This window comes from Streptomyces sp. NPDC005151, from assembly GCF_053599875.1.
On sequence record NZ_JBSFYR010000024.1, the window covers coordinates 1 to 56,798 of the forward strand.

General features: G+C 70.9%; 50 protein-coding genes, 2 pseudogenes and 1 riboswitch (1 of these 53 running past the window's edge). Of the genes and pseudogenes, 18 read left to right on the forward strand and 34 right to left on the reverse strand.

The window, feature by feature from the left end; translation table 11 throughout:
- Positions 1-532: 532 nt before the first annotated feature.
- From fxsA to ACWD6R_RS15525, 4 genes are all read right to left on the reverse strand, one after another.
- Complete coding sequence (gene fxsA, locus ACWD6R_RS15510; RefSeq protein WP_451819150.1) at positions 533-1,123, reverse strand: FxsA family membrane protein; 591 nt, start codon at positions 1,121-1,123, stop codon at positions 533-535.
- A gap of 96 nt (positions 1,124-1,219) precedes the next feature.
- Positions 1,220-1,987 (reverse strand): polyprenol monophosphomannose synthase, encoded by a 768-nt coding sequence (locus tag ACWD6R_RS15515; RefSeq protein WP_451819151.1) that lies wholly within the window; start codon positions 1,985-1,987, stop codon positions 1,220-1,222.
- Between the two features lie 527 nt (positions 1,988-2,514).
- Positions 2,515-4,161: an amidohydrolase gene (locus ACWD6R_RS15520; RefSeq protein WP_451819152.1), complete on the reverse strand. Its 1,647-nt coding sequence runs from the start codon at positions 4,159-4,161 to the stop codon at positions 2,515-2,517.
- Positions 4,162-4,206: 45 nt separating this feature from the next.
- Positions 4,207-4,647, reverse strand: a complete 441-nt coding sequence (locus tag ACWD6R_RS15525) for an Lrp/AsnC family transcriptional regulator (RefSeq protein ID WP_024493538.1) — start codon at positions 4,645-4,647, stop codon at positions 4,207-4,209.
- A gap of 204 nt (positions 4,648-4,851) precedes the next feature.
- Between ACWD6R_RS15525 and ACWD6R_RS15530 the strand changes: the two genes are divergently transcribed.
- Positions 4,852-5,253, forward strand: coding sequence for a hypothetical protein (locus ACWD6R_RS15530; RefSeq protein ID WP_451819153.1), 402 nt, complete (start codon positions 4,852-4,854; stop codon positions 5,251-5,253).
- A gap of 504 nt (positions 5,254-5,757) precedes the next feature.
- Here the strand turns inward: ACWD6R_RS15530 and ACWD6R_RS15535 are convergent.
- The 3 genes from ACWD6R_RS15535 to ACWD6R_RS15545 all read right to left on the reverse strand — a co-directional run bounded on the left by ACWD6R_RS15535 (position 5,758) and on the right by ACWD6R_RS15545 (position 8,000).
- A complete protein-coding gene (locus tag ACWD6R_RS15535) occupies positions 5,758-6,930 on the reverse strand; it encodes an acyl-CoA dehydrogenase family protein (RefSeq protein WP_451819154.1) in 1,173 nt (390 codons plus the stop codon).
- Between the two features lie 444 nt (positions 6,931-7,374).
- Positions 7,375-7,758, reverse strand: a complete 384-nt coding sequence (locus ACWD6R_RS15540) for a hypothetical protein (protein ID WP_451819155.1) — start codon at positions 7,756-7,758, stop codon at positions 7,375-7,377.
- Positions 7,759-7,841: 83 nt separating this feature from the next.
- Positions 7,842-8,000: an SCO1431 family membrane protein gene (locus ACWD6R_RS15545; protein WP_451819156.1), complete on the reverse strand. Its 159-nt coding sequence runs from the start codon at positions 7,998-8,000 to the stop codon at positions 7,842-7,844.
- Between the two features lie 404 nt (positions 8,001-8,404).
- Here ACWD6R_RS15545 and ACWD6R_RS15550 point away from each other — a divergent pair, with 404 nt between their 5' ends.
- Entirely contained in the window at positions 8,405-9,895 is a 1,491-nt protein-coding gene (locus tag ACWD6R_RS15550; RefSeq protein ID WP_451819157.1) for an MFS transporter, read from the forward strand.
- A 60-nt stretch (positions 9,896-9,955) separates the two neighbouring features.
- A complete protein-coding gene (locus ACWD6R_RS15555; protein WP_451819158.1) occupies positions 9,956-10,606 on the forward strand; it encodes a TetR/AcrR family transcriptional regulator in 651 nt (216 codons plus the stop codon).
- 308 nt (positions 10,607-10,914) lie between these two features.
- Here ACWD6R_RS15555 and ACWD6R_RS15560 read toward each other — a convergent pair whose 3' ends face one another.
- Complete coding sequence (locus ACWD6R_RS15560; protein ID WP_451819159.1) at positions 10,915-12,282, reverse strand: peptidase C39 family protein; 1,368 nt, start codon at positions 12,280-12,282, stop codon at positions 10,915-10,917.
- Between the two features lie 175 nt (positions 12,283-12,457).
- Between ACWD6R_RS15560 and ACWD6R_RS15565 the strand changes: the two genes are divergently transcribed.
- Complete coding sequence (locus tag ACWD6R_RS15565; RefSeq protein ID WP_451819160.1) at positions 12,458-13,087, forward strand: uridine kinase family protein; 630 nt, start codon at positions 12,458-12,460, stop codon at positions 13,085-13,087.
- Between the two features lie 362 nt (positions 13,088-13,449).
- A complete protein-coding gene (locus tag ACWD6R_RS15570; RefSeq protein ID WP_451819161.1) occupies positions 13,450-15,363 on the forward strand; it encodes an AAA family ATPase in 1,914 nt (637 codons plus the stop codon).
- 227 nt (positions 15,364-15,590) lie between these two features.
- Here the strand turns inward: ACWD6R_RS15570 and ACWD6R_RS15575 are convergent, their stop codons facing one another.
- The 10 genes from ACWD6R_RS15575 to ribD form a co-directional block, all read right to left on the reverse strand.
- On the reverse strand, positions 15,591-16,736 hold the full coding sequence (locus ACWD6R_RS15575; protein WP_451819162.1) for a hemolysin family protein: 1,146 nt from the start codon (positions 16,734-16,736) through the stop codon (positions 15,591-15,593).
- Complete coding sequence (locus ACWD6R_RS15580) at positions 16,733-18,100, reverse strand: hemolysin family protein (RefSeq protein ID WP_451819163.1); 1,368 nt, start codon at positions 18,098-18,100, stop codon at positions 16,733-16,735. Before ACWD6R_RS15580 ends, ACWD6R_RS15575 begins: the two co-directional genes overlap by 4 nt.
- Positions 18,101-18,283: 183 nt before the next feature.
- Positions 18,284-18,748 (reverse strand): PH domain-containing protein, encoded by a 465-nt coding sequence (locus ACWD6R_RS15585; protein ID WP_451819164.1) that lies wholly within the window; start codon positions 18,746-18,748, stop codon positions 18,284-18,286.
- Between the two features lie 44 nt (positions 18,749-18,792).
- Positions 18,793-19,641, reverse strand: coding sequence for an ATP phosphoribosyltransferase (gene hisG, locus ACWD6R_RS15590; protein WP_451819165.1), 849 nt, complete (start codon positions 19,639-19,641; stop codon positions 18,793-18,795).
- A gap of 66 nt (positions 19,642-19,707) precedes the next feature.
- Positions 19,708-19,980 carry a phosphoribosyl-ATP diphosphatase gene (locus tag ACWD6R_RS15595; RefSeq protein WP_018524273.1) on the reverse strand — a complete coding sequence of 91 codons (273 nt, stop codon included), beginning with the start codon at positions 19,978-19,980 and terminating at the stop codon, positions 19,708-19,710.
- A gap of 35 nt (positions 19,981-20,015) precedes the next feature.
- A complete protein-coding gene (ribH, locus tag ACWD6R_RS15600; RefSeq protein ID WP_266988058.1) occupies positions 20,016-20,501 on the reverse strand; it encodes a 6,7-dimethyl-8-ribityllumazine synthase in 486 nt (161 codons plus the stop codon).
- A 29-nt stretch (positions 20,502-20,530) separates the two neighbouring features.
- On the reverse strand, positions 20,531-21,826 hold the full coding sequence (locus ACWD6R_RS15605; protein WP_451819166.1) for a bifunctional 3,4-dihydroxy-2-butanone-4-phosphate synthase/GTP cyclohydrolase II: 1,296 nt from the start codon (positions 21,824-21,826) through the stop codon (positions 20,531-20,533).
- On the reverse strand, positions 21,823-22,467 hold the full coding sequence (locus ACWD6R_RS15610) for a nicotinamide mononucleotide transporter family protein (RefSeq protein WP_451819167.1): 645 nt from the start codon (positions 22,465-22,467) through the stop codon (positions 21,823-21,825). Before ACWD6R_RS15610 ends, ACWD6R_RS15605 begins: the two co-directional genes overlap by 4 nt.
- Entirely contained in the window at positions 22,464-23,072 is a 609-nt protein-coding gene (locus ACWD6R_RS15615; RefSeq protein ID WP_366692683.1) for a riboflavin synthase, read from the reverse strand. The genes ACWD6R_RS15610 and ACWD6R_RS15615 overlap by 4 nt, the downstream gene beginning before the upstream one ends.
- Complete coding sequence (gene ribD, locus ACWD6R_RS15620; protein ID WP_451819168.1) at positions 23,073-24,173, reverse strand: bifunctional diaminohydroxyphosphoribosylaminopyrimidine deaminase/5-amino-6-(5-phosphoribosylamino)uracil reductase RibD; 1,101 nt, start codon at positions 24,171-24,173, stop codon at positions 23,073-23,075.
- A 159-nt stretch (positions 24,174-24,332) separates the two neighbouring features.
- Positions 24,333-24,463: riboswitch (FMN riboswitch) on the reverse strand.
- 484 nt (positions 24,464-24,947) lie between these two features.
- On the opposite strand from ribD, the pseudogene ACWD6R_RS15625 reads away from it, so the two are divergent.
- Positions 24,948-25,474: pseudogene (locus ACWD6R_RS15625) on the forward strand (SDR family oxidoreductase).
- A gap of 142 nt (positions 25,475-25,616) precedes the next feature.
- On the opposite strand, the gene ACWD6R_RS15630 reads toward ACWD6R_RS15625, so the two are convergent.
- Positions 25,617-26,807 (reverse strand): ROK family protein, encoded by a 1,191-nt coding sequence (locus ACWD6R_RS15630; protein WP_451819169.1) that lies wholly within the window; start codon positions 26,805-26,807, stop codon positions 25,617-25,619.
- 149 nt (positions 26,808-26,956) lie between these two features.
- Here ACWD6R_RS15630 and ACWD6R_RS15635 point away from each other — a divergent pair, with 149 nt between their 5' ends.
- From ACWD6R_RS15635 to ACWD6R_RS15650, 4 genes and pseudogenes are all read left to right on the forward strand, one after another.
- On the forward strand, positions 26,957-28,186 hold the full coding sequence (locus ACWD6R_RS15635; RefSeq protein WP_451819170.1) for an MFS transporter: 1,230 nt from the start codon (positions 26,957-26,959) through the stop codon (positions 28,184-28,186).
- Positions 28,187-28,649: 463 nt separating this feature from the next.
- On the forward strand, positions 28,650-28,814 hold the full coding sequence (locus tag ACWD6R_RS15640; RefSeq protein WP_451819171.1) for a hypothetical protein: 165 nt from the start codon (positions 28,650-28,652) through the stop codon (positions 28,812-28,814).
- Between the two features lie 183 nt (positions 28,815-28,997).
- Positions 28,998-30,383: a uracil-xanthine permease family protein gene (locus ACWD6R_RS15645; RefSeq protein ID WP_451819172.1), complete on the forward strand. Its 1,386-nt coding sequence runs from the start codon at positions 28,998-29,000 to the stop codon at positions 30,381-30,383.
- A gap of 99 nt (positions 30,384-30,482) precedes the next feature.
- Positions 30,483-30,734 (forward strand): annotated as a pseudogene (locus tag ACWD6R_RS15650) (VOC family protein); the annotation flags it as partial.
- A 3-nt stretch (positions 30,735-30,737) separates the two neighbouring features.
- Here ACWD6R_RS15650 and ACWD6R_RS15655 read toward each other — a convergent pair.
- A complete protein-coding gene (locus ACWD6R_RS15655) occupies positions 30,738-30,986 on the reverse strand; it encodes a hypothetical protein (RefSeq protein WP_451819173.1) in 249 nt (82 codons plus the stop codon).
- Positions 30,987-31,193: 207 nt separating this feature from the next.
- Here ACWD6R_RS15655 and ACWD6R_RS15660 point away from each other — a divergent pair, with 207 nt between their 5' ends.
- Entirely contained in the window at positions 31,194-31,895 is a 702-nt protein-coding gene (locus ACWD6R_RS15660; protein WP_451819214.1) for a DUF5995 family protein, read from the forward strand.
- Positions 31,896-32,156: 261 nt separating this feature from the next.
- Here ACWD6R_RS15660 and ACWD6R_RS15665 read toward each other — a convergent pair whose 3' ends face one another.
- Both ACWD6R_RS15665 and ACWD6R_RS15670 read right to left on the reverse strand, forming a co-directional pair.
- Entirely contained in the window at positions 32,157-33,863 is a 1,707-nt protein-coding gene (locus ACWD6R_RS15665; RefSeq protein WP_451819174.1) for a flavin monoamine oxidase family protein, read from the reverse strand.
- Positions 33,864-33,912: 49 nt separating this feature from the next.
- The gene (locus tag ACWD6R_RS15670; protein ID WP_451819175.1) at positions 33,913-34,710 is read right to left on the reverse strand and encodes a carbon-nitrogen hydrolase family protein; all 798 of its coding nucleotides are present in this window, start codon (positions 34,708-34,710) and stop codon (positions 33,913-33,915) included.
- Positions 34,711-35,015: 305 nt separating this feature from the next.
- Here ACWD6R_RS15670 and ACWD6R_RS15675 point away from each other — a divergent pair, with 305 nt between their 5' ends.
- Positions 35,016-35,585, forward strand: coding sequence for a Repetin (locus tag ACWD6R_RS15675; protein ID WP_451819176.1), 570 nt, complete (start codon positions 35,016-35,018; stop codon positions 35,583-35,585).
- A gap of 15 nt (positions 35,586-35,600) precedes the next feature.
- Here ACWD6R_RS15675 and ACWD6R_RS15680 read toward each other — a convergent pair whose 3' ends face one another.
- On the reverse strand, positions 35,601-36,056 hold the full coding sequence (locus ACWD6R_RS15680; RefSeq protein WP_266987999.1) for an Lrp/AsnC family transcriptional regulator: 456 nt from the start codon (positions 36,054-36,056) through the stop codon (positions 35,601-35,603).
- Positions 36,057-36,211: 155 nt separating this feature from the next.
- Here ACWD6R_RS15680 and ACWD6R_RS15685 point away from each other — a divergent pair, with 155 nt between their 5' ends.
- On the forward strand, positions 36,212-37,303 hold the full coding sequence (locus tag ACWD6R_RS15685; RefSeq protein WP_451819177.1) for a GDSL-type esterase/lipase family protein: 1,092 nt from the start codon (positions 36,212-36,214) through the stop codon (positions 37,301-37,303).
- Between the two features lie 271 nt (positions 37,304-37,574).
- Here ACWD6R_RS15685 and ACWD6R_RS15690 read toward each other — a convergent pair whose 3' ends face one another.
- Positions 37,575-39,041, reverse strand: coding sequence for a GuaB1 family IMP dehydrogenase-related protein (locus ACWD6R_RS15690; protein ID WP_451819178.1), 1,467 nt, complete (start codon positions 39,039-39,041; stop codon positions 37,575-37,577).
- A gap of 306 nt (positions 39,042-39,347) precedes the next feature.
- On the opposite strand from ACWD6R_RS15690, the gene ACWD6R_RS15695 reads away from it, so the two are divergent.
- The gene (locus tag ACWD6R_RS15695; RefSeq protein ID WP_451819179.1) at positions 39,348-40,403 is read left to right on the forward strand and encodes a terpene synthase family protein; all 1,056 of its coding nucleotides are present in this window, start codon (positions 39,348-39,350) and stop codon (positions 40,401-40,403) included.
- 148 nt (positions 40,404-40,551) lie between these two features.
- Here ACWD6R_RS15695 and ACWD6R_RS15700 read toward each other — a convergent pair whose 3' ends face one another.
- The 3 genes from ACWD6R_RS15700 to ACWD6R_RS15710 all read right to left on the reverse strand — a co-directional run bounded on the left by ACWD6R_RS15700 (position 40,552) and on the right by ACWD6R_RS15710 (position 43,063).
- The gene (locus ACWD6R_RS15700) at positions 40,552-41,568 is read right to left on the reverse strand and encodes a sugar-binding transcriptional regulator (RefSeq protein WP_393304941.1); all 1,017 of its coding nucleotides are present in this window, start codon (positions 41,566-41,568) and stop codon (positions 40,552-40,554) included.
- Positions 41,569-41,744: 176 nt separating this feature from the next.
- A complete protein-coding gene (gene rpe / locus ACWD6R_RS15705; protein ID WP_451819180.1) occupies positions 41,745-42,428 on the reverse strand; it encodes a ribulose-phosphate 3-epimerase in 684 nt (227 codons plus the stop codon).
- Positions 42,429-42,670: 242 nt separating this feature from the next.
- Positions 42,671-43,063, reverse strand: a complete 393-nt coding sequence (locus ACWD6R_RS15710) for a hypothetical protein (RefSeq protein WP_451819181.1) — start codon at positions 43,061-43,063, stop codon at positions 42,671-42,673.
- Between the two features lie 220 nt (positions 43,064-43,283).
- Here ACWD6R_RS15710 and ACWD6R_RS15715 point away from each other — a divergent pair, with 220 nt between their 5' ends.
- Both ACWD6R_RS15715 and ACWD6R_RS15720 read left to right on the forward strand, forming a co-directional pair.
- Positions 43,284-44,228: a hypothetical protein gene (locus ACWD6R_RS15715; protein WP_451819182.1), complete on the forward strand. Its 945-nt coding sequence runs from the start codon at positions 43,284-43,286 to the stop codon at positions 44,226-44,228.
- Positions 44,229-45,172: 944 nt separating this feature from the next.
- Positions 45,173-46,822: a TlrC/CarA/OleB/SrmB family ABC-F type ribosomal protection protein gene (locus ACWD6R_RS15720; RefSeq protein ID WP_451819183.1), complete on the forward strand. Its 1,650-nt coding sequence runs from the start codon at positions 45,173-45,175 to the stop codon at positions 46,820-46,822.
- A gap of 411 nt (positions 46,823-47,233) precedes the next feature.
- On the opposite strand, the gene ACWD6R_RS15725 is transcribed toward ACWD6R_RS15720, so the two are convergent.
- Entirely contained in the window at positions 47,234-48,667 is a 1,434-nt protein-coding gene (locus tag ACWD6R_RS15725) for an RsmB/NOP family class I SAM-dependent RNA methyltransferase (RefSeq protein ID WP_451819184.1), read from the reverse strand.
- A 127-nt stretch (positions 48,668-48,794) separates the two neighbouring features.
- Between ACWD6R_RS15725 and ACWD6R_RS15730 the strand changes: the two genes are divergently transcribed.
- Positions 48,795-49,112 (forward strand): hypothetical protein, encoded by a 318-nt coding sequence (locus ACWD6R_RS15730; RefSeq protein WP_451819185.1) that lies wholly within the window; start codon positions 48,795-48,797, stop codon positions 49,110-49,112.
- A 77-nt stretch (positions 49,113-49,189) separates the two neighbouring features.
- On the opposite strand, the gene fmt is transcribed toward ACWD6R_RS15730, so the two are convergent.
- Entirely contained in the window at positions 49,190-50,122 is a 933-nt protein-coding gene (gene fmt / locus ACWD6R_RS15735; RefSeq protein ID WP_451819186.1) for a methionyl-tRNA formyltransferase, read from the reverse strand.
- A 336-nt stretch (positions 50,123-50,458) separates the two neighbouring features.
- On the opposite strand from fmt, the gene ACWD6R_RS15740 reads away from it, so the two are divergent.
- Positions 50,459-51,007: a hypothetical protein gene (locus ACWD6R_RS15740; RefSeq protein ID WP_451819187.1), complete on the forward strand. Its 549-nt coding sequence runs from the start codon at positions 50,459-50,461 to the stop codon at positions 51,005-51,007.
- 90 nt (positions 51,008-51,097) lie between these two features.
- Here the strand turns inward: ACWD6R_RS15740 and ACWD6R_RS15745 are convergent, their stop codons facing one another.
- From ACWD6R_RS15745 to gmk, 5 genes are all read right to left on the reverse strand, one after another.
- Positions 51,098-53,242 (reverse strand): primosomal protein N', encoded by a 2,145-nt coding sequence (locus tag ACWD6R_RS15745; protein WP_451819188.1) that lies wholly within the window; start codon positions 53,240-53,242, stop codon positions 51,098-51,100.
- 123 nt (positions 53,243-53,365) lie between these two features.
- Entirely contained in the window at positions 53,366-54,589 is a 1,224-nt protein-coding gene (metK, locus tag ACWD6R_RS15750) for a methionine adenosyltransferase (protein WP_451819189.1), read from the reverse strand.
- A 232-nt stretch (positions 54,590-54,821) separates the two neighbouring features.
- Complete coding sequence (gene coaBC / locus ACWD6R_RS15755) at positions 54,822-56,033, reverse strand: bifunctional phosphopantothenoylcysteine decarboxylase/phosphopantothenate--cysteine ligase CoaBC (protein ID WP_451819190.1); 1,212 nt, start codon at positions 56,031-56,033, stop codon at positions 54,822-54,824.
- Positions 56,034-56,180: 147 nt separating this feature from the next.
- The gene (gene rpoZ / locus ACWD6R_RS15760) at positions 56,181-56,453 is read right to left on the reverse strand and encodes a DNA-directed RNA polymerase subunit omega (RefSeq protein WP_037695306.1); all 273 of its coding nucleotides are present in this window, start codon (positions 56,451-56,453) and stop codon (positions 56,181-56,183) included.
- Positions 56,454-56,536: 83 nt separating this feature from the next.
- Positions 56,537-56,798 carry the final stretch of a guanylate kinase gene (gene gmk / locus ACWD6R_RS15765; RefSeq protein WP_451819191.1) on the reverse strand. Its footprint extends 356 nt past the window's final position, so 262 of the gene's 618 nt are visible here — the last part of the coding sequence; the start codon falls outside the window, past its right edge; its stop codon occupies positions 56,537-56,539.

The window sequence follows — 56,798 nt, forward strand, 5'->3', positions numbered from 1 at the left end:
GTGACTTCCGGCATCTCCCCAGCGTCGTACGGAACGGAGCGGTCCGTCCCTGCGTTCCCCGTACGTTCGCGCAGAGTGACACACCGAGTGTGTGTCACGGCCCGCGGCTCTGTCGCGTGCGGGGTGGGTGCCGTGGGCGTCCTGCGGCCTGCTCTTCCGTCTCCGAGCGCCGTTCGGGTTTGATTTCTCCGTCCCGGGCGTGAACGCCGGACAGGGGAACTCGAGCCCGTCCGGCGATCGAGGACAGCCGTTCGGACGGGGCCCCGTTCAGGGGGTGGCTTCGGAAGGGGACCCGCTCAGAGCCTGTCGGGTGACCTCTGACCGCGTCCACTTTCCGATCGAAGGTCACCCGAAAGGCTCTCAGCTTGAGATTTAACCTCGCCGCTCGAACACGGCAGCCAGTCGGCGTCACGGCTCTGATGTGCGCTCTATATGCACCATTGCGCCCCGCTTTGAGTCGCCCCAACAGGCTTGCTCGCGGGGTGAGAAGAGCTGGTCAGCGCTGTTCGAATCTGGGGGTTAAATCTCAAGCTCAGGGGGTGAGCGGGGGGCGCGGGCCGCCGTCGGGGCGCGGGCCCGGCCGAGTCTCCGTGTCGCGGATGACCTCGCCCTGGACGACCTTTCCGTCCGGACGGCGGATCCGGGCCTGCTGGAACGTGTCGGAGAAGCTGCCGGGGGCAGCGGTGCGCATACGGCGGTCCAGGGACCGCTCCGTGTACCGGCCGAGCGTCGCGCGGACCGGCGGCACCAGCAGCAGGAGTCCCGCCACGTCCGAGATCATCCCCGGGAGGATGAGCAGCAGCCCGCCGAGCATCAGGAAGCCATTGCCCTTGCTGCCCGACGGGGCGGTGGGCGGCGCCGCGGCCTCACCGGGCCGGGCCGGCATCTGCTGGAGCGTCTCGGTGAGGTTGCGGAAGGCCCGGCGGCCGGCCGCCTTCATCACCACGGCCCCGAGCACGACGCCCCCGATCAGGAGCAGCAGCACGGTGAAGCCGCCCGCCACGTCCGCCACCAGGGTCAGCAGCCAGATCTCCAGCACTGCCCAGGCGGCGATGGCGAGCGGGATGAGGGTACGGGCGCGCGAGCGTCGCGGTGCGGTCGGGGGCGGGGTGCCGGTCGTCATGGTCCCCAGTGTGCCTGGACGGATGTCCAAGCGGGATGACGGCCTCCCCCGCGATAGGGAGTCCACTCCCTATCGCGGGGGGCCGTAAGGGGGTGATCAGGAAGACTTGCGGCCCAGGACCCGGTTCGTACGGGCGGCGATGCCCCAGGCCGTGACCCGCCACAGCGCCTCGACGAGGATGTCGCGGCTCATCTTGGAGTCGCCGATCTCGCGGTCCACGAAGGTGATCGGGACCTCGACGACGTGATACCCCGCGTCGATGGTGCGACGGGCCAGGTCGACCTGGAAGCAGTACCCCTGGGAGGCGACCTCGTCGAGGCCGATCCCCTTCAGGGTCTCCGCCCTGAAGGCCCGGTAGCCGCCGGTGACGTCCCTGGTCTGCAGTCCGAGGAGCAGCCGGGAGTACGTGCTGCCGCCGCGGGAGATCATCTCGCGGGACTTGGGCCAGTTGACCACGCGCCCGCCCGGCACCCAGCGGGAGCCGAGCACCAGGTCGGCGCTCTTGAGGGCGGTGAGCAGCCGGGGCAGTTCCTCGGGCTGGTGGGAGCCGTCGGCGTCCATCTCCACGAGGACGCCGTAACCGTGGTCGATGCCCCAGCGGAACCCGGCGAGGTAGGCGGCGCCGAGCCCTTCCTTGCCCTTGCGGTGCAGGACCTGGACCTGGCTGTCGGCGGCGGCGAGCTCGTCGGCGATCTTCCCGGTGCCGTCGGGACTGTTGTCGTCGGCGACCAGGATGTCCGCGTCCGGTACCGCGGCGCGCACCCGGGTGACGATCGGCTTGATGTTCTCGGCCTCGTTGTAGGTCGGGATGATCACCAAAGCTCTGCGGAGCGGGCCGTATCGCCTCTGACCGCCGTCGTTCACTTACTGCCCCTCACGTCCGTACACAGGTGCACACCATATCGATCGCATCAGGGCCGGGGACCGACGCGGTAGGCAGCTGTCGGGCGCCGGCCCGGACAGAAGGAGGGAAGTGCGGACAGAACTGCGGATCGGGGCCCGGCGCTCTTCGGGCCGACCTGGGACCCGCTGGCTGCGGGTCGACCGAGAGCCGTTGTCTACTGAACGTCCGGGCCCCACCCGGGTCACACCTGCCGTCCGGTTCACACCTTCCCTCGCCCCCGAGGCGCGGGCGCTGAACCTGGCTGTCAGTGGTGGTGCGCCGGTGCGGCACACCACCCCATGACCCAGCGGCGTTCGACGACTGCGTGGAGGTTTAACCGGTCGGACGTCCTGTGGTGGACTCGGCCGAACCTACCGGCCCGTGGGCGCCTCCTGTCAATACCCGTCTGACCTGCGATGTTTACCGAAGTTGCCTGGTCAGTACCGGAGATACGCAGGTCGCGGGGAAGCGGGGGCGCCTTCGATCGGCGGTACGAAATGTCGGGACGTCACTCGTTCGGCCGCACGTAGACAGTTTGTCCGAAGACCACGGTCCGCAGACAGACCGGGAGGTCGCCGCCCGGGGTGAGATCCGGCAGGCCTGGCGTCCCGGACCTCGGGTCGGTCGACCAGCGGGCGACCCGGTCGTCCGGGGCCTGGACCACGAGCTCCTCGGTGCGCCAGACCGCGTAGTCGGCGGGGGCGCCGGGAACGAGGGTGCCCGCGTCGTCGCGGCCGACGGCCCGCCAGCCGCCCCTGGTGTGCGCGGTGAAACCGGCCCGTACGGAGATCCGGTGCTCCGGCGTCCGGTGGAACGCAGCGGCCCGTACGGTCCCCCACGGGTCCAGCGGGGTCACCGGGCTGTCCGAGCCGAAGGCCAGGGGCACACCGGCCCGCAGGAGGGCCGCGTACGGGTTCAGGGTGCGGGCCCGGTCGGCACCGAGCCGCTGGGCGTACATGCCGTCCTCGCCGCCCCAGGCGGCGTCGAAGGCGGGCTGGACCGAGCCGGTCAGACCCAGCTCCGCGAAACCGGCGATCGTCTCGGGGGTGAGCATCTCGGCGTGCTCGACGCGATGGCGTGCGGCGCGGATCCGGGGCAGCCCGAGCGTCTCGGATGCAGCCCGGACCCCTGCCACGACGGCGGCGACCGCCGCGTCGCCGATGGCGTGGAAACCGGCCTGCAGACCGGCCTCGGTGCAGGCGGTGACATGGGCGGCGATCTGCGCGGCGTCCAGGTGGGCGGCACCCCTGCCGCCGGCCGGTCCGTCGGCGTAGGGCTCGTGCAGGCACGCGGTGTGCGAGCCGAGGGAACCGTCGACGAACAGGTCACCGGCCGCACCGATCGCGCCGAGTTCACGGATCCTGCGGGCATCCTTCTCGTCCGCGACCTGCTCGGCCCAGTAGCCGAAGACCCGCGGTCCAGGCCGCCCGGCGGCAAGCTTCAGCAGGGCGGTGAAGTCCTCCTCGTCGGAGATGTCGGGTCCGCCGCACTCGTGAAGGGTGCCGATGCCGAGCGAGAGGGCGTGGTCCAGGGCGGCACGCTGCGCCTCGGCACGCTGCTGCGGCGAGATCGCGCCATGGGCGGCGGAGCGCACGGCGTGGTGGGCGGCGCCGGTCAGCGGGGCGTCGGGGCGGTAGCCGGCCAGCGCGGTGACGCCGGGAACCAGATCGAGGAGGGCGGTCGTGACGACGGCGGAGTGCACATCGATCCGGGGCAGATAGAGCGGCCGGCCGCCGGCCGCGGCGTCGAGCTCGGCGCGCGACGGAGGCCGCTGCTCCGGCCAGCGCGTGGCGTCCCAGCCGTGTCCGAGGACGACCCGGTCCGTGGGGTGCGCGGCCGTGTACGCGCGTACGAGGTCGAGCGCCTCGGCGAGGGTGCGGGCGCCCGCGAGGTCCAGGCCGGTGAGGGCTAGGCCGGTCGAGGTGGTGTGGACGTGGGCGTCGGTGAACGCGGGAGTGACCAGGGCCCCTTCGAGGTCGATCACTTCGTCGACGCCGCTCGCGAAGGCGTCGGCGGCCCCTTCCGAACCCACCCAGGCGACATGGCCGCGTTCGACGACCATGGCGGTGGCGAAGGGATCGGCGGGGCTGTGGACGTCTCCACCGCGCAGCAGCACGGTGCGGTGTTCGCTCTGGGGGGCGGTGCTCTCGGTCATGGCACCAGTCTCGCCCTTGTGCGGAGCGGCGCCGTCCGCGCCCCCTCAGATCTGCGGGGGGCGTGCCTCGTACGGGGTGGAGAGGACGACGGTGGTGCGGGTGGAGACCCCTGCCAGCGAGCGGATCCGGGTCAGCAGATGCTCCAGCTCCAGCGGGGTCGCGACGCGCACCTTGAGGATGTAGTTCTCGTCGCCCGCGACGCTGTGGCACGCCTCCAGTTCCGGTACACCGGCGAGCCGCTCGGCGATGTCGTCCGGCGCGCTCGGGTCGAACGGTTTCACCGAGATGAACGCGGTGAGGGGCAGCCCGACGGCCTCGGGGTCGACGACCGCGGCATAGCCCCGGATCACCCCGCGCTGCTCCAGCCGACGGACACGCTGATGAACGGCCGAGGTGGACAGGCCCGTGGCTTTGCCCAGGTCGGTGTAGCTCATCCGCCCGTCCTTGACGAGCAACTCCACAATCTGACGGTCCAGCTCCTCCATGCGGATCAACCTATGGCCCCGGGTCCCTCCAGGCACAGTCGCAGGGGCCCCGAACAGGGCACCCGCATGGGGCATGTGATGAATGCCACAGGTTTATGGATGGGTAGCCGACGACCTCGCGGTTACGGCGGATGCGCGACGGGAAGTGCTTGCTGTGGTCGAGGCCGTGGCGCCTTGTCGGCCCACCCGAGGGGGAGAATCTCCATGCAGAGCCTGAAGCTCACCGGACGTACCGAACCGGAGCCTGTTGAACCCGTCGAGGACTCAGCTCCCGACGCGTACGACACTTTTGAGATGTACCGGGTGATCTGCCCGGACTGTGTGCAGCCGATCGCGCTGCTGGCCGACGAGGACGTGCTGCCGGAACACGCGCTGTGCCCGACGCCGTGGAACCCGTTCGTCCTCACGGTGTGCGCCGGAACCGGTCGCGACGCCGCGCAGGCACGTCCGGCCGACGAGTCGCTCGAACTCCAGGAACAGGAGATGGGCCTGCTGTTGACGCTTCCCCAGGGGCTCGACTGGAGGATGCAGCCGTTCTCGCACGCCGGTGGCGCGGGTTCGCGCCCGCTGCGGGTGCCGCACCAGATCCGCCGCAACGCCGCCTGAGACGCCCTGACGCCGCCTGAGAGCCTGTCGGGTGACCTCTGATCGGGCGGCCGACTCTCCGTCTGCCGGGTTCCTCCGGCAGACGCCCGGCACACACGTGCGGCACCACGACGGCCGGGCCGGCGTGGTGCGGGTGATCGAGCCATGCCCGCGCGGCAGGGGAACCTGGCGAACGGGCGCTCGAATCCTCGCAGCAGTGACCCGGCCCCGCCCCACGGCGTTGGCCTGGCATGACCCTGCTGCAATCCACGGCCGGCCCCGGTCGTCGCCGTCTCACCGCTCCGACCCCCAAAGCATCGGTTCCGCAGCCCGGTTCGCAGCCGGTACCCCCGTCGGCGTCCGCTCCGTCAGCGCCGCGCGCGGTGCCGCATTCGACGGATCCGCCCATCTACCGGGCGATGCTGAGCCATTGGGAGTCCACCGGCAGGACCCTGCCGGGCCGTCATGACCAGGAGTGGAACCGGATCATGACGACGCCCGTCTGGTCGGACCGGCCGTTGCGCCTCAGCGGGTCTCGGGACCCGCGAGGTGGCGCGCGATGACCATGCGCTGGATCTGATTGGTCCCCTCGACGATCTGCAGCACCTTGGCCTCGCGCATCAGCCGCTCGACGGGGAAGTCGAGGGTGTAGCCGTAGCCGCCGAGCACCTGGACGGCGTCGACGGTGACCCGCATAGCCGTGTCCGTACAGAACAGCTTGGCCATGGCCGCCTGCCGGGAGAACGGCCTGCCCGCGTCGCGCAGCCTCGCCGCCTCCAGATAGAGCGCACGGCCCGCCTCGATCTGGGTGGCCATGTCGGCGAGCATGAACCGCAGCCCCTGGAAGTCGGCGATGGGGCGGCCGAACTGCTGCCGCCCGGTGGCATATGCGACGGCCTCGTCCAGGGCCGCCTGTGCGACGCCGATGGCGCAGGCGGCGATGCCGAGCCGCCCGGAGTCGAGTGCGGACAGGGCGATGGCGAAACCCTGCCCTTCCTCACCGATCCGGCGGGCGTCCGGCACCCGCACACCGTCGAAGTGCAGCTGGGCGGTGGGCGAGCCCTTCATGCCCATCTTCTTCTCCGGGAGGGCCGCGTTCAGCCCCTCGGCGTCGCCGGGGACCAGGAAGGCGGTGATGCCGCGGGCACCCTCGACGCCGGTCCTCGCCAGAACCGTGTAGAAGTCGGCGATACCGCCGTGGGTGATCCACGCCTTGGTGCCGGTGACGACCCAGTCGTCGCCGTCACGCACGGCCTTCGTGCGGAGCGAGGCGGCATCGGAGCCCGAGGCGGGCTCGGAGAGGCAGTAGGCGCCCAGCAGGCCGCCTGCCAGCATCGCCGGCAGGTGTTCCGCCTGCTGCTCCTTGGTGCCGTATCCGGCGAGGGCGTGGCAGGCGAGCGAGTGGACGCTGACGCCGAGGCCCACGGTGAGCCGGGCGGCCGCGAGCTCTTCGAGCACCTGGAGGTAGACCTCGTAGGGCTGGTCTCCGCCGCCGTGGGCGGAGTCGTACGGCAGACCGAGCAGTCCGGATTCGGAGAGCAGGGTGAAGACCTCGCGCGGGAACCGGCCCGCGTCCTCCTCCTCCGCCGCGTTCGGCGCGATCTCCCGCTGGACAATGTCGCGGACGAGCGCGACGAGCTGCCTGGACTCCTCGGTGGGCAGACGACGCTCCACCAACTGCGGGGCACGGTCGGACATGACGGCGCTCTCCTCCCTGTCGGGCGTTGCGGCGGTGCGCCCGCGGGGTGTGAGCGGCTCCGCCGGGGGACCTCCGGACCGGGGCCCGGAAAAGCACTAGTACCCAAACCGCTGCTGCCCTCCCGGATTACGAGAGTTGCTGGCCAGCGGCCGTGGCGGGTCGAGTATGCCCGATCGGACGGTATCCGTCACGGGGTGACAGGGAGGGTGCCCGGACGACCCGTGCGGGGCCGGACGACCAAGGGAATGGTCCGAACCATTGACCCAACCGGTCCACTCCGTCTACGGCTCCGGGCAAACCGGCCTTTCCACGTTCATGCCAAGTCCGAGGCAAGGCCATTCGCCTGTCCCCACTCGAAAGCTCCCTCCCCCACGAGGAGCGACGATGTACCGGCTGCGCCGTTGCCCTCGCCGGTCAGCGCAGGGCGGCGGCCGGGACTTCACTCACACCGACGGTGGCATCGGCCCCGCAGTGAGCTGCGGGAACTGACCGGGTAGCACGAGTGCACCAAGACGGACCTGGTCAAGCTCGTCTCGCATCTGGTGGACGCGATCTGGCACGACGAGCGTTGCGAGGAGCAGGTGCGGGCCGAGCTGCTGCAGCAGATGCGCACGGACCTGATCGAGCCACCGACCGCCGCCCAGGTCAACACGATCATCCGCTCCGCGCTGCACCAGGCCGACGAGCGCGCCGTCACCGAGGTCGCCGCCCGGCTTCCGCGGGCCGAGGGCTGCCAGCGCCGGCTGGACGCGCTGGTCTTCACCGACCTGACCGGCGACGGCGCCACGCAGGGCGGCAGGGCCGCGGTGGACGGCGACACCGCGCACTTCAAAGCCTGGACCGACGCGGAAAGGGGCGGGGAGCCGGGCAGGCCTCCCCGCCCCTTCCGTGTGCGCCGAGCGCACCACGGTCACATGAGGCCGAGCCGGGTGACAAACATGGCGATGACGACGACGAGCGTCCAGCCCAGGAGGTTCTCCACCAACTCGGACCGGTCCCCCGGACCTCCGGTCCGTGCACGGCGGCGGGCAGTGGAGGTGGTTGCGGCGGCGGTCGCGGTCGCGGTCATGGCATCCCACTCGGTCGGCCGGCAGTGAACGTCCCCCGGTGACCCGACCACAGTGCCGGCGGAACCGGCCCCCAGGGTAGAGACATCGGTCACTGCCCCGAGGTCCGCCGGGCTCGCGTGAGGACACCTGTCGGATCGGAGCGCTCCGCTCCGTTAGAGTGGAGCCGAGCCGCAGGACGTCGCTCGTGCGATCGCCATGCTCGCTGGCGAGGAATCCGGGCTCGTCACCGCCGTGTCGGCGGTGAACGGCGGGTTCGGCGTCGCGCAGATGTGACGCCGCCGGCCCCTGCCCGGCCGCCACGTCGGCGCCCGGACAGGCGGCCACCCCCTTGTTTCGAGCGGATCGCCCCCACTTCCGTGCGGTGGCGATGCCGCCCCCTCAAATCGATATGGAGGAGTCGTCAGTGGACGACACCAGAACTCAGCACCACGGCAAGTCGGCGTCGCGACCGAACTTGGTGCTGGCGGCACTGCTCGCCGCGGTGGGCTGCTTCTCGCTGATGCAGACCCTGGTCATTCCTGCGATGTCCGTGCTCGCGGAACGCCTGCACACCGACACCGCCACGGCCGGATGGCTGATCACCGCATTCCTGCTCGGCGGGGCCGTCCTCACCCCCGTACTGAGCCTGCTCGGCGACAAGTACGGCCACCGACGGCTCCTCGTGATCGTCCTGCTCGTGTTCCTCGCGAGCACCCTGGGGGGCGCCGCCGCCCCGAACATCGGCTTCCTCATCGTGATGCGCGCCGTGCAGGGGGCCTCCATGGCCTCGCTCCCGCTGGCCCTCGCCCTCGTCCGCGAAGCAATGCCCCGGGAACGGATCGCCTCCAGCTTCGGCACCACCGCCGCCATGCTCGGCGGCGGCGCGGGCATCGGGCTGGTCCTGGGCGCCCTGATCATCCAGCACACCTCGTGGCGCTGGATGTTCGGCGTCGAAGCGGTGTTCATCGCCCTGGCGACCCTCCTGGTCATCGCCTGGGTGCCGGAAAGCCCCGAGCGCCACAGCAAGCGCGTCGACGTGCCCGGGGCCATACTCCTGGCCGGCGGGCTCGTCGCCCTGCTCCTGGCGATCACCGAAGGCACGAAGTGGGGCTGGCTCTCCGCCGGAGTGCTGTCGCTCTTCGCGGCCGCCGTGGTGCTCTTCGCCATGCTCAGCGTGGTGTCGGCCCGCCGGTCCGACCCGATCCTCGACCTCCGGCACGTCACCCACCTGCCGATGCTCGTCACGAACCTCGCGGCGCTGCTGATCGGTATGGTGCCGTTCTTCTTCTACGTCCTGGTCCCGCTACTGCTGCAGCTGCCCACCGGTCTTCCGCCCGTGCTACGCCCGGCGGCCTCCTACGGAGGCGGTCTGACCATCGTCCAGGCCGCACTGCTGATGCTGCCGAGTTCGCTCTTCGTCGTCCTGGGCGGGCGAACCGCGCACTGGCTGCGCGGGCGGCTCGGCACCCGGGCACCCCTGGCCGCATGCATGATGCTGATGACGTCCGGAGCCGTGCTTACCGCGTTCTTCCACAGCTCCCCGGCGCAGCTCACGCTGTGGTTCTGCCTGGTCGGCCTCGGTGCGGGCTACGGGTACGCGGCGCTCGCCGACCTGGTCGCGGCGCTCGTGCCGCGCCGCGAGATCGCCTCGGGCAACGGACTGAACACCGTCATCCGGACGGTCGGCAGCGCCGTGGGCAGCCAGCTCGCCGTCGGCTTCCTGCAGACCTTCACCGTGCACGGCACGCCCGTGCCCGCCGAGAAGGCCTTCACGGTGAGCTTCTGGGTCGCCGCCGCGCTCGGCGCCCTCGGTATCCTGCTCGTCGGGGCCCTGCGCATCCGCCCGTACCACCAGGACGCCACGCCCGAGTCCACCGTGGCAGCACCGGCTCCGGTCCTCAGCAACCAGCACTGACCCAGTCAGCCCGCCCACGCGGCAGGACCGCGTCGACTGCCGCACCGAAGGAGCACGAGCATGCGCGCCGACCGCACCGGACCGCCCCGCGGACGCCAGAAGGAAGCCGACCGCAACGACGAGCGGATCCTTCGCGCGGCACGCGAAGTCTTCGCCGAACACGGCTGGAACGCCCCCGTCTCGGAGGTCGCCCGCCGTGCCGGCGTAGGCATGGGCAGCCTCTACCGGCGCTACCCCGCCAAAGAGGACCTCGCCCAGGCGCTGCGTGTGGAGGGCATGAACGAGATGGCCTCCCTGGCCCGCACCGCCATGGCCGACCACCCCGACCCCTGGACCGCGCTCGTGGCCTTCCTGCGAGCAACGCTGTCCGCCACCGACACCGGCTCCCTCCTCCCCCTCATCGGGGGCCGCCTGCCCGCCACCGACGAGGTCGACGCCGCAGACGACCGCCTCCGGACGGCACTCGACGACCTGGTCGACGCCGCCCACCGGTCCGGCGCACTGCGCCCGGACTTCAGCTCGGCGGACCTCCCGCTGCTGCTCAACCACCTCAACACCCGCCTGCCCACGACCACCGAGCGCGCGGTCGAACTGCACCTGCGCTACCTGGACCTCGCCCTGAGCGGTCTTCAGAACCCCGCGAGGACGGGCATCCCACCTGCCAGCCCGCCCAACTGGGCGGAGCTGAGGGACCTCTGGAACGCCCCGTGACCGCCGGGGGAACGGCCGGGATCGGCGCGTAGCCGGCCCCTCGGCAAGCCCCAGGCCGGTGGAACCGGTGTCCAGAGGTTTCGCGCAGTCCGGCAGGACGGTGACCGGCCTGCCGGACTGGTGGTGGTTGCCGCGGCGGCCGGGTGCGGCTGAACGAGGTGCGGTCGGGGGGCGTCCGAGTGCTGGTCGTGTCTCGCCGGCTCGGACATCGCTCGATCAAGGTCACGGTGGACCAGTACGGCCACCTCACGCAGGACGGTCAGGAACGCTGCCGTCAGGTCGTCGAGGCGCCGTGGGGCCGCACATGCTCACACCAGGCCGAGCGACCGCAGAGCGCGCTGCTGACTCGGTGCCGGGTCAGCAGGCCAGTAGATGTAGCAGACACCGCCTGTACCGCTTCTGACCTTGCCGTTTGCATCGTAGCGCTTGGTGCGGAGCCAGATCGTCTCCCACTCGTGGCGCTTGTAGATCCGGCGGACGGCCTCGTCGCTCGACGAGGCGGGGTCGTTGGCGATCACGTCGCCGTCCGCCGTGAACCCGATCACGGTCATGAGATGGCCGGAGGTCCCGTACCCGGCCCCGGTCAGCTCCTCCTTGAGGAACGACTGCGACGTTATGGCCGGGATACCCGCCCGGATCAGCGTCTCCAGGTCCGTCAGCGAACTCAGCCGGGTCACCACCGCGCTCATGCCGTCGTACGTGGCGGCATAGGCGGCGTTGAACGGCCAGTTGCCGCAGCCCTCGTACTGGTAGTCGTACGTGAAGCGGGCCGCGTGGCAGACCTGCGGGTCCGCGAGGCCTGGCTTCACCCAGGCGAGATCCTCGGTGGTGGGCCTCCGCCCCCAGTACTCGATGATCATCTGCGAGGAGGTGGGGCTGCACCACGCCTCACCGCCGTTGTCGTACTCCGGGTACTGGCCGGCGTGCACATTCTGCGAATAGCGCGGCACCGGCAGTTCCCTGGCGAGGCCCGGCGTGCTGGGCTCCACGGTGAACCGGTCGGGGATGTCCGAGGCCATCGCACCGAGCCGCCACACGGTCGGCGTGAGGCGACTGCCCGGGGTCCGGTAGAGGGTGAGCCGCAGCCGGTAGGAGACCAGCCGCAGCCCGCTCGCCGCGTCGTCCACCGAGAAGGTGTCCGTCCAGATCGAACTTCTGCCGTCGGTCTGGTCGTCGACGGAGGTACGGCGGATGTCGCCGTCGCCCGCCGCCCAGCGGCCCATCACGTACCAGGGAGTCTCGGTGTCGTCCGAGTAGCGGCCGCACAGCTCGATCTGGATCCAGGTGCCGGCCGGGGCGTCCGCGTTCCAGGACGCGATCACCTCGGTGGCCGGGACCGACGAGCGGTGGCTCGGCGAGGTCCAGGTCGCGTACTCCCAGGCCGCCGTCGTCCCGGTGTGCGGGTCCGTGTAGTCGGTACGCCCCTGCGGGGTGCCGATCACCAGTCCGGGCCGTCGGCCCGCGACGGCGCGCGTCCCGGCGCCGGAACCGCTGCGCCAGTCGGTGTACGTACGCCAGGAATGGTTGTCCACCAGGGATGCGGCAGCCGAGGGCGCATGGGGCGGGGCGAGCGAGGGCGCGGCGGCTGCGGAGCCTGCGGACGCCGCCGTGCCGGCGCCGGCGGCTACGGCGAGCGCGGCAGTCAGCACGGTTCTGCGTGAAGTCGGTCTGTTCATGGGCGAGTCCCCCGGTCGTAAGCGGAATGGGGCTGCGGGTGCACGACAGTGCGCCAACTATTACGGTTCACAGCCGGATTGGGCCAGCGATTCGCCTCGCGTCACCGAACAAATATTGGTCTGGTCCACTGGCGTGACCTGTGGTTGCTTCGCACCGCCTCGTACGCTGGTCCGCATGAACGACCTCGCCCGCCTTGCCTCGCGACTGATCACCTTGCCGCCGTCCTGCGGACCCGTGCGGCTGATCGCCGTCGACGGTCATGCGGGCTCGGGCAAGAGCACTCTCGCCTCCCGCCTCTCGGTGGCGCTCGGGGACGCGCCCGTGTTGCATCTGGACGACCTGGCCACGCACGAGGAGCTGTTCGGCTGGGCGGACCGGCTCCAGGACCAGGTGATCGGCCCGCTGTCGCGCGGGGAGACCGCGCACTACGCGCCGTACGACTGGACAGCCCGGCGCCTCGGCCCACCGCAGACACTGGAACCGGCACCGGTGGTGCTGATCGAGGGAGTGGGCGCCGGCCGCCGGGCCCTGCGCCCGCATCTCGCCCGGCTGTGGTGGATGGAGCTCGACCCCCTGGCGTCCTGGCAGCGGGGCCGACGGCGGGACGGGCCGGCACTTTCGGCCTTCTGGGACGGGTGGACCGTGGCCGAGGAACAACATTTCGCCGCCGATCCGTCGCGCCCATACGCGGATGCTCTGGTACGCCAGTTGCCTGTGGGGTACAAGTGGCTGGAGGGCCCCCGCGCGACAGCAGGAACGAACCATTCCGTCACCCACCGTGAGCGTCCGGGCGCGACGTTCTGACCAGTCTGAAAACGGCCCGGAAGTACCCCAACTCCGCTTGACCCGGGGGCGGTACAGGTCTTACGTTCTCAATGTGCGGCTTTTCGGAGCCCTCACAGACGCGAAGCCCCCGGTTGTTCCCCCGTGATCGGGGGCTTCGTTCTGTCCCCGCACCCATCTTCGTACGGCTGTTCACCGTATTCCGCTTACCCTCGGTCACGGTCCCCGTTCTGCTTGCGGTGCCCTTAGTCGCGCACCACCTGCGCAGGTACGATGCCTCTCGGTGCGGTCAATTCCCGTCCACGGCAGTATGGTTCAGCGCGCCTGGACGGGACCGGGTCGTGCGGTGGGACAACCTGGGGGCACGGCTTGTGGGGGACCTGATGGACATCGGCACGCAGGGCGCACAGGCCCCGGCCGACCTCGCCTGGCTGCGCGGCGTGGACGCCTACACGATGGGCGCCTATCCACAGGCCGAGGAGGAGTTCAGAACGGCGGTGCGGCTGGATCCCGGTATGGCGGACGGCTGGCTCGGCCTCCATGCCCTGCGGATCGACACGACGACCGCGCTGCTGCGGATGTACCGCCACCGCGAGCGCTTCGGCGAACAGCGCACCCGCCATCGGCGCACGCTCAACTCCTGGTACTGGCTGGGCTGGTGGGTACAGCCCGTACTGGAGAGCCCGCGCGATCTGCTGCTCGCGCACGCCTCGCACTGGCTGGACGGACGCCATGTCCCGGAGCTGGACCGGGCGCTGGCCGGACTGCCACCCGTGGACACAGACCCGCAGGTGCGGTTCCTGCACGCCTGCCGCTCGTATCTGGTCAAGGACTGGGAACAGCTCGTCCGCCACACCGAACAGCTCGTCGACGATCCGCTGCTCGGCATCGAGGCGGGACTCTTCGGCGGGATGGCGCGGGTGCGGCTGGAGATGTACGGGCAGGCCGAGCCGCTGCTCTCCACCGCGCTGATGCGCTGCCGCAGCGAACAGCCGCAGCGCAAGGAGCTGCGCTACTGGCTGGCCCGCGCGCACGAGGGCACCGGGCGCAGCGCGGCCGCCCTGCCGCTCTACCGGGCGGTGCACCGGATCGACCCGGCGTTCATGGACACCTCGGCGCGGCTCGCCGCGATCGCGGACTACGACGGGCTCGAAGGCTCCGACGAGGCGGCCGGTCTCGCATCCGTGTCGCTGACCGGGTTCGGCGCCGACTCCACGGCCGCGGAGGCGCTGCCGGACGGGGACTCACTGCTCGGCACCGATCTGGTGGGCGGGCGGGAACTACGGCCCGGCGGCGATCCGCAGAACCTGCCGGGCGTCGGGGTGCCTCCTCGGGCAGACGGAGCGCGGAAGAAGACCGCTGTGCCCGGCCAGTCGTCGCAGGCATTCCCGGCGGGGCCCAGCGATCCGGCGCTGCTCGCCGCGGCGCTGGCGGAGCTGGAACGGATGGTCGGCCTCGAACCGGTCAAGCGCCAGGTCAAGGCGTTGTCCGCGCAGCTGAACATGGCGCGGCTGCGGGCCGGTCAGGGGCTCCCGGTCCAGCCGCCGAAGCGCCACTTCGTCTTCTCCGGCCCCTCGGGCACCGGGAAGACCACAGTGGCCCGCATCCTGGGCCGGGTCTTCTACGCGCTGGGGCTGCTCGGCGGGGACCATCTCGTCGAGGCCCAACGCTCCGATCTGGTCGGCGAGTTCCTCGGACAGACAGCGGTCAAGGCCAATGAGCTGATCGACTCGGCGCTCGGTGGGGTGCTGTTCGTCGACGAGGCGTACAGCCTCTCCAACTCCGGCTACAGCAAGGGCGACGCGTACGGGGACGAGGCGCTGCAGGTCCTCCTCAAGCGGGCCGAGGACAACCGGGACCATCTCGTCGTCATCCTCGCGGGCTACCCCGAAGGCATGGACCGGCTGCTGGCCACCAACCCCGGGCTCTCCTCCCGGTTCACCACCCGGGTGGACTTCCCCAGCTACCGGCCGCTGGAACTCACCTCGATCGGCGAGGTACTGGCCGCCGACAACGACGACGTGTGGGACGAGGAGTCCCTGGAGGAGCTGCGCTCGATCAGCGGCCATGTCGTCGACCAGGGCTGGATCGACGAGCTGGGCAACGGACGGTTCCTGCGCACGCTGTACGAGAAGAGCTGCGCGTACCGGGACTTGCGGCTCTCCGGGTACGCGACGGTGCCCACCCGCGACGATCTGGCGACGCTGCGGCTGCCGGATCTGATGCAGGCGTACGGCGAAGTGCTCTCCGGCCGGGGGCCGGTTGACCGGGGGCAGCAGGAGCCTCCGCCGCTGTGACCTTGCCGGTCGGGTGCGGCGGGTGGTGGGACCGGGGCCGCCCGGTGGGGCGGTCTGTCCTCAACCGTCGGACGGGCGTCCCTGGGCGCCCGTCCGACGAGGCCCGGGTCGGGCCGCGCGGCACACGACCGTCCTCAACCGCCGGACGGGCTCGCGGGCGGACGGGCCCTGACATGAAGCCCGTCCGACGACCGACCCGGATCAGACCGCCCGGCACACGACCGTCCTCAATCGCCGGACACGCTCGCGTGTGCGGACGGGCCCGATGCGGTTGCCAGTGGTTGCAGTTCGTCCGGGACCGGGGCTGCCGGCGCCACATCCACCGTCCGGCGGGGTATCGAGACCCGGTGCGCCGGGTCGCGCACCTCGCCCACCAGCATTTCCAGGACGTCCTCCATCGCGACCAGGCCGAGGATCCGGCCCGATGCGTCGGCGACCTGGGCCAGATGGGTGGCGGCGCGGCGCATCACCGTCAGGGCGTCGTCCAGGGGCAGCTCCGCGCGCAGTGTCGCCATCGGGCGCCAGATGTGCTGCGGAACCGCCCGTTCGCCGTCCTCCAGGTCAAGGACGTCCTTGACGTGCAGATACCCCATGAACGGGCCGCCCCCTTCCGCGCAGACGGGGAAACGTGAGTAGCCGGTCCGTACGGTCAGCTCCTCGATCCTGCGCGGGGTGACCGATGGGTCCACCGTCACCAGGGCTGCCCTGGCGAGCAGCACATCGGTGACCGGCCTGCTGCCCAGCTCCAGGGCGTCCTCCAGCCGCTCCTGCGCCTCCGGTTCCAGCAGTCCGGCCAGTCCGGAGTCCTCGACGAGCCGGTTGAGCTGCTCGCTGGTGAAGACGGCCTCGACCTCGTCCTTGGGTTCGACGCGGAAGAGCCGGAGCACGAGCCGGGCGCAGGCGCCCAGCGCCGTGGTGACGGGGCGGCACAGCCGGGCGAAGCCGACCAGGGCCGGGCTGAGCCACAGCGAGGTCTTCTCCGGGGCTGCCATCGCCAGGTTCTTCGGGACCATTTCGCCGATGACGAGGTGGAGGAAGACCACGAGGACGAGCGCCAGCACGTAGCCGAGCGGGTGAATGAGCCCCTCGGGGATGTGGACCGCGTGGAAGACCGGCTCCAGCAGGTGGGCGACGGTCGGTTCGGCGACGGCTCCGAGGGTCAGGGAGCAGACGGTGATGCCGAACTGGGCTGCGGCCATCATCTGCGGCAGGTTCTCCAGGCCGTAGAGCACTTGGCGGGCCCTGCCGGACCCGGCCGCCGCGAGGGGTTCGATCTGGCTGCGGCGTACGGAGACGAGTGCGAACTCGGCACCGACGAAGAAGCCGTTCGCCAGGACGAGGAGCCCGGCGAAGAGCAACTGGACGACGCTCATCGTGCGGCCTCCAGGACACCACGGGCGGCCGAGGGCTCGTCGACCGGTTCGGCCACATCGGCGATGCGTACGAAGCGGACCTGCTCCGCGCGGTAGTGACCGACCTGGCGGACCGAGATCCGCCAGCCCGGCAGCTCGGCCCGGTCGCCGGGAGCGGGGATCCGCCCGAGCAGATCGGCGACCAGTCCGGCCACCGTCTCGTACGGTCCTTCCGGTACGTCGAGGCCTATCCGGCGCAGGGTGAGGACCCGGCAGCTGCCTTCGGCGTCCCAGGCGGGACGGCCGTCCTCGGCGGCGGCGACCAGTTCGGGCCGGTCGGCGCCTTCCGCGTCGTGCTCGTCCCTGACCTCGCCGACCAGCTCCTCGATGATGTCCTCCAGGGTGACGACACCGGCGGTGCCACCGTACTCGTCGACCACGACGGCCATCGGCTGCTCCTTGCGCAGGCGCTGGAGCAGCTGTTCGACCGGGAGTGTCTCGGGTACGAGGAGGGGCGGTACGGCGATCCGGCCCGCGGTGGTGCGCAGGCGTTCCCGGGCGGGCACGGCGAGCGCGTCCTTGAGGTGGATCATGCCGACGACCTCGTCGATCCGGTCCCGGTAGACCGGGAAGCGGGAGAGGCCGGTGGCGCGGGTGAGGTTCAGGACGTCCGCCGCGGTGGCGGTCGACTGCAGGGCGCTGACCTTCACGCGCGGGGTCATGACGTGCTGCGCGGTGAGTCCGGCGAGCGACAGGGTCCGTACGAAGAGATCGGCGGTGTCCTGTTCGAGGGTGCCCGCCTCGGCGGAGTGCCGGGCCAGGGAGACCAGTTCACCGGGGGTGCGGGCGGAGGCCAGCTCATCGGTGGGTTCGACGCCCAGCAGGCGGACCAGCCGGTTGGCAACGGTGTTCAGCAGCGTGATCACCGGCCGCAGAGCACCGGCGAAGCGGTGCTGGGGGCCGGCCACGAACCGGGCGACCTGGAGCGGCCTGGAGACCGCCCAGTTCTTCGGTACGAGCTCGCCGATCACCATCTGGACAGCGGAGGCGACGATCATCCCGATCACCACGCTGACGCCGGATACCGCCCCGTCGGGGAGGCCGGTCGCGGTGAGGGGTCCGGCGAGCAGCTGGGCGAGGGCCGGTTCGGCGAGCATGCCGACGACCAGTGAGGTGATGGTGATGCCCAGCTGGGTGCCGGAGAGCTGGAAGGAGAGCTCACGCAGGGCGTCGACGACGGTACGGGCCCGCTGGTCGCCCTCGGCGGCGGCGCGCTCGGCGTCCGGCCGCTCCACCGTGACGAGCCCGAATTCGGCCGCCACGAAGAATCCGTTGGCGAGGATGAGAAGGAATGCTGCACTCAGAAGCAGCAGGGGGGTGGTCATGCCGCCGCCGCCTGGGAAGGGGCGGCGCAGGTACTACCGGACGATCCGTCCATTGCTGGAGGGAGTCACTCCTTGGGTCGCAGGAAAGCCCCGCCGGCCCTGGGGCCTCTGGTGCGGGGCGGGGCGCACAGGGCGCCACCGCCCTCCAGAGTAATCAAGAAGCGGCCGTGCGGGGCAGGGGGCTCAGCCGTTCTCCGTACAGCTGCCGTGGTTCTCGGCGAGTGTGCGGAGCGTACGGGCGTCACGAATGGCCTGTTCCTTGGCGATTCCGGGCTGGATACCGAGGGCAGGCATGCTGGTCCCGTCGCTGAGGTCGAGAAAGACCCACGGGTCGCCGACGCGCAGGTTGACGCGGAGGATCTCCGCCCAGGACAGCCGTCGGGTGCGGGTGAGATTGACCACGGTCACCCCGTGGTCGTCGGCGACGACCTTGGGGCGGCTGAGCAGCGCCAGGACGGCGAAGAAGAGCAGCGCGGTGAAGATGAAGCTGACCCGCTCCCCCGGGCTGAGCTGCTCCAGGCTCATCGCGATGACGGTGATGACGACGAACATCGCCGCTCCCACGGTCAGCAGGACCACCCGGGTACGGGTCGGCCGGAAGGTGACCGGGAGGGTGGGAAGTTCGGGTCGGGGCGCGGGGGCGGACATGGTGTTCTTCTGTCTTCCGGGGGTGATCGCTGGCGGTCCGGCCGTCAGAGGCGGCAGGCGTGGATGGCCGTGGTGAGGATGGCGCGGGCGCCGAGCTCGTACAGATCGTCCATGATCCGCTGGGCCTCCTTGGCGGCGACCATGGAGCGGACGGCGACCCAGCCCTCGTGGTGCAGCGGGGAGATGGTCGGCGACTCCAGGCCCGGGGTGAGGGCGACGGCGCGCTCCAGGTGCTCGACGCGGCAGTCGTAGTCCATCATCACGTAGCTGCGGGCGACCAGGACGCCTTGGAGGCGGCGGAGGAACTGCTGCACCTTGGGGTCGTCCTCGGAGGCACCCGTCCGGCGGATGACGACGGCTTCCGACTTCATGATCGGCTCGCCGATCACTTCAAGTCCCGCGTTGCGCAGGCTGGTGCCGGTCTCCACCACATCGGCGATGACCTGGGCGACGCCGAGCTCGATGGCGGTCTCGACCGCGCCGTCGAGGTGGACGACGGAGGCGGTGACGCCGACGTCGGCGAGGTGCTTGGCCACGATGCCCTCGTAGGAGGTGGCGATCGTCATGCCGTCGAAGTCCTGCGGCCCGGCGGCCGTGCCGGGCTTGGTGGCGTAGCGGAAGGTGGAGCGGGCGAAGCCGAGCTGCAGGATCTCCTCGGACTGCGCGCCGGAGTCCAGCAGCAGATCGCGGCCGGTGATGCCGATGTCGAGACGGCCGGAGCTGACGTAGATCGCGATGTCGCGCGGGCGCAGGTAGAAGAACTCGACCTCGTTGTCGGGGTCGACGAGGACGAGCTCCTTGGACTCCTTGCGCTGCTGGTAGCCGGCCTCATGGAGCATCGCCATCGCAGGCCCGGAGAGAGAACCCTTGTTGGGGACGGCGATGCGCAGCATGAGGTCAGGTTTCCTTTGTGCGAAGGGTATTTCTACGGACGTGACGTGCGGGGTCCGGAACTGTGCTCAGAGGTGGGCGTAGACGTCGTCGAGAGAGATTCCGCGGGCGACCATCATCACCTGGACGTGGTAGAGCAGCTGGGAGATCTCCTCGGCGGCGGCGTCCTTGCTCTCGTGCTCGGCGGCCATCCAGACTTCGGCGGCCTCCTCGACGACCTTCTTGCCGATGGCATGGACGCCCTTGTCCACCAGCTCGGCGGTGCGGGAGGTGGAGGGGTCGCCGTTGGCGGCCTTGAGCTGCAGCTCGGCGAAGAGCTCTTCGAAGGTTTTGTTCGCCATGATGGTTCTTAGCGTACGGGGTCCCGCACCCCCGTTCAGCGCCAGGGCTCGCTGACGGTGCGCAGCGTGGCGGCGGTGGCGACGGCCGCGGTGACCGCTTCGTGCCCCTTGTCCTCGTTGGAACCTTCGAGCCCGGCCCGGTCGAGCGCCTGCTCCTCGGTGTCACAGGTCAGTACGCCGAAGCCGACCGGGACACCCGTGTCGACGGCGACCTGGGTGAGCCCGTTGGTGACGCCGTGGGACACGTACTCGAAGTGGGGGGTGCCGCCGCGGATGATCACGCCGAGGGCGACGATCGCGTCGTAGCCGCGGCCGGCGAGGACCTTGGCGACGACCGGGAGCTCGAAGCTGCCGGGGACCCGGAGCAGGGTCGGCTCATCGATGCCGAGCTCGTGCAGGGCGCGCAGCGCGCCGTCGACGAGGCCGCCCATGACCTTCTCGTGCCACTGGGCGGCGATCACCGCCACTCGCAGGTCACCGCAGTTGCGTACGGACAGTTCGGGTGCGCCCTTGCCGCTCATGTCTCTCCTACCGCTCGATTCCGTGCTCGTTACTGGTTGCCGCAGGTCGACACCGAGGCGGTGTCGAGCCAGGGCAGGTCGTGTCCCATGCGGTCCCGCTTGGTGCGCAGGTACCGCAGGTTGTGCTCGCCGGCCTGGACGGGCATCGGCTCGCGTCCGGTGATCGCGAGGCCGTGCCGCAGGAGCGCAGCGGTCTTGTCGGGGTTGTTCGTCATCAGCCGGACGCCGTGGACGCCGAGGTCCTTGAGGATCTGGGCGCCTGCCGCGTAGTCCCGGGCGTCGGCGGGCAGGCCGAGTTCCAGGTTGGCGTCGAGGGTGTCGACGCCGCGCTCCTGGAGTTCGTACGCGCGCAGCTTGGAGAGCAGGCCGATCCCCCGGCCCTCGTGGCCGCGCAGATAGACGACGACGCCGCGGCCCTCCTCGGTGATGCGCTGCATGGAGGCGTGCAGCTGAGGGCCGCAGTCGCAGCGCTGGGACTGGAAGATGTCGCCGGTCAGGCACTCGGAGTGGACCCGGACGACGATGTCGTCGCCGTCACCGAGGTCGCCGTGGACGAGCGCGACGTGCTCGACGCCGTCGACGGTGGAGCGGTAGCCGTACGCGGTGAACTCGCCGAACGACGTCGGCAGCCGGACCTCGGCCTCGCGGCGGACGGTCGGCTCGGCGGAGCGGCGGTACGCGATCAGGTCCTCGATCGAGATGATCGTGAGGCCGTGCTTGCGGGCGAACGGGACCAGCTCCGGCAGCCGCAGCATGACGCCGTCCTCGCCCGCGATCTCGACGATCGCTCCGGCGGGGCGGAGCCCGGCGAGCCGGGCCAGGTCGACGGCGGCCTCGGTGTGGCCGTTGCGGACCAGGACACCGCCGGTCCTTGCCCGGAGCGGGAAGATGTGGCCGGGGCGCACGAAGTCGCCGGGGCCGGCCCGGCCGCCCGCCAGCATCCGGAGCGTGGTGGCCCGGTCGGCGGCGGAGATGCCGGTGGTGACACCGTGCGCCGCGGAGGCGTCGACCGAGACGGTGAACGCCGTGCGCATCGACTCGGTGTTGTGGGCGACCATCTGCGGCAGGTCGAGCCGTTCCAGCTCGTCGTTCTCCATGGGTGCGCAGATCAGGCCGCGGCACTCGCTCATCATGAAGGCGACGATCTCGGGGGTGGCCTTCTCGGCGGCGATGACGAGGTCGCCCTCGTTCTCCCGGTCCTCGTCGTCGACGACGACGACGGGGCGGCCGGCGGCGATGTCGCGGATCGCCTGCTCGACGGGGTCGAGGGACAGGTCCTCGGCCGTGCTGTGTTCCCGGTGCAACCAGGTGGGCTGGGCAGTCATGCCGTGGCTCCTTCCAGAGCGGGTGTCCGCGTACGCAGCCACCAGTCGCGCATGCCCCACAGGACGAGGGCGCCGTAAATGACGTAGACGAAGCCGGAGAAGGCGAAGCCGTTGGCGAAGTTCAGCGGCACGCCGACCAGGTCGACCAGGAGCCAGGCGAACCAGAACTCGACCATGCCGCGCGCCTGGGCGTACATCGCGACGACCGTGCCGACGAAAATGTACGCGTCGGGCCACGGGTCCCACGACAGCGTCGGGAACGCGGTGAACAGGCCGCCGACGGCGAGCGTGCCGAGGGCCGCGCCGCCGACCAGATAAGCGCGCTCGCGCCAGGTGGCGAACCGTACGGCGATGGAGCCGTCCTGGGCCTGCTGCCTGCCGCGGTTCCACGACCACCAGCCCCACGCGGCCACGCCGATGACCACCAGCTGCTTGCCCGCGCTGCCCGAGAGGTGCGCGGAGGCGAAGGCGACCAGGAGGATCACACCGGAGAGCAGCTGTGCGGGCCAGGTCCATATGGAACGCCGCCAGCCGAGCGCCAGGGCGACCAGACCGACCGTGTTGCCGATCATGTCGGACCACTTGATGTGCTGGCCGAACAGGGCGAAGGCCTCCGAGTTGAGCCAGTCGACCGCGCTCACTTCGTGTCCTCCCGGTCCCGGTCGCCGAGCAGCCGCTCGACGTACTTCGCGATGACGTCCACCTCGAGGTTGACCGGGTCGCCGGGCTCCTTGATGCCGAGCGTGGTCAGGGCGAGGGTGGTGGGGATGAGGCTGATGGTGAAGTAGTCGGGCCCGGCGTCGACGACGGTCAGGCTCACGCCGTCGACGGTGATCGATCCCTTCTCCACCACGTAGCGGGTCAGCTCCGCCGGGAGGGAGATCTTCACGATCTCCCAGTTCTCGGAGAGCTTGCGCTCGACGATGCGGCCCGTGCCGTCGACGTGTCCCTGGACGATGTGTCCGCCGAGCCTGCCGCCGAGCGCCATGGGGCGCTCCAGGTTGACCCGGGAGCCGGTCTCCAGCGCGCCGAGGCTGGACCGGTTCAGGGTCTCTGCCATCACATCGGCGGTGAATTCACCGTCGCCGAGGTCGACGACGGTGAGGCAGACGCCGTTGACGGCGATGGAGTCACCGTGCTTCGCGCCTTCGGTGACGACGGGACCGCGCAGGCGGAATCGGGAGGCGTCGCCGAGCTTCTCGACGGCGGTGACCTCACCCAGTTCTTCGACAATTCCGGTGAACACTCAGTTTCCCTTCCGGGCAGGGCCGGGGACGGCGGTGATGCGCAGATCGGGGCCGATGCGTACGGTCTCGGTCACATCGAGGCGCAACGCCTGGGCGATGGTGGAGATTCCGGCGTCGGCGAGGGCTGCGGGGCCCGCGCCGAGGAGCACGGGGGCGAGGTAACCGACGACCTTGTCGACCGTTCCCGCCGCGACGAAGGCCCCGGCCAGGGTCGGGCCGCCTTCGAGGAGTACGGAGCGGACGCCGCGCCCGTGCAGGGCGGCAAGCAGGGCGGGGATGTCCAGGCCGCGGCCGGTGGCGGCGCGCGGCAGTCGCAGGACGGTTCCCTCGGGAAGACGGCCGGTGTCGGCGTCGTCGGCGACCGCGATCAGGGTGGGCGCCGTGGTGTCGAGGACGCGGGCGCCGGGCCGTACCGCGGTGGCGTCGGTGTCGACGACGACCCGGAGCGGCTGCACGGCGCCTTCGATGCCACGTACACCGAGCTGGGGGTCGTCCGTCCGGGCGGTGCCGGAGCCGACCACGACGGCGTCGGCCTCGGCGCGCAGCCGGTGGACGTCGGCGCGGGACTCGGCAGAGGTGATCCAGCGGCTGGTGGCGTCGGCGGCCGCGATCCGGCCGTCGAGGGTCGCCGCGTACTTCCACAGCACGTACGGACGGCCGAGCCGCACCGAGGTCAGCCAGGCGGTGTTGCCCGCCTCGGCGAGTTCGCCAAGGAGTCCCTGCTCCACGGTGACCCCGGCGGCACGGAGGGTGTCCGCCCCCCCGGTGGCCTGCGGATTCGGGTCGGCGACCGCGTACACGACGCGGCTGACGCCGGCCTCGATCAGCGCCTGGGCGCAGGGGCCGGTGCGACCGGTGTGGTTGCACGGTTCGAGGGTGACGTAGGCGGTGCCGCCACGGGCCTTCTCGCCTGCTTCGCGCAGGGCATGGATTTCGGCGTGCGGCCCGCCGGCCCGCTGGTGGAAGCCTTCACCGGCCGGCTGTCCCTCGGCGTCGAGGATCACGCATCCGACGACCGGATTGGGGCTGGTGGAGCCGAGTCCGCGGGCGGCGAGCGCGATCGCTCGGCGCATGGCGGTGGTGTCGGCTGCGGTGTCCACCGGGTCCTCCTGCCTCTTCGGGCACGGACTCCGGGGCCTGTCGATGACGACAGATGAAGCGGAACGCAACAGGGGACGCCGAAACCGAAGACACGGACGCAGCTGTTCCGGGGATCCCGGAAATGCGTCCGCCGACGGCGGCGTACCTGTGACGGCCCGCCGCGCACTGCCTCCCATCCGGACTTTAACCGTCGGTCCAGGAATCCCACCTGGTCAACCGGCCGCTGGATGCGGACGGGTCGCGGACTATAACCGCCGGTTCGGAATTGCACCGACCCCGGAGTGCGCTGCTGCTGGTACACGATCAGTCTGCCACGCCTGCTCATGGGCCATGCGAGGGAGCACCTGTGGAGTGGCTCACAGACAGGCCCGGGGAACCCCGGGCGGGCTCGCATCCGGACACCTTGAGGCCAGTGGTCCAGTCCTCTTCGTCTCTGCGTCACCTCCGAGGAACGGCCCCGCGGTGTGCGCACACCTGTGGCCCCAACACGACCCGCCCCCTTGCCAGTTGTGTTCTGCCGACCTCCCCGGGAGGAACGGCACGCGCTGCCCCCGCTCGTGCGGGACCCACCCTGCTCACAGCCGGCGTGGCCGTCGCCGGACTGTTCATGGGCCCGCTCGCCGCCACCCGGCCGGCCGCCGCCACCCGGCCGGCCGCCGCCGACCGGGAGGCGGACCGTTGGCCGACCCCGCGTCGCCGCAACGTCCGCGCGCGGGCGCGGATGTTGCGGGAGCCATTCGGGTCGGAAAGCGGCGGCCGAAGGACAGGGCGGGATGACCACGATTCCGGTGACGGGCGGAACCGGAACATTCGGACGACAGGTGACGGACCGGGTGCGCGCCGAGGGGCACGACGTCCGCGTGCTGAGCCGCCACGCACAGCCGTACGCCCTCGATCTGCGCGACGGGACGGGGCTCGACGCGGCGGTCGCCGACGTGGACACGATCGTGCACTGCGCGTCCACGCCGCGCGGCGGCGACGACACGGCGGCCGAACACCTCATCGAGGCGGCGAAGCACGCCGGCGAAGTCGCGGACCGGCTTGCCGAGTTGGCGGTGGCCGATCCGGCAGGGCGGGTGCCGGAGCTCGGCGGGCCGGAGGTGCGGGAGCTGCCGGAGCCAGCCCGGGCCTGTCTCCGGGCGACCGGGAAGAAACGGCGAATCCTCCCCGTACGGCTGGTGGGCAAGGCGTACGCCGGGTACCGGCGGGGCGGGCATCCGACCCCGAACGGGCCGTGGGGAAGACGACGTTCGAGGACTTTCTCGCACAGCGTTTCGGCCGCCCGGAGCGATCCGAGTGAGCCCACGTCGCGGCAGGTGCGCGGGTCGCTCCGGCCGCCTGGACTGAGGAGACCCTACGGCCTCCCCCGCGATAGGGCACGCGCGCCGAGCGCCCCGGCCGCCAGGAGGGAAACCCCGTCGCGTACGGCCTCGTGGCCCGCGTCAGCCGCCCGCGGTGAACAGCTCGTCCTGAGCTGCCTCGCGGGCGGCGAGCAGCGCGCCGCGCAGCACCGCGGAACCGCCGAGCGCGCCGGCCCTGACCTCCGTGCGCAGCGGGGACATCACGGCCAGCCGTTCCTCGACCCGGGACGCCAGCGCGTCGCCGCCCGCATGGCCGACCTCGCCCGCGAGGACCACACAGCCGGGGTCGATGACCGAGGCGACGGCGGCGGCGCCCACCGCGAGGCGGTCCGCGAGCGCGCCGAGGAATGCCTCGCTCTCCCCCTCCCCCGCCAGAGCTGCCCGTACGGCGGACGCGGCGGCGGGTTCCTGTTCGCCGGAGCCCAGCCGCGTCCGCGCGTCGATGCCGTGCCCCCGGGCCAGTTCGCAGACCGGCGCGGAGCCGACCAGGGAGTGAAACCCTCCGTCGCAGTTGACCGCGGAGGGCAGTCCCGTCGTGCCCGGCACGGGCAGGAAGCCGATCTCGCCCGCGCCGCCGGAGGCCCCGCGGCGCAGCTTGCCGTCCAGCATGACGGCGGCGCCGATGCCGTGGCCGAGCCAGAGCAGGACAAAGGTGTCACGGTCGCGGGCCGCTCCGACGCGGTGCTCGGCGACGGCGGCGAGGTTGGTCTCGTTCTCGATGAGCACGGTCGCCGGCAGCCGCTGCTGCAGCACCCGGGCCAGGCGGCGGTGCCAGGCGGGCAGGCCGGTGGTGTCGCGGAGCTCGCCGGTGACCGGGTCGATCAGGCCGGGGGCGCCGATGCCGACGCTGTGCAGCGGTGCGGCGCCCGCCTCGCGCGCGGTGCGTTCCAGCAGCGCCGCGGCCTGCTCGGCGGCGGCATCGGTTCCGGTGTCGCTGCCGATCGGCAGGGTGGCCTCGGCGAGCGTGACACCGAGGAGATCGGCGACGACGACGGCGACGCTGTCGGTCCGTACGTCGAGAGCAGCGAGGTGGGCCCGGTCGGCGACGATTCCGTACAGCCTTGCATTGGGTCCGCGGCGTGCGGCGCCGCTCTCGCCGACGACCCGGATCAGCCCGGCGCCCTGCAACCGCTCCACCAGATCGGCGACGGTGGGACGGGAGAGTCCGGTCAGGGTCTTGAGTTGGGTGGCCGTCAGCGGGCCGTCCTGCTGGAGCAGTCGCAGGGCGAGCCGGTCGTTGATGGCCCGGGCGGTGCTCGGTGATGCGGGCATGCCGAGATCCTTCCAGATCACTGCCGCACGGGAACCTACCGTCATGGTCTATTTATCAGGCAGGGTTCCTGATAGTTTACTGGCCGCGCCGCGGAGAGGGGCACCGGGGCCACCGGTGGCAGAGAATTCCCAGGGGAGGGAACGGCAGCATGACGACGGATTCCGCAGAGACGGCCTTCGGCACGGAGCAGGTAAGGCGGGCCAGGTTCGCCGTCGCCGCGGTCTTCACCGTGCACGGCGCCGTGACCGGCAGTTTCGCCACCCGCGTGCCCTGGATCCAGGACCACGCCGGGGTCAGCGCGGGGCAGCTCGGTCTCGCCCTGGCGTTCCCGGCGATCGGTGCCTCGCTCGCCATGCCGCTGGCCGGTGCGATCAGTCATCGCTTCGGCACCAGGACGGCACTGCGCGGGCTGCTGGTGCTGTGGACGCTGGCACTGGTCCTGCCCGCGCTGGCACCGAACCTGCTGACACTGTGCGCGGCGCTCCTCGTGTACGGGGCATCGGCCGGCATGTCGGACGTGGCGATGAACGCCCTCGGTGTCGAGGTGGAGAACCGTCTCGACAGGTCGATCATGTCCGGGCTGCACGGGATGTGGAGCGCGGGCGCCCTGGTCGGTTCGGCGGCGGGCACGGTGGCCGCGCACCTGGGCGCCGACGCTCGGCTGCACCACACCGTCGCCGCCCTCGCGCTCACCGTGCTCGGCCTGATCGCCTGTCAGGGCGTGCTGGATCTGCGCAGCGAGCCGGACGAGGAGCCCCCGCCGCGGTTCACGCTGCCCCCCAGGTCGGCGCTGGCCATCGGCGCGGTGGGCTTCTGCGCGGTATTCGCGGAGGGGGCCAGCCTGGACTGGTCGGCGGTCTATCTCCGGGACATCATGGACAGTTCCGCGGGACTCGCGGCCGCGTCGACGACGGCGTTCGCGCTCACGATGGCGGTGGCCCGGATCGCCGGGGACAAGGTCGTCGACCGGTTCGGCGCGGTCAGGACCGTGCGGGTCGGCGGCGTGCTGGCGACGGCCGGCGGGCTGCTCGTGGTCACGTCACCGAACTCGGCGCTCGCGATGTGCGGCTTCGGACTGCTCGGCCTCGGTGTCGCCGTCGTCGTCCCCCTCGCCTTCGCGGCAGCCGGGCGCAGTGGACCGAACCCGAGTCAGGCGATCGCGGGCGTTGCCACCATCACGTACACCTCGGGGCTCATCGCCCCGTCGGCCATCGGTTCGCTGGCCGAGGCGACCTCGCTGATCGTCTCGTTCGGCCTGGTAACAGTGCTGGCATTCGGACTGGTGCTGGGCGCCGGCGTGTTGCGGGCGGGCGACCGCCGGGTCGCGGCGAAGGGGGTCGGCGCGCCCGGCACGGCGGCGGCCGAGCCCCGCGCCTGAACCGTTCGACCAGGCGGAACGAGGTGTGGATGCGGTGTCCGTCGATGACCACGGTCCTCGGCGCGCGGGGCGGCGGGCGGTGTCCGTGCGCGGTGGCGGCCGCCGAGGAGGCGGCCGGGACCGGAACGGCGGTCAGAGCGGCCGCGGCGGCGAGCAGGGCGCCGAGACGCCGACGGGGTCTTCTCACTCATCGAGCACCCCCATCACGGAATCAAGCATGTGAATGATGTTCACGGGCGAGACCGCGCGAGCGTAGAGCCGCTTGTTCGGAGTGACGATGCTTCGCGCGCGATTCATGGATGGGACCCGGCCGAGGCCGACGCAGAGGAACCCCGACACGAGTCAATGGGCGCTCCGGCATTACCATGGCGCTGATCTTTTCCGCGGACCGCGCCGGGCCGGACGAACGGCACCGGGCACCGGGCACCGCACGGACCCACACACGGACACACAGGGAGCGACCATGGGCGGCCTCGGCGTGCGCTGGACCTTGCACGGCGACGACGGAAAGACCCCCGCACCGGGGGCCGTGGTCCGTCCCGACGAGCGGCTCTCCTGGCCCCGGACGTTCGGGCTCGGCGCCCAGCACGTGGCGGCCATGTCCGGCGCGTCGTTCGTCGCCCCGTAGGACCCATGATGAGCGCGAAGACCAGCGCTCCCCCGCAGACTACGACGACGCAGGTCGAATCCCCACCCTCACGGCCAGTCCTGTCGGCACGCGCCTGAACAGCATGTTCCGCTAGTCGTCGAACCCCCGGTCCAGCCGGCGGATCTCAGCACCACCCCCAGCAACACATCAAGGAGCAAGACCATGGCGGGCTTCGGCTGGAAGCTGCACGGCGACGGCAAGAGCCTCGCACCGGGCGAGGTCGTGAGACCGGACGAGCGACTCACCTGGGGGCGCACTGTCGGTCTCGGCGCCCAGCATGTGGTCTCCATGATCGGAGCCTGCTTCGTCGCCCCTATCTTGATGGGTCTCGATCCCAACCTTGCCGTGATGGCCTCCGGCGTGGCCACCATTCTCTTCCTGCTGATCACCCGCGGCCATATCCCGAGCTACCTGGGCAGCAGCCTGTCGTTCATCGGTGTCGCCGCCGTGATCAAGACTCAGGGAGGTAACGCGGCGACTCTCACGGGCGCGCTGCTGGTCGTCGGCGCGGTCCTTTTCCTGTGCGGGGCGGTCGTCCGCGCTCTCGGGGCCCGCATCATCCACGCCGTACTGCCTCCGGTGGTCACGGGTGCGGTGGTCATGCTGATCGGGTTCAACCTGGCTCCGGTCACCGCCGGTACCTATTGGCCCCAGGATCAGTGGACAGCTCTTCTGACCATGCTGTTCACAGGTTTCGCCCTTGTTGTACTGCGCGGCTTCTGGTCCCGTATCGCGATCTTCCTCGGGCTGGCCTTCGGGTACGTCACCTCATGGGTCTTCGACCGCGCGTTCGGCAAGATCCACTCCCCCGCGGGCGGCGCCGCGTCGGTCGACCACTGGCGTCTCGACCTCTCGGGCGTATCCAAGGCGGACTGGATCGGCCTTCCGAACTTCCACGCCCCGAGCTTCTCCCTCTCGGCTGTTCTGGTCGCCCTGCCCGTCGTCATCGCCCTCGTCGCCGAGAACGCGGGACACGTCAAGGCTGTCGGCGAGATGACGGGTGAACCACTGGACGACAGGCTCGGTACGGCGATCATGGCCGACGGTGCGGCGACTGTGCTGTCGACGTCCGTGGGCGGCCCCGCCACGACCACGTACGCCGAGAACATCGGTGTCATGGCCGCCACGCGTGTCTACTCGACCGCTGCCTACTGGTGCGCCGCGGGCTTCGCGATCCTGTTCGGGCTCTGCCCCAAGTTCGGTGCCGTTGTGGCCGCCATTCCCGGCGGCGTCCTCGGCGGAATCACGGTCATCCTCTACGGCATGATCGGCCTGCTGGGCGCCCAGATCTGGGTTCGTTCCCGTGTCGACCTCTCCAACCCCCTGCACCTGGTGCCGGTGGCTGCGGGTCTCATCATCGGAATCGGCAATGTGAGTCTGACACTCACGGACAACTTCCAGCTCAGCGGCATCGCGTTGGGAACGCTGATCGTCGTCATCGGCTACCACGCCCTGCGCGTCATGGCTCCCGCCCACATGACGGACGAGCCACCGCTCCTCGAGCCGGGCAATCCGGGGTACGACCGAGGCTTGCCGGGCGGATCGTGATCGCAGACGCCGCCAGTGAGCCGTAGAGGGCAGATTCCGACAAAGTTGCCGCCCACATGAGCGTGGGCGACGCTTCTCCAGCGCGTGCAGGCCGACGCACTCGCGCCCCGCGGCGGCTGCTGGTTCCAGGCGGGCCCGGTCCAGCTCCACCTGGGCATCGAGCCCGCCTTCCGCCCGGCGAAGAAGGCCCACCCGGGCCTGCGCGTCACGGACATCGAGGCGTTCGCTGCGCACCTGGAGGAACATGGCGCCGAGGTCCACTGGGACGGCGACCTGCCGGGGCACCGGAGATTCTTCAGCCATGACCCTGTGGGGAACCGAGTGGAGTTCCTGGAGCCGGGCCCGCCCTGACCGTCATGCGTCTCTCGGCTTTAGCATGCGGGTCAGGAGATTGTGGGTGGCCCGCTGGACCTGCGGGCTGATGTGCGCGGGGTCGTTGAGAGCCAGCGGCCAGTGGAAGGTCCCGGCGACGAAGACGAGTGTGCCCTGCTTGTTCTCGCACAGGCTGGTGTTCTGCGCCAGTGGTACGACACTGGCAATCCGCTGGCGTATCTCACCGCCCAGTTCGCCGCGGCGCTCGCCGACCCGGAGTACGGTCCCCATCTGCGCAGGCTCGCGCAGGGACTCGGCGACCCGGTGCCCTCCGCCTGACCGCGAACCGCCGCGCTGACCCGTCCGGAGCGTCCCGGAGCCGGTCTCCAGGTCACCGATGGCTCTGCCGTCGTTCCCCCGTTCCGATGAACCCGCGGCCGGTCGGCGCCAGGACGTGCCCGCGGCTGGGACGCTGCCCCCATGGCGCAGTTCAAGCAGATGGAGCAGTTCACGGACCGGGCCGGTCCCGTCGCCGCGCCGCCCGATGTCACCTCGGTGATCGGGCGGATGCGTGAATTTCAGTCCTCCTGGCCGCCGGTGGACGGGGTCGCCGTCTTCAACCGGGTCTATCTGACGGTCACCGAGACCGTCGACCGGCGGATCACCGGTGGCGCGTTCCCGGACCGGGCGGCCGCCGCCGCCCTGGATGTGCGGTTCGCGGAGCGCTATCTGACGGCGGTCGACGCGGCGACGGCCGGGCGGCGGCCGCCCGACTGCTGGCGCCCGCTGTTCCAGTACCGGTGCCATCCCGGCGTACGGCCGCTGCAGTTCGCACTGGCGGGTATCAACGCACACATCGGCCACGACCTGGCACTCGCGGTCGTGGACACCTGCCATGCGCTGCACTGCGCTCCGCCGGAGCTGGAGGACGAATTCGACCAGGTGGGCGACCTCCTCGTGATGCTGGAGGAGCAGATCCGGGAGGATCTGATGCCGGGGCCCGATCTGCTGGAGGTCGCGGATCCGCTCACCCATCTGCTGGGGTCGTGGAGCCTGGAGCGGGCCCGCGAGGCAGCGTGGTCGGCGGCCCGGGTGCTGTGGCGGCTGCGTGATCTCCCGCTCCTCGCCGAGGAGTTCCGGCAGCAGATGGACGCGGGGGCCGGTCTGGTGGGGCGCTGTCTGCTCACACCTTGCCGCTGACCGCGCTCCACCGGGTCCTCAGAAACTGTCGCCGTACCAGTGGACGGCTCCGGGCGCGGTGACCGTCGCCCGTACCGCCGCCGGGTCGGCCGGCAACGGTCGGGCCATGCCCACGCGCTCCTCCCCCGCCACCTCGTCGGTGAGCAGCCGAGGCAGGGCTGCCCGGATCTCGGCAGTGTCGGGGAGCCGGACGATGTGATGGAGGTCGAGATCTCCGGCCTGGGCCGGCAGCGCAGCGTCTGCCGGCCCGCGTAACGCCGCTCAGTCCTCCGGGAGTTCGACCGGGGCGATGTCGTCGAAGACATCGCCGGGGCCGGGGTTCGTCGCGTCCGTGGCACCGCCGAAGTGGTTCATCACACCCCATACGGCGTTGAGCGCGGTCTGCACGGCGCCCTCGGCCCACCCGGCCGTCCAGGAGATGTCGTCGCCCGCGAGGAAGAGTCCCCGCTTGTCGGCGGGCAGCCGGTCCTGCATGAAGTGGGTGAACAGCCGCCGCTGGTAGCGGTAGTGGCCCGGCAGGTTGGCCTTGAACGCACCCATGAAATAGGGCTCGTTCTCCCAGGAGACCGTCACCGGGTTGCCGATGATGTGCTTCCTGATGTCGACGTTCGGGTAGATCTCGCCGAGCGACTTCAGCATCACTTCCATGCGCTCGTTCGGGGAGAGCGGCAGCCACTTCAGGCTGTCGTCGCACCAGGTGTACGAGAGGCAGATGACGGCCGGCTTGTCGGGCCCGTCGTCGAGAAGGTACGTGCCCCGGGTCATCCGGTCGGTGAGCGTCATCGACATGGTGTCGCGCCCGGTGGGAACCCCCCTGCCGTCGACGGCCCTGTCCAGCCAGAACGGCCGGTCGACGGGGACGAACAGCTTCGACGACTCCATGTAGTGGGTCCGCTCCATCGCCGTCCAGTGGTCGATGGGGAACAGCTCGTCGTCGCAGGCGATCTTGGAGAGCAGCAGCCAGGACTGCCCCGTGAAGATCGCCGACCGGAAGGTGCGGATGTCGCCGGTCGCGTCGGTGACGGTGATCCGGTTCCCGGCGGTGCGGTGCAGCCGGGTCACGGCGGGACGGGGCTCCCCATCGTGCAGCGAGGACAGCGAGGTACCGAGCGGCCAGTGCACGATCTTCTGCGGCTCGCGGTCCCAGAGCCGCAGCGGGAGCTGCTGGCTGCCGCCGACGATGCCACGGTGGTGGTCGTCGGCCTCGGTGTAGACGACCCGCAGGATCTCCAGGATGGAGTTGGGGAAGTCGGTGTCCCAGCCGCCGGTGCCGAACCCGACCTGGCCGAAGATCTCGCGGTGCCGGAACGACTTGAAGGCGTCGGAGGCGCAGAGGAAGCCGTAGAAGGTCTGGTTGTCGAGCTTCTCGACGAGCTTCGCCCAGATCTCCCGGATCCGCGGGACGTCGCGCTCGCGCATCGCCCGGTTCATGTCGGAGAAGTCGGCGCCCTCCTCCAGACAGGCGTTCCAGGCGTCCATCACGTCGCGGTAGACCTGCGGCAGGTCGTCGATCGTCTCCGCGTAGTGCGACTCGCCCTTGAGGTCGACGACGGTCGACGGGGTGGTCGGCGCGAGCGGGTTGGGGAACGGGCTGGTCTCCAGGCCCACCAGGTCGATGTAGTGCTGCAGCGCCGTGGACGACGGCGGGAAGCGCATCGCGCCCATCTCGGCGGTCAGCGAGGGGTCGCACCCGTCGAAGCCGACGGTACGCAGCCGGCCGCCTATCCGGTCCGCCTCGTAGACGACGGGCTTGAGGCCCATCTTCATCAGTTCGTACGCCGCCACGATGCCGGAGAGCCCGCCGCCGATGACCGCCACCTCGGCGCCGTGCTCGGTCGCCGGTATCTGCCCGAGCCCCGCGGGGTGCGCCAGGAAGTCGTCGTACGCGTAGGGGAAGTCCGGACCGAACATGGTGATCGGCGGCTGCGCGTCGGTGTGCTGGACGGCGTTGGGCACCGTGGACGTCATGGGGTGGGGACTCCTTGCGAGGGCAGTGGAAGAGAGGGGCGCGGCGGGCTCAGACGAGGGAGCCGTACAGACCGGGGCGGCGGTCGCGCAGATACGGGTTGGCGGCGCGGGACGCGCTCAGGAACTCCGGGTCGACCTCGCCGACCACAAGCTCCTCGCCACGTCCGGCGCGGGTGCGGACCGTGCCGTCGGGGCCGGCCAGACAGCTCAGCCCGACGAACTCGAACTCGCCTTCCGGACCGGTCCTGTTGACGTACGCGACATACATCTGGTTCTCGAAGGCGCGGACCGGCACGACGGACTCGGGGACGAACTGGAAGGGGTGCATCTGCGCGGTCGGCACCAGCAGCAGGTCGGTGGCGGCGAGGGCGTGCGCCCGTACGTTCTCCGGGAACTCGACGTCGTAACAGATCATGATCCCGATGCGTACGCCGTCCAGTTCGGCCTGGACGACGGTCTGCTCGCCGGGGGTGAACCACTGCTGCTCGAAGCAGCCGAAGAGGTGGGTCTTGCGGTAGTTGGCGAGCCGGGTGCCGTCGGGGCCGATCAGTTGCGCGGAGTTGAAGATCAGCTCGTCCGCGCGCTCCGGGTACCCGTAGAGGACCGCGAGCCCGTGCCGTACGGCGATGGAGGCAACGGTCTGCGCGGCGGCGCCGTCGGCGGGCTCGGCCAGCAGGGGTACGTCGTCGCCGATGGCATACCCGGTCAGGAACAGCTCGGGGCAGACGAGCAGCCGCGCCCCGGCGGCTGCCGCGCGCTCTGCCGCCTCGTCGAGGGCCTTGATGTTCTCGGCCACCGAGCCCGGACGTCCGGAGCTCTGGAGCAGGGCGGTGCGCAACGGCGGCATGGCTGACCTCGGGCAGTGCGGGCGGGCGGGGACGTATAGACGGTACGGGCCGGCAATCCGGCCGGACAAGGCGCGAGCGTTGCGCGCCGACCGTCGATCCATTGCGCAATTCGCCGGTCCGGCGGTGATTCGTTGCGTGGAATGTCTCCGCAGGTCAGAGGGGTGATATCGGTCTCGGGTCGGAGTGGTTTCCCGCCGCGCGGCGGAGAGCGGACGGGGACCCTGGCGCGATGTGCGGCGGCGGTCCCGCGGGAAGAGTGGGAGCCGTCCGAGCGACTCCCGCTCCGCCCTACGGAAGGCCTGTCATGACCCGCATCGCGCACACCCGCACCCGGCTCGCCGCGATCGCAGCTGCGCTGCTGATCACCGCGGGCGCCGCCGGCTCGGCAGCGGCGCTCGGCGACTCCGCCCCCGGATCTGCGAGGGGGCAACGGGAAGCGGCCGCCCTGACCGGTACGGCGAAGCTGTACCGCCCGGCCGGGGACGACATCACCTTCACCTTCGACGCCCACCTCGCCGCGAAGGACAACATGGACCCGGAGCGGGCGTGCGGCACCTTCCGCTTCCGCCACGTCTTCCCGAACGGCACGTCCGGCTGGGCCGAGGGCTCCGTGGACTGCCTGGTGACCGGCGGCAAGGTGGCCGTGGTCACCGGCGTCATCACGGCGACCGACGTCGGCATCAAGGGCAAGCGGGTCGGCATGTCGGTCCACGACCTGGGCAGGCACGACCGGCTGGGGTACAGCTGGGTGAACCAGGAGGCGGAGGACCACCTGCCCCCGTGCATGTCCTCGGCCCCGTTCGAGAAGGTCGAGGCGGGCACCGGCGACTTCACGGTGCTGCCCTGGCACCCGGAGTACGAGCAGAAGAGCTGACGCCCGCCCGCAGGATCAGCCCGGCGTCCCCGAGGAGTACCGCCGCAGCAGCGGCGACAGCACCAGCACGGACTTGGTTCGCTCCACATAGGGCTCGCCCGCGATCCGCTCCAGCACCTGCTCGAAGTGGCGCATGTCGGCGGCGAAGACCTGGACGATCGCGTCGGCCTCCCCGGTGACCGTGGAGGCCGAGGCGATCTCGGGGTAGCGCGCCAGACCGCTCTTGATCGCTTCCGGGGAGGTGTTGCGGCTGCAGTAGATCTCGATGAAACCCTCGGTCTCCCAGCCGAGCGCCGCCGGGTCCACCCGCACGGTGAATCCGGTGATGGCCCCCTCCGCCCGCAACCGGTCGACCCGGCGTTTCACCGCGGGCGCGGACAGGCCGATGATCGCGCCGATGTCGGCGTAGGAGCGGCGGGCGTCCTCGGCAAGGGCGTGGACGATGCGTTCGTCGAGATCGTTCAGTCGCACTTCAGGTGGATCACTTCTCTGCGATGGCCGGTCGGGGCGTCGGCAGCACGGTGCCGCAACCGAAGTAGAACACGTGGTGGTGGGCGGGGCCGTACGGACGTCGGCACGGTACAACGGGGTAGGGGTGGAGTGCGTACCCGGCGAATGGAGCTCCGATGACCTGGCTCGACCCCGACCCCTTCCTGCGAGGTGTCGCCTGGCGGGACGGCGTGTGCCCGGTCCGGGCCGACCCGGCCGATCTGGCGCGGCTGCCGTGGGACACCGCGGAGCGGGCGCTGCTGCCGACCGGGGTCCGGCTGGAGTTCCTGGCACCGGGAGCGCGTGCGGTGGAGATCCGCTACCGCGCCGCGGCCCGGGGCTCGGCGGACGGCCAAGCCGGGCTCTTCGCACTGTGGCAGGGCGGGCAGTGTGTGGCGGAGGTCCTCGTCGCGCCCGCCGAGGAGGCCGTCACCGTGATCGGACTCCCGCCGGGGGAAGGCCCGTTCACCGTCCATCCGCCGGAGCCGCTCGGCCCGGCGATCCTGGGGCTGCGGGCGGTGGGCGGGGCGCTGCTGCCCGCCCCGGTGCGGCCGCGGTGGGTGGTCCACGGGGACTCGATCACCGAGGGCTGGTGGTCGACGCGCCCCGCCCACGCCTGGCCCGCCGTGGCGGGCCGCGCGCTGGGCCTCGACCCGGTCAACCTCGGGTACGCGGGTTCGGCGCGCGGGGAGTTGTGCGTCGCCGAGCAGATCGCCGGGCTCCCGGCCGACGTACTGACGCTGGCCTTCGGTACGAACTGCTGGTCGTCGGTACCGTTCTCGGCGCCGCTGCTGTACGAGACGGTACGCGCCTTCGTCGCCCTGGTGCGTGCGGGCCACCCGGGGACGCCGATCCTGCTGGTCTCGCCGCTCCTGCGCCCGGACGCGGAGGACACCCCGAACGCTCTCGGAGCCACGCTGTCCGAGCTGCGGACGGCGCTGGAGCGGGCCGGCGCGAGCCTCATCCGGGCGGGGGACGCCCGGATGTCGGTGCTGCCGGGACGGGATGTCCTGGGCCCGGAACACCTGGTGGACGGCCTCCACCCGGACGACAGCGGCCACGCCCTGCTGGCGGCGGCGGTCGCAGATGCCCTTACGGCCTCCCCCGCGACAGGGAGTGGGCTCCTGACGTCCTGCGACTCCGCTTGCGGCGTTGTCGTCAGTCACCGACGCTCCGCGTCGACTCCGTCCTCCGCCGTGCCATCGAAGCCGCCTGACGCCGCTCGCTGATCCACTCCCCATCGCGGGGGAGGCCGTTACCCCGTACGTACCCCTGGCAACGGAGAACGCCCGGGCCGCAACAGCGGCCCGGGCGCAGTCCTCGTGAACAACCCTGCGGGTCAATACGCCCAGGGCCTCACGTTCGGATCATGCTCGCGGGGTCCGGCCTGATCCAGACGAAGGACCCCAGTGCCCCTCCCGGCAAGCTTTGCCCCGTCGCACCGCCCAGCACGCCCGCTCGACGACGCTCCTCATGGGGCAAACATTGCCGGTCACGGCACTAGCTCCAGCTGGCGTGCAGCGGCTTGCCCTCGGCGTAACCGGCGGCGCTCTGCACACCGACGACCGCCTTCTCGGCGAACTCCTCCAGGGACGCCGCACCGGCGTACGTGCAGGAGGAGCGGACGCCCGCGATGATCGAGTCGATCAGGTCCTCGACGCCGGGACGGGCCGGGTCCAGGAACATCCGCGAGGTGGAGATGCCCTCTTCGAAGAGCGCCTTGCGGGCCCGGTCGTACGCGGACTCGTCCGACGTACGGTTCTTCACGGCGCGCGCGGACGCCATGCCGAAGGACTCCTTGTAGTACCGGCCGTCGGCGGACTGCTGGAGGTCGCCGGGCGACTCGTACGTACCGGCGAACCAGGAGCCGATCATCACGTTGGACGCGCCCGCGGCGAGCGCCATGGCGACATCGCGCGGGTGGCGGACGCCGCCGTCCGCCCAGACGTGCTTGCCGTGCTTCTTCGCCTCGGCGGCGCACTCCAGCACCGCGGAGAACTGCGGCCGTCCGACACCGGTCATCATCCGCGTGGTGCACATGGCACCGGGGCCGACCCCAACCTTGATGATGTCCGCGCCGGCCTCGATGAGGTCGCGCACGCCCTCGGCGGCGACGACGTTGCCCGCGACGATCGGCACCTGCGGGTCGAGCGCCCGGACCGCGCGGACCGCGCTGATCATGGACTCCTGGTGGCCGTGCGCGGTGTCGACGACGAGCGTGTCGGCGCCCGCGTCGAGGAGCTGCTTGGCCTTGCCCGCGACATCGCCGTTGATACCGACGGCGGCGGCGATCCGCAGCCTGCCGTCGGCGTCGGTGGCCGGGGTGTAGAGCGTGGCGCGGAGCGCCGCCTTGCGGGTGAGGATGCCGACGAGCCGGCCGTCCGCGTCGACCGCGGGGGCGAGCTTACGGTTGGCGCCGTCGAGCTTGTTGAACGCGTCGCGCGGGTCGATGTCCGCGTCGAGCAGCACGAGGTCCTTGGACATGACCACGGAGAGCTGGGTGAAGCGGTCGACGCCGGTCAGGTCGTGGTCGGTGACAACGCCGACGGGCCGCTGCTCCTCGTCGACGACGACGCCCGCGCCGTGGGCACGCTTCGGGAGCAGGGACAGGGCGTCGGCGACCGTCTGGCCCGGGGCGAGCACGATCGGCGTGTCGAGCACGAGGTGGCGCGTCTTCACCCAGGAGATGACGTCGGTGACGACATCGATCGGGATGTCCTGCGGAATGACGACCAGACCGCCGCGGCGGGCGATCGTTTCGGCCATCCGGCGGCCCGCGATCGCCGTCATGTTGGCGACGACGAGCGGGATGGTGGTGCCGGTGTCGTCCGGCGAGGAGAGGTCGACCCCCTGGCGGGAACCGACCGCTGAGCGGCCCGGAACCATGAAGACATCGTCGTACGTGAGGTCGTACGGGACCGCGGGGGACTGTGTGTAGCGACCGGTGCCGGGTTCAAGAAAACGCATGACACTCATATTTTCACGCGAAACGGCGCAGGTCGCTGCCCCGAAGACACAGCAAATGACCCCCGCGGTCATACGTTCCTCCAAGGAGCGAGTGCGGGAGCCCCGGGCAAGTGAAACCTGCCTTGCCCGGGGACCCTACCCGAATGGCATGCGCACCATTCGCGATCATCTTCCCTGGACCTGATGACAAGCGGTCAGGTAGCTTCAAACGCGCAGGTCCCGCGGGTCACGACTACGTCCCGAGGAACAGGCGGAACGTCCCCAACTTCCGCCATACGTACGACCGGAGAGGATCCAGACCCGCTCGTGGAGAACGAACTGCCGGACATTTACTGCCCGTTCCCCCAGCGGACGAATCCGCACGTCGCGCACACCCGTGAACACCTCGACAAATGGACGCGCAACACCGGCCTGGTGCACCGCGATTCAGCCAGGGAGCGCTTCGAGCAAGCCGACTTCGGCGCCTTCGTCGGCATGGTGTACCCGACCGCGAATGAGCACAATCTCGACCTCGTCGCCGACTGGCTCGCGTGGCTGTTTCTCGTCGACGACCAGCTCGACGACGGCCATCTCGGCCGCAGCCCGGAGCGGGTGCGGGACGTGGTCACCCTGATGCGCAGCGTGGTCGAGGGCACCGGTACCGGCCCGCTGCCGGACGAGGACCTCCCGGCCGCCGTGGTCGCCCTGGCCGACCTGTGGGAACGTACGACGCCGAACGCGGCGGCGCACTGGCTCCGGCGCTTCGCCTGGCACCTGGTCACCTACCTCACCACGGCCACCACCTGGGAGGCGGGGAACCGGGCGAACGGTGTCGTGCCGTCCGAGGAGACCTACATCGCCAAGCGGCGGCACACCGGCGCGACACATGTCTGCACGGACCTGATCGAGATCGTGGCCGGCATCGAGGCGCCCGAGTCGATCCACAACGATCCCCGGTTCATCGTCGCCGTGGAAACCTCGGGCAACGTCGTGTGCTGGGCCAACGATGTGTACTCGTACGAGAAGGAACAGGTGCTCGGCGAGATCCACAACCTCGTCCACCTGGTCCGGCACCACCGCGGTTACGGAAAACAGAAAGCGCTCGAACACGTCTGCGCGGAGATCGCCACCGAGACCGAGCGCTTCCTGGCGGCCGAGGCCGAACTGCTCATGGCCTACCCCCAGCTGTCCGGGATGCTCCTCCCGTACCTGGACGGGATGCGGAGCTGGATGCGCGGCAATCTGGACTGGTCACGGCAGACACCCCGCTACAACCCGGCCGACGTCAGCCAGTACAAGGAGCCGGAGCAGTACCTGGAGGCGACGGTCCTGGGCATCGGACCGGAACCCGCCGACTGCGGGGCCGAGGTACGCGCCGGCTGAGGACCACACGGAAAAGAGGCAGGACAGTACGGAGAAAGCCGGGTGCGCGTGCCGCACCCGGCTTTCCTCCTGCCCGTTCGTCCTCACGACAACACCGCAGAGGTGCGTGCCGGACCCCGCGAGCCCAGCCTGATCCGCACGAGATGCCCTAATCGCCGTCCGGGTCGGCGCGCTCCAGCGCGGGCCGCTGCGGCGCCGCCGACTCCGTCAGCAGATAGTCGGCAGCGGCCGTGTCCGTCACCAGGCTGGTGACCAGACCGGACCGCAGGACCGCCCCGATCGCCGCCGCCTTGCGCTGGCCGCCCGCGATCGCCACCACCTCGGGAATCCGGCGCAGCCGGTCCGCCTCGACCGTGATACACCGCTCCCCCAGGTCGCGGCCGACCCGGCGCCCCTGCGTGTCGAAGAGGTGGGCGGACATCTCGGCGGCGACGCCCAGCGACGCGTAGTGCGCCCGCTCCTCGTCCGTGAGCATGTCGTGGACGGTGGAGATACCCGGCTCCCACGAGCCGATGGAGACCGCGGCGACCGTCACCTTGTCGAAGTATTCGAAGGCACGGGCGATGCCGGTCTGGTGACGCAGCGCGGCGGCCGTGGCCGGGTCGGGCAGCAGCATCGGCGCATAGATCGGGTGGGCCTCGCCGCCGGACACCTGGGCGGCCCTGCGGACCGCCTCGACCGAGCCGCGCTCGGCCGTTCCCGCGTCGTACACCCCGGTCAGCTGGACGACCGTGCACGGCGGCAGCCGGTCGAGGGCCGCCGCCATGTGAATGGTGGACCGGCCCCAGGCCAGGCCCAGCACATCGCCCTCGTTCACCAGTTCGCCCAGGAGGTCGGCCGCGACCTCGCCCAGATTCTCCGGGTCCGGGGCGTCGTCCTCCTCCTCTGCCGGAGATTCGACGACGACCGCGTGCCGCAGCCCGTAGCGGGCCCGCAGCGCGTCGGAGCGCTCCGCGTCCAGTTCTGCGGGGACCCGGATCTCGATCCGTACGAGGTCACGCTCAAGGGCCGTCTCCAGGACCCGGGCCACCTTGAAGCGGCTGACGCCGAACTCCTCGGCGATCTGGATCTTCGACTTCCCCTCAAGGTAGAAGCGACGCGCCATGGCCGCCGCCTGCACCAGCTCCGCGGGCCCCATCCGCAGGGCGGACCTGCCCGCCGACATTGCAGACACCGCGATCTCCTCACTGCTGTTTACACGCTCGATACGCCGTTCATCCTGTCAGATACGGCAATCCTTGATCGGTCCCGTCGGACCACGTTCATCTGCACGTGGCCGAGCCGACCGGCAATCGGGGGCCGGAGTCGGTGCCGCCATCACTGCCGACGTCCCCGTCGGCTTCAGTGGTTGCACGCCCAGGCCGCCGAAGCGATCGTCCCGTCCGCCTTGGTACGCAGGGCGCGTACCGCCTCGGCCGGGTCATTGGCCCCGTACACCGCCGAGCCGGCGACGAAGACGTCCGCACCGGCCTCGGCGCACCGCTCGATGGTGGACTCCGAGACGCCACCGTCGACCTGCAGCCACAGCTCCAGACCGTGCTTGGAGATCAGCTCACGGGTGCGGCGGATCTTCGGCAGCATGATGTCCAGGAAGGACTGGCCGCCGAAGCCCGGCTCCACCGTCATGATCAGCAGCATGTCGAGCTCGGGAAGCAGGTCCTCGTACGGCTCGATGGGCGTCGCCGGCTTGAGTGCCATCGAGGCGCGGGCGCCCTTGGCCCGGATCTCCCGCGCCAGCCGTACGGGCGCTGCCGCGGCCTCCACGTGGAAGGTGACGGAACCGGCACCCGCCTCGACGTACTGCGGCGCCCAGCGGTCCGGGTCCTCGATCATCAGATGGCAGTCCAGCGGCGTCTCCGTGGCCCGGCTGAGCGATTCCACGATCGGCACGCCGAGGGTCAGGTTGGGCACGAAGTGGTTGTCCATCACGTCGACGTGGAGCCAGTCGGCGCCTTCGACAGCTGTCGCCTCCTCGGCAAGACGGGCGAAGTCGGCGGACAGGATGCTCGGGTTGATCTGGGCCATGTGCCAAGCCTGCCACGTTCCGCGGCACTTCCCTGCCTCGGTGCGCCCCAAAGCCTCACGGGATCATTACAGTTCGCGCAATCCCGGCGATTCGGCCCGCGCCGAGGGCCCGTATAGGCCCTAATTCGGAGTGCCCCATTCCGTTCAGGTGACCTGGGCTTTTGCTGGTCGTCTCACTTATGGGCCACGCAATTCCGTCTCACGATCTTGGCCCATCAGCGAGTTCCGTCGGCCGAGACCCCTCATTGCTGGCACCACCACCCCCGATCGGCTTGCCAGTCCTGCAACCAGGCCACGAAGTCGACCTCTGGCTCTGCTTCCGCTCCCGCGTCCGCATAGGGCGCCACGCATCCATCCCCCAGCCACCAGACCCGGCCGCGCTGGGGTCCGGTCACGATGAGGATCCAGAACTCGCAGTCGCGGCTGCTACCCAAGAGGATCGAGCCGTGCTGATAGATGCTGTGCAGCAGGGGTGCGTGCTCATCGTGGTCGTAGTAGTCGTACTCCCACTGCCACTCCGCCTCCAGGGGGAAGGGCACGGCCGGCTCCCGTGGAGCCGTCCCGTCGAACGGTTCGGGGCTCAGCCAGCACTCGGCTTCCTGACGCCCGCCGGGCTCCGGGGGAGCCGCGATCAAGGACTTCTCAGGCGCTCGCAGCGGCGCGTAACGCCTTGTACGGCCGCGTCCTGTCGCCCGGCCTGAGCGGTCCGCCGCTGGCACCTCCCGGTGCGGAGGGGCCCTGACTGCTCCCGGCCCGAGCTCTGGTGCAAGTCGGTGCAGGACGGCGCCCGCCGGGGGCCCCGGTTACGGGGGCCCGTGCCGCATGGAGGAGGATGCGGAACGGGAGGGGATTTGAATGCGTTCAGAAATGCAGGAGCCGGTGCAGAAGCAGGCGCGCGTGCAGGACAGGTTCGGCGCGGTACTGACGGCTTCGATGTCGGTGCTTTTTGTCGAGGCTGTGATCGGGGCGATCGCGCTCTTCGTGTGGGGGCAGACCCAGGAGAGCCCGGGCCTTCCCTACACCGGGATGCAGGTCGTCCTCCTGATCGTGGGCGCGCTGCTCGTGGCGGCGGCCGGAGCTTTCCTCGGCGCCCTGCTGTCGGTCGGCGTGGTGATGCCGCTCCTGGCCGTGGCCGGCTGGCTCGGCCGCCGACTTTCGGGGTGCGAGGCGTGGTGGTGGGTCCCGGCGCTGGCGGCCGCCGGAACTGCCCCGCCGGCCCTGGCCGTGGCGGTGCTCGTGGAGGCGGGTCTCCTGGCGGGGCTCGGCGGATGGCTCGCGGTGACTGCGACGCTCGCCGTCACGGCGTTGGTCGCCCGCAGGCTGCTGCTGCCGGACCGCCCGCGGCTCTCCGGCGGCGCGATGTTCGGGCGGGTGGCGCTGTACGGGACGCTCGCTGTCGTCACCGTCGGCACGCTCGCCGGCATCGGCCTGTACGCCGGGATCGGATACGAGCCTCCGCAGCTGAGCACGGAACGGGTCGCCGGGACATGGGCCGACGGAAAGGGCGGCACGCTCATCCTCACGGCGGACGGCAAGGCCACGGCGACCCGCGTCGAGACGTTCGACTTCGACGACTCCTTCGAACCCGTGGTGCACAAGTGCACCGGCACCGGGACCTGGGCGTACGACCCGGGTGCCGGACCGTGGTCCCAGGAGGTGGATGTGTCCGTCGACGACTGCTCCATGGACACCTGGGAGGTATTCGGGACCCCCGGGCACCCGAAACTGTTCGTCTACGTCGGCGACCCCGACACCTGGGACCTCTACATCCTGCAACGCCGCGACCAGGCCAACGACTAGGCTGTATCTCGGATCTTGCCGGGGCGAACCTGTGTCGTGACACCGCGGACAGCTTGTCCGCGGTGTCGCGACACGCGGTAGCCGCCGAGCTGGTAGTCGAGTCCCGCCGTACTTGCGCTCAAGTTCGCGCCTCTTCATGCCGGCATGGTGATCACGTCGGATCGCCGCGTACAGCGCGACCTTGGACATCTACGGCATGACCAGGACCTTTCACCAGGTCCGCCAAGGAGTTGAGGCCGCGAGCACGTCACTATTCACGCTTGGCCAATTGCCTGTCGTAACCTCGCCGTCCATAGGGCGCAGGCTCACAGAGACGAACTCGACGTCACATGCCATCTGACCCCCAGCAACATGAGCGCCAGGAGCTACCAACGGTGAAGGGCCGCCAACCCCCAGCACCTCGAAGACCACACGGACAAGGGCCGACGTACAGGGAAGCGGGCAAGCTTCACCGCAGGGGACGACCCCATGAACACACGTCTGTCCCGTCGCATTCCAGTCGGCAGGTGACGGGACTCTGATCTGCAGGGCTGCCAGATGGTCTGGGAATGCGGGTTGGTGTCGTTCTCAAGCGAGTTGGCTTCCGCGGAAGCGGGGCACGGCACGGCCGGCAGAGATACTGGCTTCCGGTCCCCACCGGCTGGCTGCGCAGATACTCCCGGCGCTCATCGGCCTCGTACCCGCTACCCCTTTGCAGTCCTTGTGCCGCCTCACTGAAGAAATGCTTTGTGGGCACGCAGACTCCCGACGTACGCTGTTGTGTATGGGTTCTCTGTGATAGTCCCCGTGCGGCCGTGTTGAGTTTGCTCCGCCGTCGCGCGTTCTCATCCGTGCTCCTCCTCCCGTGATGCCGCCTGTCTGGCGTGCCATGGAGTGTTCTGGCGTGCGCGGATGCGTCCATCTACCCGTTCCGATCGGCCTGGCCGAGAACAGGGGACTCTTGCATGCCTACTGCACAGCTATCTCTTCAGAACGTCACCCGCCGCTACGACGACCGCGTCGTGCTGGACGACGTGTCCTTCACCGTCAAGCCCGGCGAGAAGGTCAGCATCATCGGCGACAACGGGGCCGGAAAGTCCACCCTGCTGCGGCTGACCGCCGGGCAGGACCAGCCCGACAACGGTGAGCTGATCGTGGTCGCGCCCGGCGGCGTCGGCTATCTTGCCCAGTCCCTGGCCCTGCCTCCCGAGGCCAGCGTCCAGGACGCGGTGGATTGGGCCCTTGCCGATCTGCGTGACCTTGAAGCGCGGATGCGCCACGCCGAGGCCGGGCTCAAGGGTCTGGCAGGGGTGGAGCTCACGGCCGCGTTGGACGCCTACGCCCACCTGGTGGCCCAGTACGAGGCTCGCGAAGGGTACGAGGCGGATGCCCGGGTGGACATTGCCCTGCACGGGCTCGGCCTGCCGCACCTGGAACGCACCAGGGCGGTGGGCACGCTGTCCGGTGGTGAGCGGTCGAGGCTGGCGCTGGCCACCACTTTGGCGTCCCAGCCGGAGCTGTTGCTGCTGGACGAGCCGACCAACGATCTGGACGACCAGGCGGTGGGCTGGCTGGAGGCGCACCTGCGGGCGCATCGCGGCACCGTGCTCGCGGTCACTCATGACCGGGTGTTTCTGGAACGGGTCACCACCACGATCCTGGAGGTCGGCGAGGGCAAGGTGACGCGTTACGGCGACGGCTACGACGGCTACCTCGCCGCCAAGGCCGCCGAGCGGCGGCGCCATCTGCAGGAGTACGAGGACTGGTGCACGGAGCTGGCCCGCAACCAGAAGTCGGCCGCCACGAACACGGCCCGGCTGGAGGCGATCCCGCGCAAGCTGCCATTCGCCGTGTTCGGCCACGGCGCCTTCCGTACCCGCAGCCGTGGGCACGGGGCGATGGGCCGTATCCGCAACGCGAAGGAACGCGTCGAGCGGCTGACGAACAATCCCGTCGCACCGCCGCCCGACCCGCTGGTGTTCGCCGCCGGCATGACCACCGCCGACGGTCACCCGCCGCAGGCGGCAGCGGAACTCACCGGCATCCGTGTCGGCGACCGGCTGCACGTGCCATCGCTGCGGATCGGCGGCGAGGAGCGGCTGTTGGTCACCGGTCTCAACGGGGCAGGCAAAACGACGCTGATGCGTGTTCTGGCGGGTGAGCTGCAGCCCGATGAGGGGACAGTGCGCTCGCGGGGCCGGGTCGGGCACTTGAGGCAGGAGGAAACACCGTGGCCGCCCGGCCTGACCGTCCCGCAGGCGTTCGCCCACGGCCGCGACGGCGACCTGGACGAGCACACCGACCACCTCCTGTCGCTCGGGCTGTTCAGCCCCGCCGACCTGCGCCTGAAAGTGAGCGAGCTGTCCTATGGACAACGACGCCGGATCGAACTGGCCCGCCTGGTCAGCGACCCCGTCGACCTGGTGCTGCTGGACGAGCCCACCAACCACCTCTCCCCGGCCCTGGTCGAAGAACTGGAAGAAGCCCTGATCGGCTACCGAGGCGCGGTTGTCGTCGTCACCCACGACCGACGCATGCGCACCCGCTTCACCGGCACCCACTTGGAACTGAACAGGGGACACGTCGCACAGCTTCAGGAGGCCGCAGCGAGCTGAACCCCGCAGCTCGCCCATGCGTCCTCGTCCAGCACCTGGTGGCCCTCCAGCGGGCTTTTCCCGCAGGCGGGCCACCACCGCGTCCAGGTAGAGGCTCGTCCAGAGCACGGTGGTGTTCAGCACCAGAGCTGCTGCGGCTTTGCGGAGGTGCCGGTCTTGGATGAGGACCCATAGGACGTAGTGGTTCGAGGAGTTGGGGGCGTAGCGGATGCTCATCTGGGTGGACACCCGCGATCGGATCAAGATCCAATGCGAATCGGCCACTGCAGATGAGAACGATTGCGAATCGGCCAACTGGAATGCGACGGGACAACGTCCGTCTCATTCTCCGTGTCCCTTGGGCCAGGTAAGGGACACGGAGAATGAGAAAGGGTCACTTACTTTGAGGGCCTACAGCCCGGAAGGGCGCCGTCAGGCCGTACGACGCAGCAGCGCGAGGTACATCGCGTCCGTGCCGTGCAGATGCGGCCACAGCTGGACGTCGGGTCCGTCGCCCAGCGCGGGCACACCCGGCATCAGCGGACGCGCGTCCACCCACTCCGCCTCGACCGGCTCACCGCCGCGTCCCTTGAGTACGTCCTCGACCACCACCCGGGTCTCCGCGAGATGCGGCGAGCAGGTCGCGTAACCGACGATGCCGCCGATCCGCACGGCCTTCAACGCCTCCCGCAGCAGACCGCGTTGCAGCGGCGCGAAGTTCTCCAGGTCCTCGGCGCGGCGGCGCCAGCGGGACTCCGGGCGGCGTCGCAGCGCGCCGAGGCCGGAGCACGGTACGTCCATCAGGACCCGGTCGAAGACGCCGGGCTGCCACGGCGGGCGGGTGCCGTCGGCGGTGATCACCTGGTACGGGCCGGGGTTGCCGGCCAGCGCCCGCTCCACGAGACGGGCGCGGTGCGGCTGCTTCTCGGCGGCCAGCAGCGCGGCTCCGCGTTCGGCGGCGAGGGCAGCGAGCAGGGCGGCCTTGCCACCCGGTCCGGCGCACCCGTCGAGCCAGCGGCTGTCGCTGCCCTCCACGGGCGCGTTGGCGAGGGCGGCGGCCACCAGCTGGCTGCCCTCGTCCTGGACCCCGGCGCGGCCCTCCTGCACGGCGCCCAGGGCGCCGGGCTCGCCGCCCTCCGCCATCCGTACGGCATAGGGCGACCAGCGGCCGGGGAGGCCGTTCTCGTCGCCGAGGGCCGTGAGCAGCTCCTCGGTGGTGGAGCGGCCGGGGCGGGCGACGAGGGTGACCTCGGGCCGCTCGTTGTCGGCTTCGAGGAGGTCCTCGATCCCGGCGCGGCCGCCGCCCAGCGCATCCCAGAGCGCGGAGACGATCCAGCGCGGATGCGAGTGCACGACCGCCAGGTGGTCCTCGGCGTCCTCGTCGTACGACGGGGCGACGCGCGCCACCCAGCCGTCGAGGTCGTCCGCGGTGACCTTCCGCAGCACGGCGTTGACGAACTTGGCGCGCCCCTCGCCGAGCACCACCCGGGCCAGCTCCACGCTGGCGGATACCGCGGCGTGGGTGGGGATACGGGTGCCGAGCAGCTGGTGCACGCCCATGTTGAGCACGTCGAGAACCGGCGGGTCGACCTCGCGCAGCGGCCGGTCGATGCAGGCCGCGACGATCGCGTCGTACGTGCCCTGGCGGCGCAGCGTCCCATAGACCAGTTCGGTCGCCAGCGCCGCGTCCCTGGCGTCGAAGTCGCCCTTGGCGCGTGCCTTCTTCAGCAGCGGGGGCAGGACGAGGTTGGCGTACGCGTCGCGTTCGTCGACGGCCCTGAGCGCCTCGAAGGCGAGGAACCGGACCGGGTCCTTCTGGGGCCGGCGATGCGGCTTGGCGGGACGGCGACGCTGCTGGTCGTTCACGTGAAAGGTGCTCCGCTGATGGTGAGGGGCGAATCCTCCCAGCGTAATCCCTCCGTGCCGGGACAGTGGCTGAGTGAGCTGCCAGGACGCCTTGCTCAGGCCAGCGGCGGTAACCGATCATGGGTGAATGAGACCCGAGGTGCATGCGTTCGTCGCCGATGGCCCGCTGCCCGACTGGGACGCGAGCGAGGAGGAGATCGACAGGCGGGACAAGCAGCTGGTGGCCATCTCCCGACCGGTTACGGCGGAGGAGGCGATGGCGCTGGTGGCCTGCTTCGGGCCCGACGACTGCTACGGCGTCGCCTGGTCGCTGCTGCACCTCATCGAGACCGGTCCGAACCCGGTGCTGACCGCCGAGCCCGACCCCGGCGCCAATGAGTGGCACCACACGCTCTGGACACGGGCCGTGAACGGTGGCCTCGTCAAGGGAAACCCGGTCCCGTAGGGCCTTTCTTTCGGATCATGCCCGTCCGGTGGCGGAGAGCGGCACGGCCACCGGACGGTCCCGCGCCCGGCCGCTCCTCAGATCCCCACCAGTTCGCCGACGACGATCCGCACGCCGCGCGCCCAGTCCGCGGCCCGCATCGGCTTCTTGCCCTGCGGCTGGACCCAGAGCAGCTCGACGGCGTGCGATCCGGTGCCGACGTACACATGGTTCTTGGACGCGGACAGCTCACCGGGCGCCAGATCGGCGCGGTCCAGGACCGGCACGGCCTGGATCAGCTTGAGGCGTTCCCCGCGGAAGAGCGTCCATGCCCCGGGGGCGGGGGTGCAGCCACGCACCACCCGGTCGACCCTCAGCGCCGGTGCGGACCACTGCACCTGGGCGTCCTCGACGGTGATCTTCGGTGCGAGGGTGACGCCGTCCACGGGCTGCGGCACGGCGTGCAGCGTGCCGTCCTCGATGCCGTCCATGGTCGCGGCGAGCAGCCCGGCACCGGCGAAGGCGAGCCGGGTCAGCAGATCACCGCTGGTGTCCGTGGGCCGCACCTCCTCGGTGAGGACGCCGTACACCGGGCCCGAGTCGAGCCCCTCCTCGATCAGGAAGGTCGAGGCGCCGGTGACCTCGTCGCCGGCCATCACCGCGTGCTGGACGGGGGCCGCGCCGCGCCAGGCGGGCAGCAGCGAGAAGTGGAGGTTGACCCAGCCGCGGGCGGGTACGTCGAGGGCGGTCTTGGGCAGCAGCGCCCCGTACGCAACGACCGGACAGCAGTCCGGGGCGATCTCCCGCAGCCGCGCGAGGAAGTCCTCGTCGCGCGGGCGGGCGGGCTTGAGCACCTCGATCCCGGCCTCCTCGGCGCGCTCGGCGACGGGGCTGGCGACCAAGCGGCGCCCCCGCCCCGAAGGTGCGTCGGGGCGGGTGACGACAGCGGCCACCTCGTGGCGGCCGGAGGCGATCAAGGCGTCCAAGGCGGGTACGGCAACCTCGGGGGTGCCTGCGAAGACGAGCTTCATCCGATGGCCTCTCAAGCTGGTACGGGAAGTTGAGCAGCGCACCAGTCTGTGACTCCTCCGCCCCACGAACGGGGCGGCTTCTCACTTGGCTCACCAGAGCCTCGTGACGGCCAAGCCCTGACCGCTGCCCAGGGGCAGAGCCAGAGCGTACTACGCCGGTGCGGGAACACCGCCCCGCCGGGGGCGTACTCACGGCCGTGCGCCCCGCGCATCTACGCATACGCCACTGGAGCGTGACCACATCACCGGGTCACGCGTTGGTCAAGAGAGATTGACCGAAGCGGGCCGCCACGGTGCGGCCCGGCCCCTTTCAACGCCGGTTCGAGAGGCTTCTTCATGGCCGACCACGCAACCCACGACGCCCAAGCGCGGGCCAGCCTGCATCTGTTGGTGCGGGACATCGAGCGGGTCCGGCGGCAGGTGGACGCACTGCGCACGCTCACGGCCCAACTGGGCAACGTCTACCGTCCGCGCCGCTCCGGCCCGTCCACGGGCTTCGTCGTCTACGGCAGGGCCCCTGCCCCCACCGTCAGGCTGGCCCAGGAACTGCGCGACAGCGTCGAGACCCTGGTGACGGCGGCAGTGGACTTCGACCGCTCGCTGGGCTTCTCCTGGGATGCGGTGGGCTCCGCGCTCGGGGTCACCAAGCAGGCGGTCCACCGGCGCTACGGCGCCCGCCGGAACACCCCGCAGCCGGGAACCACCGAGGTGGCAGCCGAGACCGCCGTGCCGCGTCCGCTGCCCGTGACGCCCGGGTCCGGCACGGCTCCGGCGCTGCCCGCCGTACCCGCCGCCCGCTCCATGCCCCCACAGCCCTCCGCGGAGCGGCCGCCCCTGCGCGAGGAGCTGCGCCCCGGCGTCTTCCCCGGCCCGCGCAACGGCTGACCGAGTCCCCCTCTGCCCCACCGTGCCTGGCGCACGGCGGGGCAGTCGTATGTGCGCCGTCGACCGGGCGCCGGTGGACGGCGGGCCGGGTCAGCCGATGTCCGGGGGATCGATCCTGATCCGGACCGGATCACCGCTGCCCCGGGCAGTCCGCGCAGCCTGCGCCGTCTTCAGCGCGGCGGCCAGCGCGGCGCCGCTGCCCGGCGGAACCCTGAGCAGCGCCCGCTCCCAGCTCTCCCCCAGCGGCGCATCCCACGGTCTTCTCGGCCTGCCGGGTTCGGTACCCGGAACCGGGACCGGGCCGAGCACCTCCGCCTCCGGCGGCAGTTCGGCGGCGGCAAGGAACTCCGCGAGCGCCTCCGGCAGGCCGGTCACCGACGCCATCCGGGACACCGGCGGGAAACCCAGCTCGGCGCGTTCCGCCAGCTCGCGGCGGGCATGGCCGACCGGGTCCCAGCGCACCAGCGCCTGGACCGGCCGCAGGGTCGGTTCGGCGACGATCACCACCGTGCCGCCCTCCGGCTGGCCCTGTACCAGCGAGGCCGCGGCAGCCCAGCGGCGCAGCGCCTCCTCTCCGGCCCGCAGATCGGGGCGGCCGACCATCGCCCAGCCGTCCAGCAGCAGCGCAGCCGCATAACCGCCCTCAGCGACGGGTTCGGCGCCCGGGGTGCTCACGACCAGCGCGGGCGCGGACGGCACGGAGTCCAGGATGTGGTCGCGGCCGGACGTCCGCACCGGCACGGCGGGGAAGGCACGGCCGAGCTCCTCGGCCGTCCGGCGGGCGCCGACGATCTGGGCCCGCAGCCGCTGGGAGCCGCAGGCCACGCAGTGCCAGGCGGTCTCGGCCCGCCCGCACCACGCACAGTTGAGATCCCGCTGGTCCGGCGCCTCCAGCGGCCCGGCGCAGTGGCGGCACCGGGCAGGTTCACGGCAGCGCTCACAGGCCAGCCGCGGCGCGTATCCGCGACGCGGCACCTGGACGAGCACCGGTCCGCGGCGCAGCCCGTCCCGTACGGTCTGCCAGGCGAGACTGGGCAGCCGCGCCGCCCTGGCCGCCCCGTCCCGGGCCAGCTCGCCGTCGCCGACGGTACGCACCAGCGGCGCCGCGATCCGCAGCTGCTCCCGGTCCGCGCGCAGCGGCAGCGCCCAGCCGGTCTCCACCAGCTGGGCGGCCTCCACGGTGCAGCTCGTGCCGCCGAGCAGGAACGCGCACCGGCCGTGCGAGGCCCGCAGCTCCAGGACCTCCCGGACATGCGGGAAGGGGGCGTTGTCGTCGCTGTGGCTCGAGTCCCCGTCGTCCCAGACGGCGACCAGGCCCAGGTCCGCGACCGGAGCGAACATCGCGGCCCGCGTCCCGACCACCGCACGCACCGATCCGCGCCGCACGGCAAGCCACTCCCGGTACCGCTTCTCGGGCCCGGAGTCGGCGGTCAGCAGGGCGTGGCGGCCCACCCCGAGCAGTTCGGTGAGCGCGGAGTCCACGCGTCCCGCCGTGCGCCCGTCCGGTACGACGACGAGCGCGCCCCGCCCCGAGGCGAGGGTGGCGGCCACGGCCCTGGCGATCTCCTGGGGCCAGTGCGGCCCGGGCAGCGCGGTCCATACCGCCCGGGGGGCACCGCCCTCGGCCAGTGACCGCAGGAACGCGGGCCCCTGCTCGTACCGCTCCCAGCTCCCGGCCGACGGCGCCGGGGGCGGTGGCAGCGGTTCCGGCGAGGGCCTGGACTCGGCCCGTCCGTTCCTGGGCGGCACGGCGAGCTGCAGCACATCGGCGAGGCTGCCGGCGTACCGGTCGGCCACCGCGCGCGACAGGGCGAGCAGCTCGGGTCCGAGCACCGGCTCGGGCGACACGACGTAGGCCAGCGCGGCGAGCGCCCCCGGGTAGTCCGACTCGGCACGCCGCTCGATGAGGAACCCGTCGATGAGGCCGCCGCCCTCACGGCGCCCACCGCGGACATTGCGCCCCCCGGCCCCGAACCGCACCCGCACCCGCACCCCGGGCTGCGCCTCGGCGTCGAGCTCCTCCGGCACGGCGTAATCGAAGTACTGGTCGAGGTGGAGCACGCCCTTGTTGACCAGCACCCGGGCGACGGGCAGCTCCTCCGCGAGCGCAGCGCCCCGCCAGGTCCGCGGTTTGGCCCGCGGCACCTTCGCCTGCCGCACGGTCTCCCGAATGAGCGCAAGCTGCTCCGGCGCCCCGCCGTCGGGCTCCGCGGACTGCTCGTTGTCCCTGCTCACAGCCAAATTCCTACCAGACGCCACTGACAGCGGCCCCGGGCTGAACGTCCCGGCCGCACGCGCCGGGGCCCGGACACCGCGTGCGGCGTCCGGGCCCCGGCGTACAGAGCGAGCGCGGCAGGCCTACAGCCCGGCCGCCTTGCGCAGTGCTTCCACGCGGTCCGTGCGCTCCCAGGTGAAGTCGGGGAGCTCACGGCCGAAGTGGCCGTACGCCGCGGTCTGGGCGTAGATCGGACGCAGCAGGTCGAGGTCGCGGATGATCGCGGCCGGACGGAGGTCGAAGACCTCGCCGATGGCGTGCTCGATCTTCTCGGGCTCGACCGCGGCGGTGCCGAACGTCTCGACGAACAGGCCCACCGGCTCGGCCTTGCCGATCGCGTACGCGACCTGCACCTCGCAACGGGCCGCGAGGCCCGCCGCGACGACGTTCTTGGCGACCCAGCGCATCGCGTACGCCGCCGAGCGGTCAACCTTCGACGGGTCCTTGCCCGAGAAGGCGCCGCCGCCGTGGCGGGCCATGCCGCCGTACGTGTCGATGATGATCTTGCGGCCGGTCAGACCGGCATCGCCCATCGGGCCGCCGATCTCGAAGCGGCCGGTCGGGTTGACCAGCAGCCGGTAGCCGTCGGTGTCCAGCTTGATGCCGTCCTCGATCAGCTGCGCGAGGACGTGCTCGACGACGAACTCGCGGATGTCGGGGGCGAGCAGCGAGTCCAGGTCGATGTCGCTGGCGTGCTGCGAGGAGACGACGACGGTGTCGAGGCGGACAGCCTTGTCGCCGTCGTACTCGATGGTGACCTGAGTCTTGCCGTCGGGGCGCAGGTACGGGATGGTCCCGTTCTTACGGACCTCGGACAGCCGCCGGGAGAGCCGGTGCGCGATGTAGACCGGGAGCGGCATGAGCTCGGGCGTCTCGTCACAGGCGTAGCCGAACATCAGGCCCTGGTCGCCCGCGCCCTGCTTGTCGAGCTCGTCCTCCTCGTCCCTCCGGGAGGCACCCTCGACCCGCTTCTCGTAGGCGGTGTCGACGCCCTGGGCGATGTCGGGCGACTGTGCGCCGATGGACACCGAGACGCCGCAGGAGGCGCCGTCGAAGCCCTTCTTCGAGGAGTCGTAGCCGATCTCCAGGATCTTGTTGCGCACCAGAGTCGGGATGTCGGCGTAGGCCTTGGTCGTGACCTCACCCGCGACGTGCACCAGACCGGTGGTGATCAAGGTCTCGACAGCGACGCGCGAAGTCGGGTCCTCGCGCAGAAGGGCGTCGAGAATGGTGTCGCTGATCTGGTCAGCGATCTTGTCGGGGTGACCCTCGGTAACGGATTCCGAGGTGAAGAGACGGCGGGACACATCGCTCCCTGGGGTTGCAGCGGCTGCTGGCTGATCATTGGCGGACGGCCGGGAGCTGCGCCCGGCACGGTCCGGGACCAGTTTATCGGTCGCTGCCGCCTGCCGGACCACATGTCTCGCCCTTTGGGAGTTCTGTGACCTGCGGCACTGATGTCCGCGGTACGAGAATCACCCTCCGGAAAAGCCACTCAAGCCCGGATATGGATGGTTTTTCACCAGTCTGAGAGCTTAGTCACGCCTGGGATGAGAAGCGTGCCGACACGAGATCCCAGACCGTGTCGGCAAGCCCCTCCTTGGGACCGTACGGCACCGGGGTCTCGCCGCCGTCGGCCGCCAGGACCACCGCCTCGTTCTCCTCGGAGCCGAAGGTCTTGCGCTCCCCCACCTCATTGACGACGAGCAGGTCACAGCCCTTGCGCAGGAGCTTCTCGCGGCCGTTGGCGAGCACGTTGTCGGTCTCGGCGGCGAACCCGACGACGACCTGGTCCGGCGTTGCCCGCTCGGCGGAGACCTCGGCGAGGATGTCCGGATTACGGACGAGCACGATCGGCGCGGGCTCCTGGCCGTCCTTCTTCTTGATCTTCCCCTCGGCGTACTCGGCCGGGCGGAAATCGGCGACCGCGGCCGCCATCACCACGACATCGGCGTCGGACGCGGCCTTCAGCACCGCTTCTCGCAGCTGCACCGCGGTGCCGACCCGTACGACGTCGGCGCCCGCCGGATCGGGCAGTCCGGTGTTGGCCTCGATGAGCGTGACCCTGGCCCCACGGGCGACCGCGGTACGGGCCAGCGCGTACCCCTGCTTCCCGGAGGAGCGGTTGCCGAGGTAGCGGACCGGGTCGAGCGGCTCCCGCGTACCGCCCGCGCTGATCACCACATGGCGGCCCACCAGGTCCGGCGCGACGGGCCCGCGGGCCAGCACCCGGCGGCAGACCTCGAAGATCTCACCGGGATCGGGCAGCCGGCCCTTGCCGGTGTCGACGCCGGTGAGCCGGCCGACGGCGGGCTCGATGACGACGGTGCCACGCCGCCGCAGCGTGGCGACGTTCTCCTGGGTGGCGGGGTGCTCCCACATCTCGGTGTGCATGGCGGGCGCGAAGACCACCGGACAGCGAGCGGTGAGGAGCGTGTTGGTGAGCAGGTCGTCGGCGAGACCGTGGGCGGCCTTGGCGAGCATGTCGGCGGTGGCGGGGGCGACCACGACGAGGTCGGCGCCCTGCCCGATGCGGACGTGCGGCACCTCGTGGACGTCGTTCCACACCTCGGTCGACACCGGGTGGCCGGAGAGCGCCGACCAGGTGGCGGCGCCCACGAACTGGAGCGCGGATCCGGTCGGGACGACCCGTACGTCATGACCGGACTCGGTCAGCCGTCGCAGCAGCTCGCACGCCTTGTAGGCGGCGATGCCCCCGCTGACCCCCAGAACGACCTTCGGCTTCTCCACTGCGTCTCCCCGCGCTCGGGTACGTACTCGGACACGTACAACCCCCATGCTGCCTCACGGCACCGAAGGCGCCCCCACGCCCCCGGACACACCACAGGCCCGGCGATGGTGGCCGCCGGGCCTGTGGTGAAGGTGCTTTGTTCCTGCTTACTGAGCGGGGCCCTCGATGGCCTCGGAGGTCAGCAGGCCCGCGTTGATCTCGCGGAGCGAGATCGAGAGCGGCTTCTCGTGCACGTGGGTGTCGACGAGCGGACCGACGTACTCGAGGAGGCCCTCGCCGAGCTGCGAGTAGTACGCGTTGATCTGACGCGCGCGCTTGGCGGCGTAGATCACAAGGCTGTACTTCGAGTCGGTGGCCTCAAGGAGCTCATCAATCGGCGGGTTGATGATGCCCTCGGGCGTGGTGATGGAAGAGGACACTCTCTGCCTTCCGAAGGGGGTAAAGATCAAAGAAATCTTTGATACTGCGGATTCCGCCGGGGTGGTGCTCCGGTTCGGCTGATTCAGGCGCTGCTGTCACGGCGGGCGGAAGCCTGAAGCATCAAGGCTAGCAGCTCACGTGATACGTCCTCGACGGAGGTGTTGACCAACGTCGTATCGAACTCGGATTCGGCGGCGAGCTCGACCTTCGCGGCGGCAAGCCGACGCTCGATCACCTCGGGTGCCTCGGTCCCGCGGCCGGTGAGCCGGCGCACCAGCTCGTCCCAGCTCGGCGGGGCGAGGAAGACCAGCTGCGCGTCGGACATCGACTGACGGACCAGCCGG

Bases quoted from the DNA above. Each gene is read 5' to 3' on its own strand.
- ACWD6R_RS15535 (WP_451819154.1), bottom strand. From the start codon at position 6,930: ATGTCCGACCGTGCCCCGCAGTTGGTGGAGCGTCGTCTGCCCACCGAG.
- ACWD6R_RS15675 (WP_451819176.1), top strand. From the start codon at position 35,016: ATGACCCGCATCGCGCACACCCGCACCCGGCTCGCCGCGATCGCAGCT.
- fmt (WP_451819186.1), bottom strand. From the start codon at position 50,122: ATGAAGCTCGTCTTCGCAGGCACCCCCGAGGTTGCCGTACCCGCCTTG.
- ACWD6R_RS15730 (WP_451819185.1), top strand. From the start codon at position 48,795: ATGAGACCCGAGGTGCATGCGTTCGTCGCCGATGGCCCGCTGCCCGAC.
- ACWD6R_RS15545 (WP_451819156.1), bottom strand. From the start codon at position 8,000: ATGACCGCGACCGCGACCGCCGCCGCAACCACCTCCACTGCCCGCCGC.
- ACWD6R_RS15530 (WP_451819153.1), top strand. From the start codon at position 4,852: ATGCAGAGCCTGAAGCTCACCGGACGTACCGAACCGGAGCCTGTTGAA.
- ACWD6R_RS15580 (WP_451819163.1), bottom strand. From the start codon at position 18,100: ATGACCACCCCCCTGCTGCTTCTGAGTGCAGCATTCCTTCTCATCCTC.
- ribH (WP_266988058.1), bottom strand. From the start codon at position 20,501: ATGAGCGGCAAGGGCGCACCCGAACTGTCCGTACGCAACTGCGGTGAC.
- ACWD6R_RS15655 (WP_451819173.1), bottom strand. From the start codon at position 30,986: ATGGGGACCGTACTCCGGGTCGGCGAGCGCCGCGGCGAACTGGGCGGT.
- ACWD6R_RS15645 (WP_451819172.1), top strand. From the start codon at position 28,998: ATGGCGGGCTTCGGCTGGAAGCTGCACGGCGACGGCAAGAGCCTCGCA.
- ACWD6R_RS15700 (WP_393304941.1), bottom strand. From the start codon at position 41,568: ATGTCGGCGGGCAGGTCCGCCCTGCGGATGGGGCCCGCGGAGCTGGTG.
- ACWD6R_RS15595 (WP_018524273.1), bottom strand. From the start codon at position 19,980: ATGGCGAACAAAACCTTCGAAGAGCTCTTCGCCGAGCTGCAGCTCAAG.
- ACWD6R_RS15630 (WP_451819169.1), bottom strand. From the start codon at position 26,807: ATGCCCGCATCACCGAGCACCGCCCGGGCCATCAACGACCGGCTCGCC.
- fxsA (WP_451819150.1), bottom strand. From the start codon at position 1,123: ATGACGACCGGCACCCCGCCCCCGACCGCACCGCGACGCTCGCGCGCC.
- hisG (WP_451819165.1), bottom strand. From the start codon at position 19,641: ATGCTGCGCATCGCCGTCCCCAACAAGGGTTCTCTCTCCGGGCCTGCG.
- ACWD6R_RS15575 (WP_451819162.1), bottom strand. From the start codon at position 16,736: ATGAGCGTCGTCCAGTTGCTCTTCGCCGGGCTCCTCGTCCTGGCGAAC.
- ACWD6R_RS15605 (WP_451819166.1), bottom strand. From the start codon at position 21,826: ATGACTGCCCAGCCCACCTGGTTGCACCGGGAACACAGCACGGCCGAG.
- ACWD6R_RS15525 (WP_024493538.1), bottom strand. From the start codon at position 4,647: ATGGAGGAGCTGGACCGTCAGATTGTGGAGTTGCTCGTCAAGGACGGG.
- ACWD6R_RS15685 (WP_451819177.1), top strand. From the start codon at position 36,212: ATGACCTGGCTCGACCCCGACCCCTTCCTGCGAGGTGTCGCCTGGCGG.
- ACWD6R_RS15565 (WP_451819160.1), top strand. From the start codon at position 12,458: ATGAACGACCTCGCCCGCCTTGCCTCGCGACTGATCACCTTGCCGCCG.
- ACWD6R_RS15670 (WP_451819175.1), bottom strand. From the start codon at position 34,710: ATGCCGCCGTTGCGCACCGCCCTGCTCCAGAGCTCCGGACGTCCGGGC.
- ACWD6R_RS15740 (WP_451819187.1), top strand. From the start codon at position 50,459: ATGGCCGACCACGCAACCCACGACGCCCAAGCGCGGGCCAGCCTGCAT.
- ACWD6R_RS15715 (WP_451819182.1), top strand. From the start codon at position 43,284: ATGCGTTCAGAAATGCAGGAGCCGGTGCAGAAGCAGGCGCGCGTGCAG.
- ACWD6R_RS15690 (WP_451819178.1), bottom strand. From the start codon at position 39,041: ATGCGTTTTCTTGAACCCGGCACCGGTCGCTACACACAGTCCCCCGCG.
- ACWD6R_RS15520 (WP_451819152.1), bottom strand. From the start codon at position 4,161: ATGACCGAGAGCACCGCCCCCCAGAGCGAACACCGCACCGTGCTGCTG.
- ACWD6R_RS15635 (WP_451819170.1), top strand. From the start codon at position 26,957: ATGACGACGGATTCCGCAGAGACGGCCTTCGGCACGGAGCAGGTAAGG.
- ACWD6R_RS15720 (WP_451819183.1), top strand. From the start codon at position 45,173: ATGCCTACTGCACAGCTATCTCTTCAGAACGTCACCCGCCGCTACGAC.
- ACWD6R_RS15555 (WP_451819158.1), top strand. From the start codon at position 9,956: ATGCGCGCCGACCGCACCGGACCGCCCCGCGGACGCCAGAAGGAAGCC.
- ACWD6R_RS15560 (WP_451819159.1), bottom strand. From the start codon at position 12,282: ATGAACAGACCGACTTCACGCAGAACCGTGCTGACTGCCGCGCTCGCC.
- ACWD6R_RS15660 (WP_451819214.1), top strand. From the start codon at position 31,194: ATGGAGCAGTTCACGGACCGGGCCGGTCCCGTCGCCGCGCCGCCCGAT.
- ACWD6R_RS15640 (WP_451819171.1), top strand. From the start codon at position 28,650: ATGGGCGGCCTCGGCGTGCGCTGGACCTTGCACGGCGACGACGGAAAG.
- ACWD6R_RS15585 (WP_451819164.1), bottom strand. From the start codon at position 18,748: ATGTCCGCCCCCGCGCCCCGACCCGAACTTCCCACCCTCCCGGTCACC.
- rpe (WP_451819180.1), bottom strand. From the start codon at position 42,428: ATGGCCCAGATCAACCCGAGCATCCTGTCCGCCGACTTCGCCCGTCTT.
- ACWD6R_RS15665 (WP_451819174.1), bottom strand. From the start codon at position 33,863: ATGACGTCCACGGTGCCCAACGCCGTCCAGCACACCGACGCGCAGCCG.
- ACWD6R_RS15570 (WP_451819161.1), top strand. From the start codon at position 13,450: ATGGACATCGGCACGCAGGGCGCACAGGCCCCGGCCGACCTCGCCTGG.